This is a genomic window from Streptomyces sp. NPDC020489 (genome assembly GCF_044386545.1).
Taxonomy (GTDB): domain Bacteria; phylum Actinomycetota; class Actinomycetes; order Streptomycetales; family Streptomycetaceae; genus Streptomyces.
Window position 1 is genome coordinate 1 of sequence record NZ_JBIRUZ010000025.1, and the last position, 55688, is coordinate 55688.

Here is a 55688-nt window from a genome sequence, read left to right on the forward strand (position 1 = left end):
AGGCCGAGATCAACAAGCTCGACGACAAGGCACAGGCACTCGCCTTCATCCGCGCCGAGCTGGTCGAGAAGCTCAACGGCTACAAGACCGCCTGACCCCCCACCCACCACCCGGCGGCCCCAACCCCCAACACGGGGCCGCCGGACCCCCACACCCCCCACCAAGGCCCGGCCAGGGCCCCCACGCCGGAGCCCGGACCCACCCGCACCGCACGGGCCTTCGCGGCCCGCGCCGACGGAAGCGGAACACCCAGACCAGGGCAGGATCAGTCCCAACCCCCAGGACCCGCCCACGTCCACCCTTGGCCCGGCCCCCCGGCCCCACCAACCCCCTCCACGCGGGACCCGGGGCCGGGCCACCAACCACGAGCGCAGAAAGGCCGCAGGCATGAAATTCGACGAGTGGGCCGAGCGCCTGGACCAGGTCTACATGGACGGAACCCAGCACGACTGGCGTGATGAGGACAAGACGGCGTGGGAGGATGCCATCCGCGAAATGGCGGCCGAGTTTCCCCACATCACCATCACGTGGATGGATCCAAAGTGTGGCTGCTGCACCTTGGACGCCCCGGCGCTGCTCGCCTTCGACGACCCGCGGGGCCCGGGTGCATTCGAATTGCTCTACCCGACCTTTCGCCCGACACACACCTACTACCTGGGCTGACGACGCCCCCCGCGAGGTCCGCTCGACCTTGATCAAGTCCCAATGCGAGGGCGCGGTGGGGAATCGGCCGGCGGGGTGGTCATGTCGCGGCGCGCAGGGTGGTGCGGCGGGCGAAGGCTGTGACGCCGGGTAGGTCCGGCCGACGCGCTGCGACCTCGGCCGTCAGCGCGCGGACTGAGGGGCGGCGGGCCTCCTGCGGCGCGGCTCGTTCCACGAGTTGTAGCTGGACGAACGCGGTCGCCACGTCTCCGGCGGTCAGCAGGGCGCGGGCGGTGTCGGTCGCCGCGCGGGCTCGGCGCTCCGGTGTGGTCAGCGCGGTCGGCTCCAGGCCCGCGGCGTACGCCAGGGCTCGGTCGACGTCGCCGAGCTTCTGGTGGATGCCGACCCGGTACAGCACGCACTGCGCTGGCGACAGCTCTGCGCCAGCCGGTACCCGTCCGCGGTCGCGGAGGAGGCGGGCCGCGGTCTGTTCGGCCAGGGACGCAAACTGCTCGGCGACGGCGGGCATTCGGGCCTGGGCGGCGGTGTAGGCCGCGGTCAGGGCCACCATGCCGGACGCGTCCAGGACGGCCGCGGACGGCCGGGGAGCGGTGCCCAGCTCATCGTGCGCTTCTGCGAGCAGTTGCAGGGCCGTGTCCGCGCGGCCCGTACGACGCAGCGGTGTCGCGGCCGCGCGCGCGGCGGCCGCGAGGAGTTCCGGTCGGCCCGAGCGGCGGGCCGCCGTCCCTGCCCTGACCGCGAAGGCGGCCGCAGTGCCCATCTCAGCTTCCTTTGCTGCTAGTTGAGAGACGAGTACCCATACCCCCGCCGCGCGGCTGGCGCCGACTGGGTCCGTTCGCTCGCTCTCGCTCGCGCGGGCGATCATCCCTGGGAGCATCTGGTGGAGCCGGTCGTAGCTGCCGGCGGCGAACAGCCTGCGCGCAGCCGGCAGATCCCCCTCGTCCAGGTGCTGGCCGTGTTCGCCGGCCAGCACCGCTGTCGTGCCGCCCGTCCACAGCACCGCCGCGCAGAGCCCGGTCTCCAGTACCCTCCTGCGCTCCATGACCACGCCACCGTCCTCCCCGGCCGCTGTGTCCCGAGCGTCCCCCCGGCGTATTCGGCCCGATGTTGCGACGGTACGGGTCTGGCCGTGCCTCGGGCAGGGCGCACGTCTGTCGGCTCCGTGCGCCTCTTGCGTCCCTGGCGCGCCGGGGCCGTGGGCGAAGGGCGGGTAGGCGGCTGTGCGTAGGCGAGGCCCTGAGGGCATGGCACGGTCTAGGGACGGCGGCGATCGGGTTGGCCCTCTCGCGCCTTCCGGCACCTGGTCCGGGCATTGAGGCAGACGGACTCTTTTTGTTGTTGCATATTGCGATTCCAATATGTATTGTTGCTCTTGCGGGGCCGGGGAGCGAAGACCTTCGGCCGAGAAGCCACCCGACCAGCGGACCGCCGCCCGCGGCCTCGTCGGGGAAGAAGACCCGGCCGAGGTCACCAACTGGATGTCCCTGGAACGGCCCCGCGCCAGAACGGCCCTTCCCATGGGGCCGTCCGTGCCTACCCACACCACTCCGACGATCGTGAGAGCTCGCGTTGTTCTATCTGATGATGTGCCCTTGTTGCGGCCGCCCGACGTTGTTTCACGAACTGGAGCGACACACCGCCCCGAGCCTCTTGATCGACCCCGAGACGGGCCTGCCGCCTGGTATCTCTCCCGACGGTCGCAGCGTGGCCGCGTCGCCAGAAGCCACAGCCAGAGCGCGTAGGCGGCCCCTGTGCCAGTCGTGCATCAGTGACGTAGAGGCCGGCGGCGCGGTGACCTTCTCCGTACGTCTGAAGGGCGAGCAGACGGCGATGGCCATCGCATCTGAAATGCCCCTCCTCGACGATGAGGGCCGGGTGATGGCCGTCCGCTGCCCGGCTGCCGGGTGCGGTGCGGTTGTCGATCTGATCGATGGCCGGCTGGATCGCCACCTCGTGCGCGGCCAGAAGTGCCGGACTTCGGGCGTACAGGTGGTGGTCGCTGAGGGCTGAAGCGTGAGCTAAACAGCCTCACGTCGGCCTTCGACTGCTGATCACACCTACCGCCTGGCTGACTTTCCAGCCCTCCGGGGCCCATGCCCCAACCCCATCCGACCCCGCTTGTCGGGGCGCGCAAGCAGGAGGACCGCGCCTTGAGCACCAAACTCAGCCCCTCCGACCTGGCCGAGGTCGAAGAACTTCTCGCCCGTTGGAACGAGGCCGTCGATGGCGACAGTAACGACGCCGAGCACGAGATCGGCGTCGACATGTCGGAGTTCCTGTGGAGGCTCCACGGCGGTCTGCCCGAGCGTGAGCTCTGATGGCCATCTACCGTCCCGGCGAGGTCAACTGCGGCCACTGCAACGAACCGACTGGGATCCCGGCTGACGACTGGGTCGGAGAAACCCGTACCGAAGACGGCGACTACGTCGCCTCCGTTGACCCCTGTGTGCGCTGTGAGGTTCACACCTACGGCACCCACGACCGCTGCCCCGACGACTGCCCCGACTGCGCCGAGAACGACGCCGCGTAAGGCATCGGGGCAAACAGATGCGGAGTTGATCTCAACATGAGCACCCCCGTCCCGGGAACCGGGGCGAGTAAGCGTCCCGCGAGGCGTCGCAAGGTCAAGAACGCTCGGACCGGCTCCGTGGGGAGCAAGATCCTGCCGGGCCGGTACAGCGATGAGGGCGAAAAGGGGCCCTGGTTCCGCCGTCTGGTTCGCCGCGCCGAGACGCGCAGCTGGCGGCGTGAGGCATCGCGGTTCTGACGGCTGCCCTCAACCAGGCCTTGGCGTAACTCCGGACGGCCGAAGAGCCGCACACAGCCAAACGCCTACGGCCCCACTCCTTCCGCCGGTTCGAGGGCGCCGGCCGAGCGACCGAAGCCCCTCTACTTCACCGCTGCCGACAACGCCCGCGGTGCTGTCCCTCTTCATGCGCGCCCGCCGTGGCGCTCGATCGTAGGAAGAATCGTGTCTGCTGATCTGCAGCTCCGCATCCATTCGATTCCCGCTGGCGAGGTCGTCGCGCTTCTCGACCTCATGCGGGAGCACAGGCTTCGCGGCGAGTATGAGCGTGGTCCCTCCGAGACCCTCACGCTGGGACAGGTCTACCGCGCCCGGGACGCCGCATTGGGCCTCTGCGAGGAAGTAGCCGCGCGGCTGGAGGAGGACGCTCCGAACGCCGTGTTCGAGCTGTGGCAGGACCCTCACTGGAGCGCCGACGGGCACTACCACGCGTACGCCCCCGACTTCGGGCACTTCGAGGCTGGTTGCGATGCCGAGGGCGTTCCGCATGTCGGCGTGCACGAACTCATCCAGCGGCTCAGCAGCAGCCCGGAAGCGACACTCGGCGACTGGATGGCGGGTGAGGGTGCCGACCTGCTCGGCACCGCCGTGCTCGCCGTGGTGGGCAAGTATCGGGCCCAGCAGTCGTCAGCCTCCTGATCCGGGCAGGCTCCTCCCTCCTCTCACTCGGTCGGGGCCGGCTGGCCCGTGATGCGCGCTGAGGCGCAGCGTCGCTACTCCGCGATCGCCTCAGAGGCGACGCACGCCCTCAGCCAGGCCCTCGTCGGCTCCCCACCCACGCTTCACTGGAGAACTGATCATGGCGGACATCCGCATGCGCGTCCTCGGGCACCCCTGGGAGCGAACCACCGTCTCTACCGACGCCGGAAGCCGGGAAGAACTGTTCATCGCCCTCTTCCTCAGGGCGATGGAGACCGTCCCCGAACTGCTCGCTTTGCCCGGTGACCTGGAGGCGTACACCGTGCGCTGGGACGGCGAGGAGGTGTCGATCTTTCACCCGGATGTGGAGCAGGCCGTCTTCCGCGCCCAGCCCGACGCCGAGGGCTCTGCGCAGGGGGGCGCTCCGGTCGGGACGCGGCCGCCCGAGCTGTGGCGCGATGAGCGCGGCCACGGCTTCTACCCGGCTCCGGAGGTGCTGGCCGAGATCCCGGCTCTGTGGGCAACGGTCCTGGAGCCGCATGAGCACAGGGTGGTCGGCCTCCGGTACTACTCCGCCGAGGGTGAGTGGTACGTCGTGGAGGTCGACGACGCGAGCGGCCGGGCTTACGGGTGGTCGTGCCTGGGGGGTGACCTGTCGCAAGGCGGGTGGGGCCTGATCGATCTCCCGGCTCTGGAGTCACTTGGTCCGGACGATGACCCGTCCCAGCTGGTCGTCCGCGATCTCGATTTCACACCCGATGCCGCGGCCAGTGTCTTGCCGAAGGGCCGCCCTCACGATTCTTGCGGAGATGCGGATTGCCCGGTGTGTCCGCCCGACTTCATGACGGCGTACGTTGCTCGGCTGCGGGGCGTAATCGCGGAGCACGGGTTCGCTATCCAGCCAGTTCTTGGTGATGAGAGTTCTGCTGCCTATTGCTACACCATCGGTCTGCACGAATCTCTGGGGTGCGAGTTCGTGATGGCCGGCCTGGACGTCCGGGTGATGCAGGGCCTGCTTCACTCCCTCATCGAGCGGTTCGCCGGATCGTCTGGTCCAGTTGACGGTGAGGCGCTGGACGGGGTTCTTGCGAACGGATTCCAGCTGCTCATGCGCCCCGTGACGTCCCTGGAGCCCTTCTCGATGCTGCGGGCGGTGTACGGCCAGGAGATTGCCGTGCCGTATTGGCAGGCCGTGTGGCCCGATAGCGCCGGCATCTTTCCGACGGACGCTTCCTGCTCGCTTTCTCCTGGAACCCAGCCGCTTCTTTAGCCCAATTTCGGGTTTCCGACTCTTTATGTCTAGGAGATTCTTCTGTGCGCCAGCCTGAACCATTGAATGCCATTGATGAGCTGCGGCTCTTCCTGGATTTCGCAGTTCCGCTGTGCGGTGCTGACATCGCGTACAAGCTCAGGCAATGGGGCCATTCGCGCGAGCAGGCCAAGGCCTGGCTACGTGGCGAGGCCGAGCGCGCTGGTGGCAGCCTGGGCGAGAACGGTGACGCGATCCAGTTCAGCGATGGTCGTCCTCGGTCGGGACGCGCGCAGAACCGTGTGGCCCGGACCGCGAGCGAACTGGCGCGCGGCGTGGCAGCGGCGGCGCTGCTCGCCCAACTGGAAGGGAAGAGCGGCGTCGAGGCCTTCGGCGGCTTCTACGGTGTCACCGCCAGGCCCGCCGAGGCCGACACGCCGCGCGTTCAGGACAGTGGCGACGATGCCGTCGGTGTCGCCGCTCGCGGTACCTGTCCTGTGCGGAAGCCGACGGCGTGATGCCTTGTGGCAGTCCCCTCGCCGTGCTTGTCCTCGTGCTTCGTCCCGGGCCGGTGGAAATCGGTGCAGGGGCTCTTGGGTCATTCGTTAGGCTCGCCGTGGCCCGTGCCGGAATGGAGTGTGCGGGACAGGCCCCGGTCCCCGTGACGGGACGCAGTACGGCCGGGGCCGCCACTCCCCGGGCGTAGGTCGTACGCCCGCCGGCGGCTCAGTCCAAGCGGGAGAAGTCGAGATCCACCAGGATCTCCTTGAGGTCCACCTTCTCGTCGCGGCAGAAGCCCCGAAGCTCGTCCCACATTTCGGGGACTCCCTCCAGAGCGCCACTGAGCAGGGACAGTTGTCCGCGGTCCTCGTCGTACTCCTCGGCGTGGAGGTAGACCATCTCCGCCTTCTGGAGTTCGCGTACGACGCTGAGCAGCGTCGTACGGTCCGCCGAGAAGCGCCTCAGCACCAGTTCGAAGTCCGTGGTCTCCTCGTGCACCACGAGGGCGAGCACCTGTCGGGCCATCCGCGTGAGGCCGCCGACCCGCCCCGCGAAGCGGTTGACCAGCTGAAGGAAGTCCTGTTCGTCCGACGGGTCCTGGTTGGCGTCCTCCCAGGCGAAGAAGCGCGTCATGGTGGTGGCGGGGCGGACCAGGGAGCCGTTGACCGTGTCGCGGAACTCGGCCTCGATGTCGTCGACCGTGTAGCGGTACGTGGCCTCGTGCTTCTGTTTGACTGCCCGCAGGTACTCGACGGTGTAGTCGTGCCGGGTGACGCTGCTGTCGATCAGGTCGTGGTGCACCCCGCACAGCAGCATCAGATTGTCGAAGTCCCGCAGCTGGTCGACGTCCTGGCCGTCCCACGCCTCGTGACGGGCGCTACCGGGCTCGGCGCCGATGATGTGGGCGATCTTGCCGACCCAGGCGCCCTCCTCCGTGACCAGCCGGGTTGAGCAGTGCGGGTCGCCCCAGGCGCATTCGTTGCCGGAGAACGCCCACAGCCGGCGTGCGACGCCGGACAGCGGCTCCTTGCGGTTCTTCTCGGAGCCGTTCGTCCGCTTGGCCACAGCCCGCCCTTCCTTCGCCCTGACGACAACTCGCAGCGTAGTCCAGCTGATTGAGGTGCGGCGGGCGTGCTGATTGTCCGGCTGCTACCAGCGCAGGGTCGGCCGGGGGCGGGGGACGAGTTCGGCCTGCTCGGCGACGGCGACGAGGCGGTCGGCGGTCTCTTGGCCGACCGCCTCGACGAGGCAGTCGAGGTTCGAGGCGATCAGGAGCCAGGAACGCCCCGGCAGCACGCTCAGACGGGCGACGGCATCCGCGAGTGCTCCCGCCTCCAGGGCCATCATGGCCTGGACGTCGGCGGGGTCCGGCTTCAGCGGCACCTTCGCCTCGCGCACCAGGTCGACGGAGAGGGTCAGGTCGTCGATGACCGTGACGGCGGTGGTGTTCTCGATCATGCTGGGCTCGTAGCTGCGCTTGAGCTCATAAGCCTGGTGGACGGTGATGTTCTCCTCGCGGTAGCCGGCGGCGAGGAGGCGACGCAGCCCGGCGTAGGCGGTGTGGGACTTGCCGGACCAGTGCGGTCCCAGGAGGAGCAGGCGGGCGGTGTCGCCGGCCAGGATGGTGGAGCACCATTCGGCGATGGCGGGGTGGTCGGACTCGGCATCGCTGAAGAGCGGGGGTACGACGGGCATCGGCCCAGCGTATGCGGCCGCGTAGTTGGCGGTTGTGCTGGGTTTGATGCCGGGCGCTGCTGGCTGGCTTCTGGTGTGGGTGAACTTCGGGCGTTGTCGCCCGCGTGCGTGTCGTGGCCGGGATGATGTGGCACGCGCAGGGCTGCGGCGGTCGTGGGAGGGGATCGAAGTGAGCAGGTGGGGGAAGCAGGAGGACCGGCTGGTGGTGCGGGCCGTCGACGTGCTGTCGGGCGTGCTGAGCGGCGCGGCGCCGGAGCCGGCCCGCCGTGTCGTCGCCTCCCGGGCGCTGCTGGCCGTCGAGGAGTTGATCTTCCCGCTGCACGAAGAGCTGGTGTTGGCGGAGAACGCGGACGCCGCGGCTCGGGAGGCCACCGATGAGCAGTGGACGGACGACGCCGCGGTGCGCCGGTGGGTGACCGAGACGCTGGCCGAGCACGCCTTTTCCTACAACATGCTCCATGAGGTGTGGGAGGACGATCCGGACCACGTCGAGCCCCAGGGTGACCACCCGGTATGGGCGCTGCTGGAGCTGTCCCCCCTCGCGCGGCGCCTGCGGCTATGGCAGGAGGCGTCCGCGAAGACCGCGGTCGGCCTGGGCGGCGAGGTCGGCGTCGGCGCGCACCAGATCGGACACTGGGCGGCGGGCCGCTCCCGACCCGGGGATGGAGAGCGGGCGGCACTGGCCGGGGCGCTGGGTGTCCATCCGGCGTGGCTGCACGCGGCGCGCGACGAGCAGCCCGATGTGCAGTTGTACCGGTTCGCGTCCTGCCCGTGCGAGAAGCCGACCGCCCTGGCGCGCCTCGGGCTGGGCCGGGAGGAGCCGGACTGGTACGACAGCCCCGCCGAGCAGGCTGCCGCCGTGCACTGGTGCGGGTGCGGGCAGTCGTGGGTGAAGGACGTGGCCGGGTGGCTGCTGCCGCTTCCGCCGGGGGAGGAGCCGGCCCCGTCCTACGGGGACCGGGTCGACCTCGGCCATCCCCTCAGCCGCAGCCCCTCGGTGACTCTCGAAGAGCCGTGGCCGCGGGCACTGTGGCAGCCTCCGGCCGGCAGGAAGAGCCGCGCCCGCACCGCCTACCGGGTCCCCGAACTGCTCACCCAGGAGCCGCAGGCCCTGCCCGTACGGCCAGCGGTCGCGCGCATCGTCGTGCCAGAGCCAGTGTGGGGTGCCGGTTCGGCAGAGCGGCTTGCCGCGAACGCCTCGTGGTGCCGCACGTGCCGGACCCTGGCCGACTCGCCCACGGGTACAGCCGGCGGGCCGTGGGTGCTGCTGCACCGCAGCGAGCCGGAACGCGAGCTGAGCACCTGGACCTACCCCACCGAGAAAGACGCTCTGCACCACGGCGCCCATCTGGCCATGACCTACCTCCAGTTGGACGACGGTCCCCTCGACCGCGTGGCGCTGGACCTGTTCACCGGCCAAGCGCACGCCCAGGTCATCGACCGTTTCCTCGAACTACACCCGGAGACGACCCAGTTCGAGGTCGCCGAGCTCGTCCCGATGCGCGCCGACGAGTTCTGAGCGCCGACTCGCTTCCTCGGCCGCGCGGTGTGGCTGCTGTTCGACAACGACCAGGGCCGCTTCCCGCTCTACCCCGGCGATTCGGTGTGGATCGAGTACGCCTACACCGTCAGCGACACCAAGTGGGGCAGGTGGTTCCAGCGGGCCGTGCGGCTGCCCACCGAGCACCTCGAAGTCGTGCTCGCCTTCCCCGTCGCGCTCGATCCGGTGGTGTGGGGCACCGAGACGTCGATGACCGCCGAGGCGTCTCCCCTGCCCAGCGCGCCCGGCCGCCGGGAGGAGGACGGCATGCGCGTCTTCACCTGGTCGACCGGCCGCCCGGCCCTGCACGCTCGCTATCGTCTGGAATGGAGGTTCCGGGCCCGGCCCGAACAGGACGTGAAGCGCGGGGAGTTCAAGTGACCGAGGTCCGGCCCAGTCAGCAGATGCGCGACCTCGGTGTCGTCCAGCGCGGCGCCCCGGTCCTGACCGAGACGGCCCGCCCGTTCGACCTGCCCGCCGAGCAGCATGCCGCCGAGCAGGCCGTGGACGCGCTGTTCACCGCCATGGAGCGGATCGGCCGGGTGCGCCCCTTCGCCAAGGGCATGGGACTGGCGGCCCCGCAGATCGGCATCGGCCGCGCGGCCGCCGGCGTCCAGCCGCCCGACGAGGGCGCCGGCGCCATCGTCCTTCTCAACCCCCGCGTCACGGAGGCCTCCGTCGACGCCGACGAGCAGTACGAGGGATGCCTGTCGTTCTTCGACGTCCGCGGGATGGTCCCCCGCCCGCTGAGCATCACCGTCGAGACCACGACGCTGGAGGGCACCACCGTCACCACGGTGTACGAGCGGGGTCTTGCCCGGCTCGTCGCCCACGAGATCGACCACCTCAACGGGTTGCTGTACGTGAGCCGGATGCGGCCCGGCGTCGAGCCGATCCCGGTCGAGCAGTACCGGCAGACCGGCCGGTCGTGGGCCTACGACTCCTAGCCAGGGACAGGCTGACGGTCTTCCACGACGACGGCCCCGGACCGAGGTCCGGGGCCTTCTCCGTTGCCGGTCGCACAAATGAGCCCGGGCCGGGCGGTGGATCGCTACGCTGGTCGCAGGTGCGGCGCTCCCCCCGTGGCGCCGCACCTCCCCGCTTTCATGGGCCCGCCGGTACCGCCGCGGCAGGCGGACATCGGGCGTCTAGCCGCCGCTGGCCTGGTCCCCCTCGCCGTCCCGGCGGACAGGCCCGACCAGTGCTTCGGTCTCCTGGAAGAGCCGGTCCGTGGGGGTGAAGTCCCCCAGCTCGACCGCGAGCGCGGCGCGCACGAATGCGGTGAGCTCGATGCTCCCCTTGCGTACCTCGAAGATGCGCAGCACCCCGCCCGAGTACGCGGCGTGGTGTCGGCACCTGGCCTGCACGCAGTACCCCTCGGCAGCCTGGGCGAGCCGCATGAAGGCGGCGTCCTTCTCATCGGTGACCTGGGCGGGACAACCCAGGTGGTCCAGCGTGATCCGGGTGTGGGCGCGATTCTCAGCCGGGCGGATGGTGAGCCGTCCGCCGCCGGGCGTGAGATAGCGGCCGGGCGTCACCGGGCCGTACGGATGGATCAGCGGCAGATCCTTGTCCACCACGTGCTGGGCGGGCAGTCCGTCGTACTCGAAGTAGGGGCCTGCAATGCCGTTGTGCTCGATTGCCATGCGGTCCTCGTCTCGGTCGCGGGGCGGGCGCCGGGCCGTCACGCGCTGGTGACGGGCACGTTCCGCAGCAGTGCGGCGGTCATCGCCAGGAGCGTCTCCGCCTCGGCCCGGTCGTACTTGAAGGTCTTGGTGACCGCGTCGTTGTGCAGGGCGCCGCAGGTCTGGCTGTAGAGGGCGTCCTGGATCCGCCACCACCGCTCGGTCTGGTTGCACTGGTTGGCCTGCTTCCTCGATCCGGGGTTGTCCCAGGTGACGTTCTCCCGGACCCACTCCAGCGCCCGCCTGACCTCCAGGATCGACGCCCGCACCTCGTTCGCGGTCAGCAGCCGCTGTGCCTCGCGCAGCGTCCGGCCGACCTCGTCCCGTTCCGGATCGCCGAGCGGGTACGGCACGGCCATCTCGAACGCCGCGGACGGCCCCAGCTGCGCGAGCTGCTGTTCCCACCGGCTCTTGGCGATGGTGATGTGCGCCGTGTCCTGGGTGCTCCCCGGATACCCGGACGCCTGCGGCAGGGTCGCGTTGAGGTCGATCTCGAAGCGGACGTCGCCGGTGCGGCCCTCCTCGATGGCGTGGACCTGCAACGAGGTCAGCGGGAACGACAGGGTCACGCGGTGGACGGTCACCTTCGGGGTGTACGCCAGGTTCGCCGTGGTGCGGGCGAGCCGGGAGCGCTGCCCCGTCGCCTCGAAGCCGAACAGGTCCGCCTCCAGGGCGAGGATCTTCCCGGCCTCGGTGAAGGGCGACACCCCGACAGCGAGCTGGACGCTCAGCTCGTGGGCTCCCAGTGCGCGGTGCAGCCACGTCTGGTCGCTGCTGACTTCCACGGTGAACCGGATGTCGTCGTCGAAGCGGAGTTCCTGCATAGCTCCCCCAAAGGGCGTGTCGATCACCCGATTCTGCCGGGCGGGCGGCCGCATCACCGCCAATTTTCCCCGGCCGCGGGCTCCAGCCCGCAGACCTTGACGGGCCCGGCTCCAGCCACTCAGGCCGCGGTGCCGTCCGGCGCGCACGGCCCCGGCCCAACACCTCCTGTCCGCGCCGGGCGGTACCGCGGGGAGCGGGGGTCCGGGGGCTGGCGTGCTTTCATCCTGCGACGTCCCAGGCCTGTCCTTCGTCCGGGCTGGCAAGTCGTTGGTGTTCCGATCGGGCGGCTTCGAGCAGGCGTCTCCATGACGTGACCAGGGGGCGCCGTCGCAGGAGAGCCCGCCGCTCACGCTCGGTCATGCCGCCCCAGATTCCGTGCTCGATCCGATGGTCGAGGGCATAGGCCAGGCACTCGGTGCGCACCGGGCAGCCGGTGCAGAGGGCCTTGGCCCTGTTCTGGGCCGCGCCGTCCACGAAGAGCTCGTCCGGATCAGCGGTTCGGCAGACCGCTCGCTTACCCCAGTCCTCCTGGTCTTCCCCGTTCACCCCGACGCCGTCCTCTCCCCGGTCCGGCCCACCGCACTCCCCTGGGCAGGCGCAGTCCGAGAACGGTACGGCAAACGCCTACGGCATGGGACATCGCCGCATTGCGGCAATCCCTTCGGGTGAAGGGGCCTTGACCAAGGCCCCAACGCCTCGTGACCCCCCTCAGCCGGTGCCCGAGCAACCGGGCATCACGGGCAACGATGCCTCGCCCGTCAGGGCATTGGTGCGTCGGCGGATCGCCGCGAACATCTCGGCGCGGTGCTTCCTGATCGGGTAGTCGATCCGGTCGTAGCGCAGTTGGAGAGCGGCGCTGCGATCTGGAGACTTCAACAGGACCAGGCCGAGGCTGCCTCCGGGCGTCAGGTCGCGGTGACCGCACAGCTCCAGCGGCAGACCATGCTCCGGGTCGGTCAGGGCCTGCACCAGCTCGGCGCGGCGCAGGGCTGTCTCGGAATCGTGCTCGAGCTGCAGGATCCACCACTCCCCCAGCCGCGACTCGTGGCCGGTGACGACCTGGGGGACGGCGACGGTGTGGAGGAGTCCGAGGCGGCGCAGCAGCCCGCTGGGGAGCCAGGCGGCGTCCCGCCAGATCTTCTCGTAGATGAGCGGCTGCCGTTCGGTGTCCCACTGCTTCTCGTAGGGAGTCCAGGTGTCGCCGGCCAGCCAGCAGGCCTCTCCCCCGTTGCTCTGGATCTGCTGCGCGAGGGCTGCCTCCGCCTTCTGGAAGGCTCGTCGCGAGGGGCCGGTGAGCTGGATCCTGGTCGGCTGTCCGAGCCGACGGAGCTCGATCCCGCGATCGGTGCGTGCGCAGATCCGAACACCGTTGAGCCCGTAGATCTCGTCTCGTCCTACGCGCATCGGTGAGCGGCAGGGCAGCAGCCCGCTCAGCAGGCTGTCGAGGCTGGTGTTGCTCTCTAGGTGGAGCCGGACGCCTTCTGAGGTGGGCTGTACGTAGCGGATTCCGAAGGGGTACTCGAAGAAGTGCCGCTGGGTGCTGAGGACCCAGTAGAACACCTCCGACTCAAGCAGGAGTTGCGCGTGCTGGGCCGGTGCCGGGATGAGGGGCGCATCGGGCTGCACGGCAGCGACGGCGTCGCAGGCGACCTGGCGGGGGGTGCCGGTGTAGAGGGCGTACGTCCGGGCGCGGCTGCTGGTCTGGGTGGCCGACATGGCTTCAAGCACCTTTCGCTCCGCTCCGTCGGCCCTCGGAGCATGAGGAACAGGTACTGGCGTGCGGCGTTGCGGTCGATGAGACGGAACTGGTCGAAGCCGAGCTTCTTCGCCTCCGCCTGTGAACCCGTGGGCCGAGGTTCGCGTGAGGAGCAGCAGACCGATGCCGCAGGGCGTCACAGTAGTGGCGAGGCGCCGTGCTGGCAGCGCGCCACGCCGCGCCCCTATCGGCGCTTGCCGGTGGCCCGCTGTACCTTCACTGATTCCGCTGGTGGCACGTCGGAGGCAGCCGTCGTTGACCAGGGAATTTAAGTCGCATGTCTGTGCCCCTTTGTGGAATCTCGGGTTACGGTTCGAACCTGTACGAGCGCGGAGGGGGACACTATGGAGGCCACTCGGTACGTCGGGCGTCCGCCGGGCATCGTGACCCGGGAGGACGGGCTGACCGACCGGCAGCGCCGCATCGTCGACGCGATCCGGGCCAGCATCAGTGAGCGCGGTTACCCGCCGTCGATGCGGGAGCTCGGTCAGGCTGCGGGGCTCGCCAGCACCTCGTCCGTCGCGCATCAGATCGGCGCCCTGGTGAAGAAGGGCGTCCTGCGGCAGGACCCGAAGCGTCCTCGCGCTTACGTTCCCACCGCGACCGCCGGTCCCGAGGTCGACTTTGCCGTGGAGGCGAACCCCGATGCGTCCGACGCCTCGGTGGTCCATACCCCGCTCGTCGGGCGCATCGCCGCCGGCGTTCCGATCACCGCCGACGAGCACGTCGAGGACGTGCTGGCGCTGCCGAAGCAACTCGTCGGCAGCGGAACGGTGTTCGCGCTCACTGTGAGGGGTAATTCGATGATCAAAGCGCACATCATGGACGGCGACACGGTCGCCGTCCGCGCCCAGCCGAACGCCGAGAACGGCGAGATCGTGGCGGCCATGATTGACGGGGAGGCGACGGTCAAGCGGCTCAAGCGAGAGGGCGCAGCTGTGTGGCTGGTGCCGGAGAACGACGCTTTCGACCCCATCCCCGGCGAGTCGGCCTCCATCCTCGGGAAAGTCGTCACTGTCATGCGGAGCTTGTGAGCACGCCGACGTGAGGACCTCCTTGCCGGTGTCCGTGAGGTCCGGCTTGGCGGCTGGGGGTGCCCCCGGGTGCCGTGGTTGACTCCTGTCTCATGGGAGAAGGCGTGAGCGACGAGGCGATGCCTGACGTGACGTGGGAAGAGGTCGCGGACAGCTGGCGGCTGGACGACCTGGTCGAGGGGCGGATGCGGCCCACCACGAGCGATGACGTGCTGACTTTGATGGCGATCGGGGCACTGCGTGGCCGGCGGTCGCTGAACGAGGATGCGCAACGGAAGGCCTTCGGCGTCATGTTGGCGGCGGCTGAGGGCGGCGCGCTGGCCGAGGAGGAGCAGACGCCGCGGGATCCTGGTCGCATTGAGCAGACTCTCCAGGCCGCGCTCCGAGCCTTCGCAGAGGCCCAGCAGCAGCGCGACGAGTAAGCCGGGCGGGTGGCCCCCTTGAGCGAACGGCATCAGCATCGTCTGAGCGCGTCCGGCTACGGGTCGCTGTGGTCATTCGGGCCGTCGCCCGCGATCATGCCATGTCCGGTGTGATGTGTGCCCCCCGGCCGCAGCGCACGGGGGACGCGGCGTCCAGGGGGACTGTCCGCCAACGTACCGCGCCATCCAACCTCCTATCGCATATATCGGGGAATCAGATCACGCATCGGGCGCAGCGCGGGCTCGTACCGTCTGGCCGGCGGGAGGGCGGGTCAGCTCGCGGCCGCAGTGTGCAGCGGGTGCACGGTCTATCCGAGTTTCTCGGACAACGGGCCGTGTTCGACACACGGGATCCGAAGGCGCAGCGGAGGGTGGGTACGCAGCCCGCGCGTGGTCACCCAGACGCGGGGCAGGAAAGAGTGAGCGCGCTCGCGATCCAGGTCCTCGCGCCACATGTCGGCCACGGCGGTCCGGCCGCGGGTGCTCAGCGCATGTTCGCTGCCTCGTCGATGCGCCAGACCGCCTCTCGGACCTTCGATTCGAGATCCTCGAACTCGTCCTCAAGTGCCGCGAGCTCGGCGAAGAGCGTGTGCTTGTCGTCCATGTCTTCCATCGCTGTGGCCCGCTCGATCCAGGACTTCACGTCCGTCATCGTGAGGGGATACTTCCGGCTCCGCAACACCTCGTTGTTGAAGATCGCTTCGATGTCTCCGTCTTCGATCTGCATGATGCGAATCGCGTCGCCCGGGGCCGCGCCATTGACGCTGTTCTCCTCCACGTAGGCGAGTCCCGACTCAAGATCGTCGAGGCGTCCAAGAAGATGGTCGACCAGCGCGGTCCTCACCGCTGCCAGGTCAAGGCCAACTTCCTCCCTTAGCTGTTTCGCTGCCCGATGGGACACCTCGAAGGGGTCATGGTGGCCGGGGCGGGTGTCCTGGAAGCGTGCCAGCTCAGGGCCCAGGGCCCCGTCACCGATCAGCACTCCCGGCTCGTACAGGTCGAGGACGGTGCATGCCGCGTCGAAGTAGATCAGGACTGCCGGACGGATCACTTCAACGCGGTGCTGGTCGCGGTGGTAGGTCTCGTTCCGGTAGTCGTGCAGCTTCTTCAGCACCGGCGCGATGCTGCCGGGTAGCCTCGTCCGCTCGACGAGGAAGTCGATCTTGTCTCCGAAGTTGTCGTTGATCTTCTTGCGTTTCCTTTTCGAGGTCACCATCGCTTCGAGCTTCTTGATCTCTGAGCTGAGCTGGTCGTCGCTCGGCCCTGTGGCGAACCGGCGGTGCAGGGGGTTGTCGCTCTTGCGCATCGCTTCGATCCGACGGAGGTTCTCAAGCTGATCGAAGTGGTAGCGCTCGCCGTCGAGTTCGGCTTCGGCCATGCGGTGCATGATCAGTTCGACGGCGCTGTCGAGCAGGATGTGGGCCAGCCGCAGCTGTGGGACCCGTCCGACCTCGATGAGGCGCTTGACCTCTTCGAATTGCACGACTACCAGTTCGAGGCGTTTCATCGGCCTGCCTTCCGCTTTCCGCCCGGCTCGCGGCCGAGGACTCATCACCGTAGTGAGCGGGCAACACGGCCAGCACCTGAGTTTCTGAGGGTCCTGCCGACCGTGGCAGCGCACGGACTCGAATCGCTGCCCAAAGCGTCACATGCGCCTCATCTCCAAGGCCTTGGACGGCGGCTCGACGACTGGCCTGCCGGTCGGCGACATCGTCATGCGGTCGGCGACCGTCCGCTGCTCCGTGCGGACTAGCGGCGCAGCCTGCCAGGCGAGGCAGGCCACGAAGGCGACGGCCGGCAGCGCTCCAGCTGCCCACTCTGCCCTTTTCTGCTCGGGTCGCCGGCGCCGATCTCGACGAGCCATCACAGGAGAAGCGGCGTCAGGACGAGAGCGAGCACGGGCCAGGCGAGCGCTGACGGCCGGGCCCGGCGGATAGCTGACTGCGCGCGACGTCAGGGCAGCGCAGGGAGGTCTTCGTCAGTCATGGGGATCATCATGCCCCCGGCACGGCACGACCAGCCGTCAGGTGCTGGAGGCCTCGGTCGATCCGATGCCGGAGGCGATGAGGTTGAAGACCCGCTCGTCTCCTCGGACGTCTTCCAGAATCGGCGTCCACAGGCGCCTACGCCCCTCGCCGAGGTGACTCGTGAGGGTGTAGAGCTCGACGAGGTAGCCGGGCATGGCACGCCCCCAGCACTGGTCGTTGTCGTTCCACTCCGTAAGGACTTGCTCCAACTCCGGCAAGGTCAGGAAGCCTGCGCACGGAAGGACGGCCTTCTCCGCAACTTCCTGCCCGCGGTCAAAGGAGCCCACGTCCTTGAGGAGGGCCGGGAGGAACGGCGTGAAGTAGGGGTCGGGGCGCTGCGCGATGATGTCTGCCCGGGGGATGTACCAGAGCTTGGAGAACGCTTCGATGAGCGCGGGGAGCGTCGCCCGGAGCTCGGGGTGGGCGACCAGGGCCAGGGCCTGGGCCTCGGCGGTGGTGATCTCTTTGTAGGGCGCCCGGTTCCCGATCGTCTCGATCTTCGCGTTCAGGAGATTGCGCACGGGAGTGCCCAGGGAGGCCCAGAAGGCGGGGAGGTCGCCGAGGCGACCGAGTGCCTGAAGTTGGACGGAGGGTTCGGCCGTCTCAAGGCGGGCCATTTGCTTGGCGACGGCCTTCTTGACGAGGTCGGCATCGCGTTCGGCGAAGCTGCGCAGGCACTTGGCCATCCGGTCGGCGAACTTCTCCGGTTTGATTTTGATCGCGGGGTCTTCGATCGCGAGGACAGCGAACTTGGCCGCGGCCTCGACGACCTTGGACCTGGCGCTGGGACGGACGCGGGCGAAAAAAGTGTGAGTGAGGTACTCAGTGTCGTAGACGAAACCGGGGTCTACGACGTGCTTGAGGAAGCTGCCGACGATCTTGCGGCCTTGGCTCGGAGGATGGATGAGCACGGCCTCCAGCGCGGCCACGAGGTGGGCGCGGGCGTACTCCATCGTCGGCTCGTAGAGCTCGCCGAGTGGACGGATGGACGGATGTGCACACAGGTGGCGGTCGTCGCGGATCCGCTCCAGCTGCTTGCGCTGGGTGAAGTCGATCAACTCGAGCTTCTCCGCCGTATCGAGCAGAGTCTTCTCCAGGGCGAGCATGATCGGAATCGCTTCGGACTCCGCACTGCCCTGCGCTCGCTCCACATCGGCAACCAGGTCCTTCGCGTGGCTCTCGCCCTCTTCATGGAGGATCTGGGCCTTGGCGATGAGGTCGGCGCAGACAGCTGTCCAGGTCAGGACGATCGCGCCGCGGGCCGAGCCGGAGACGTAGCAACGGTACGCCTCGCTGACGAGGGGACGCAGGTCCGGATTGAACACGCGGTTCACGCGCTCTTCAAGGTCGATCATGTTGCCCCTCCGGCGCGCCCGTCCCACTTGCCCCCGGAATGATCTCACCACCGCTCCGGTCCCGGGCCGACGTCCCCGTTTGCTATGCACTGGTACCAGCACATAGCTACAGTTGCTGGCATGGGAAAGCAGACGAACATCCGCCTGGATGAAGAGGTCAAAGCAGCCGCCGAGGACCGGGCCAAGCGCCGGGGCCTGAGCTTGCAGGGGTACGTGGCCGACCTGATCGAGGCGGACGTGAATCAGTCCCGCGCGGCCTTCATGGCCGGCGCCGCATCGTTCCTGGCCGCGTACACGGACGTGTTCGATGCGGAAGTCGGTGAGGACCGGTACCCCGGTCTCCCGGACGCCCCGGCGGAGACGGCACCGAGGGATGCCGCGTGAACCTTCGGATTGACCTCGCGTGGATCCTGGCAGTGGCGCAGCAGATTCCGGGAGACCCCCAGGTCGTCGACTACGGCGTCCCCGTAGCGGCGGAAGCACGTCACCGGGCGGAGATCCTTGACCACGAGGTCTACCCCGAACCTCATCACAAGGCTGCGGCGCTGCTGTGCGAGCTGGCGAGAAACCCGAGCCTGGAGATGCGGAATCTGCTGTTCGCGGCCACGGTGACCGCGGCCTACTTGTCGGCGTGCGGGATGCCGGTGGGCCCTGGCCTGGACACCGTTCTCCCGCTGGCCCGCGCCGCCCGGGACGGTCTACCGGTGCGGGAGGTCGCCGCTCAGATCAAGACCTGGACGAGCTGATCGAGCAGGCTCTTCACGCGGTCCGTACCGAGTCAGGATTCCAGGTCGTCAACGAGCGTCGGCCGGCCATCCGTATCGGTGAGGCGTGCCGTCAGACCCAGCAGGGCCATCACGGCGAGGGAGCCCAGCAGGATGGCCAGCCACCCCACAGTCCACGAAGTGATACGAAGGCGGATCACAAGGGGCGTGAGGAGCAGCATGACGACGACCGCGCCCGACATGAGAAACCAAGAGCCCTTCATGATCACCGTTCCGCTGGGGTGTCCGCGTCGTGCACAGCGAGGACGGCGCGGGTTGCGGCGGGGAAGTCAGGGTGGCTCTTCCATTGGTCGGCCATGGCCATGAGCGCGTCGAGAAGGCGGCGGGCCTCATCGGTGTTGCCCGCGTGAACCGCAGTAGCGAACCCCTGGCTGAGTTCGTGGGCGTCGCGCCAGGACTGGACGTACGCGTCGTGGCCATCCGGGTGTTGTTCGTCCCGGAGATCGTCCTGTCGGTCGCGAACGAACTGGTAGACGCCTACACCGGCCTGCAGATCCAACGTTCTTCTCCTCACCGGCGCCGCGAGCGTTTCGTGCCTTGCCCATTCTCCTCTACGCCTCGCATCGCGCCTTCCAACCGCCAGCCGACGTAACCGGTTTCGCTGCCCGCAGCGGCTGGCAGCAGCCACGTTGGCCGAACGGAGCCCGACGAAGCACTCCTGGCCGGCCCTGGTACGGGCCTGGTCGGCGATCGCCTCTGCGGCACCGAGGGCTTCAAGGGCGGAGTCGGCGTTCTGCGAATCTCCGATGCTTGAGGAGGCTCGTGCGAGCAGGTGCGCAACACGTCGGTAGGGGTCGGCCTCGGAGGGTTGCAGAACCGGTTGCAGGCCATCTTGCGCGGTGCCGAGGAGGGTGCTCCAGTCGTCGCCGTGGCCACCGGGTCAAACGCCGCACAGCGGGCCGATCCAGCGATCGAAGTGACCGGAGAGCTGGGAGTGGGTGGCGCCGCGGAGCATGGTCACCCTTCGGGGCGTGAGGGCAGGAGCCGTTCACCAGCGCCGCAGGTCTTTGCGTAGCTGTTCGTACCAGCTGCGGCGATGCCGGTCGGTGTCGGAGGGCTCGGGGCCGAGGGCGACGACCTGGTCGGTGATGTCGTAGGTGAGGCGGTAGAGCAGGACGCGGGTGGCGGTCTCCAGCCACTGGTCCGTTGCTCGGGCGGGTGGTGCTGCTCCGAGGACGGTGACGAACCAGGCGGGCAGCACTGCGCGGCTGCTGACGGCGTCGGCCAGGCGGCTGCGCAAAGCCATCGTGAGGCGCTTTTCAGCGCGGTCGCCAGCCGACATCGCCGGCTGTTTGTCCGCGCGGGTCGAGGCGTCGTCCGCCAGGGCGGTCGCGGACTCCTCGGCATGTGGGGCCTGTCGGGCGAGGTCCTGGCGAAGTCTTGCCTCGTCGGCGATTGCGGTGCGAAGCCGACCCGCGGCCTCGGAATGACCGGTGGTGCCGTAGCGGCTGGCTGTGAAGGCGCCGATAGCGTCGACGACTGCTGCGAGCGCTGTCCGGTGCCTGTCGGCTGTTTCCCGGTGGTGCCGGACGCGCACCTGGTGGGTGTGGCGGTCGTGGTCGCCCAGGAGCAGGCTACGGGCGTTCCAGCCCTTCAGCATGGTGCGGGCGAGGGCGTGCTGGTCTTTGGTGTAGGTGTCCAGGTCCGCGGCGGGCACTCCTCCAGAGACCTTGAGCTGGCCGTCGAGCAGCCGCACGTGCTGCGTGAGGCGTTTGATGGCCTGCTCTGTGTCTCCGATACGGTCGCCCAGCTCCTCTTCAACCTTGTCGATCTTGTCGTCGCACTCGGAGATGTCGCTGCGGATGTCGCGCAGCTCGTAGTCGAGGTCCTCGGTATAGCCGAACTTGCTCTTCAGGCTCTGGTGTTCGCTGTCGAGGTCGTCGATTCGGTGGTCTAGATCGCGGAGGCGGCGGTCGGTGTCCCGAAGGCGGCGGTCGAGGTCCTCGGTCACTTCTTCGCCCCCTGCTGCGGGGCATCTGCACAGGCTCCGCCGATCAAGGCCCAGCCGATGAGGACGGCGATGATCCACCAGGCGGATAGCACTCCCAGGGCGACAAGGATCACGAGAACGCACAGGGCGTGCAGAGCGAAGGCGATCCCGCGTTGCTGCTTGTGCTGCTGGACCGTCACCTTGATCGACCACCCCAGCAGCGTGGCCAGCACGTGGGGTATGAGCAGCAGAAGCCACCAGGCAGTGCGGTCGAGGACGAGGTCGGCGGTGATGAGCGCGATGGACACTGCGGTCTGCCCTCGCCACGACCAGCGCACGATCTTCGCGCTCCGCAGCCGCTGCGGCTCGGCCAGCCGGGTCGGCAACGTCTGCTCGAACGCAAGGAGTTCTGCGGCTCCTTGCACCATAGCGGTGTACTGGCCGTCGAACTCCGCGTCGTCGACATCGAGTTCTTTGACGCGGGCGTGCCGCGATGCCAGGTCCGAGGTCATGGCCCTGTGTTGCTCGTGCAGGTCGCGTTCCGTCGCGGCCACTGGCTCCCCCCTCTTTATCCAGCGCGGTATCTCCCCCGCTCAGGCCGTGATCATGTGTGGTCAGGCGGCAGACCGAGTATCGCCCCCGCGGGTTCATGGCATTCAGCGTTGGGCCAGGCTGGCGTGATCTTTGCCGTAAAGGGCTGGTGAACTGCTGTCTGAGGCTGCCCGCGCTCGCGTGCCGACCCGCCCGCCACGGCGGACGGCCGCTGGTCACGGTGGACGGTGGAGACGAGCGTCTGGTGCCAGCCACCGTGTCGGCTGTGAGCGGGGGCAAAGCAAGCGGCGGGCAGCGCTGCGGTCAGGAGATGTTCACGCCCCCCGAAGGTTCTCGGGTCGTCTCGGAGCCCGGGAGCGGACTCGGTGCGGGTCGGTCTCAGACACTGACGCTTCCCGGCCGCGGCACGGGCAGGCGCAGCACCGTTCGCCGAGGTACTGGTACACCTTCGGGTGATCGTGCTGGTCTGCGCGCCGGCCCCACGGTAGACGTCCGTAGGTGCGGGCTCGGCCCGCTGGGATGGGTCTATGTGTGCGGGAGGACACTCTGGGGCCGACAAAGGGCGGCGGGCGACGGTGAATTCCCGTGACGGCATCTGGTCTGCCGGGCCGTCCACCTGCCAGGATGACACCTGGTGACGGAGCGGACGGCTGGTGTGAAGGAGCACGATGGTCGCACCCTTAGCGGTACGCAGGGCGAGTCGCTGGCAGGACTCTGTCCGGCTGTTGCTGCTGATCGACGCGGCCGCCAAGCCGCCGTCTCAGGACGAGGATGTGCCCGCAGCGACGGCGGGCGTGGTCCACACACAGGTTCGCCTGCAGAAGCTGGACTTCTGGGTGCGCTACCCGGATTATCTGGCCTTCGAGCTCATGAATGAGTACGAGACGGCCCCGGACGAAGAGGGACTGCTCAGCCTCGCCTCGGACATCCTGGACTCGGAGGAGCCGGACCTGAGGCGCTTTCCGATGCTGCGTCACAAGTTCGGTGCCTTCGAAGAGTTGGATGACGCGCTGGCGCCGCTGGTAGAGCGCGGGCTGATCCGCAAAACGCAAGTTCTTGGCCGAAGCGGCCAGAAGCGCGTCGTCGAGCACGTCTACTTCCTCCTCGAACGCGGCCGCGAAGTGGCCCGGTCGCTGGTGCAGGACGCCCCAGCACTGGAGTGGTACGTCAAGCGCACCCAACTGGTCGTGGCGCTGGTCGACGGGCTCGGCGGTACACAGATCAAGAACCGGCAGTACCTGTTGAGCGACTACGCCGACACCCCGTGGAGGCAATACATCTCGCCCATCACCGAGCAGGCCCGCGCACGGTTGCGTCAGCTGAAGGCTGCCGCCCAAATGCCGGAGTCCGACGTCGCCCAGGAGGCCTCGTGACCGCGTCGCCCGAGACAACCACCCCGGAGGTCCCCGAGGTTCCGCGGGCCGGCGACATTCTGCAGAGTGTCGCCGAGAAGCTGGGACTGACCCCGGAGCAGGTGGAGCGGTCGCTCGCAGAGGCCAATATCACCCTGAAGAGTCCGGCAGCGGCCGACCGCCGACTGCGGATGCTGCGCCTTCGAGTCCACGGGGTGAAGCACTCGGGCGATCCCTTCAGTGTGGAGCGGGACTTCTCGGCCGGCGTGTGGGCGATCGTCCACCCCGACAACAGTGCGGGGAAGACGAGCCTGCTGGAATTCCTGGTCTGGCCGCTTCGTGGAGAACCTCGCGATCTGCCTCTGGACGTCCGCTCCTGGGTGCGGCACCTCAGCATGGACGTCGCGGTGGCCGGACGCCCCATCCGGATTGTCCTGGATGTCGATCCCGGCGCTCATCCGGCGCTGACCGGGCGGATCCTCACCGCGGACACCGTGGAGCAACTGCTTGCCGCGGGCGACGGCGGGGAGGGTCTGCGGCTGCTGGAGCAGGCTTCCGGAGCTGACGAGGTGGGCCGCAGCATCGGCGCGTTCTTCCTCGACGCGCTGCGGATGGGGCACACGAGCCTGTGGCAGGCCGGCGGCGGCGCCGACGGCGAGGGCGCACCTCAGGTCCATGGGTGGGCCTCGTACTTCGGAGCGTGCTATCTCAACCCGGGGGGCGATGAGATCCTTCTCGGGGATGTCAACGCCGTGGGCCTGTCCGCCCGGCTGATGGAGCTCTTCGTCGACATCCCCTACAGCACCGTGCTCACTCAGCTGTCGGTCGCCGACAAGCGCGAGCGCAAGACCCTCGCTCAAGGAAAGCGCCGTGCGGAAGGAGACGCCGACGCCCGCAGGGCCGAGCGCACCGCGTGGCAGGAGCAACTGGAGCGGGTTTCTCAGCAGATCGCCGAACTTCGGGACGTGGCGAGCCGGGATGTGTCCCCCTTGCTCCAGGCCGCCGACCAGGCGGCAGCAAGGCTTCGGGACACGCAGAGTGTGCTCCATGAGGCCGAACAGAGCCTGACCGAGACGAACACGGCGCGGGTGCGTGCCGACCAGGCACTGCTGGACGCCCGTGAGACCTGGCAGGCGCGGCGGGTGCTGGGCCGGCTCGACCCGGTGTGCTGTCCGCGATGCGAGGAGCCTCTCGATCGTGACCGCCGCCAGCAGGAGCGCGAGGAGGCCTCCTGTGCCGTGTGCACCCGGCCGCTGCCCGAGGTCGACGAAGAAACCGCCGAAGTGCTGCTGCAGGACTTGGAGCAGCAGCTCGAGAGCGCGCGGGAGGCGGAGGACGCGGCGAGTCGGCAGCGCGACGCCGCGGCGGCCGCGGTGAACGCCGCGCTCGCCGAGCAACAGGCGGCCGCGGCTGCGCTGCAGACGGCGCTGGCGACGTCGCAGAACCATGAGCGCCTTCGCCAGCTGGAGCTTCAGGCAGCCGGCTTGGAAGGACGCCTCGCCGCCACCGGCTCCGGGCCGGAAGAGCCGCCCGTTCCCGTGTCCGCCCAGGTCCTGGAGGCCGTGACCGACGCCGTACGAGAGGCCGTCGACGCGGCCGCCAAGCGGCTTTTCCCGGCGATGAATACCCAGATCGTTGAGCTGGCGACCCGTTTCGGGGTGCAGAACCTCGACAGCGTCCGGCTCGACCGCTCCGGCCGGGTCAACGCCGTCAAAGCCGGGGTGAAGACCTCGTTCAAACGCCTCAGCCGCGGTGACCGGCTGCGCATGCGGATCGCCACGGTCATCGCGCTGCTGCGTGTCGGAGCCGACCGCGGCGTGGCCGCCCATCCCGGTCTGCTGCTGATTGACTCCGTCGCCGCCGAGGAGGTCACCGAAGTACCGGCCCGAACGCTGATCGCCGAGCTGCAGGCCATCACCAAGGACCTCCCGGACCTGCAGGTCGTGCTGACCACCGCCCAGCCCGAACTCGTCGACGATCTACCTGCCGACCACCTCATCACCCGCGACAGTGAACACCTGTTCTAAGCTGCTCGCTTCCGGCGCGGCCCAGCAGAGAGGAGAGGACAGTGGCTCCGAGCGTGGACCAGGCCCTCCAGGAGTGGGCCAGCCGGGCGAGCGATGAAGAACTGGACGCCGGCCCCCGCCTGGAGGACCTCGGCGGAGCAGACGCCGTCGCGGCTGAGGCGGACACGCTGGCCTCCGGGCCTCAACTGCCCTACCTCCTCACCGCGCTGTCCCACAGCCTCGACACCGTCCCGGCCGACCAGGCTGGCCCTTTGCTCGCGGCCGCGGCCCGAGGCCTGCGCCGCCCTCACTCGGCGTGGGTCCTCGCCGACGCGCTCGACGTCGTGTGCACCCAGCCGGAACTGGCCGCCCGCTTGGGCAACCGAACCGTACGAGACCTGGCCACGCTCGCAGAGGACGCGCTCGCCGGCGACTGCGACGCCGCCCTCGCCCAGCCGGCGATCGCCGGCCTGCTGCGCCTGGCGGTAGCCGGAGGCTCCCCGCACCGTCTGCTCGCTCTGCTCACCGAGATCACCGGCAGCGAGCCTGCCGACGCCCTCGAACGCCTGCCGATCCTGATCGGCATCGCCCGGGACCACTTCGCCGACACCGACCACCTCCTCGACGTCCTCAGCGCCCTGGAGAATCAGCCCGACCTGAACCCGGCGACCCGAGCCGACGCGAGCTTCGAACTTGCCCTGGCTGACGAGCGAACCGCGCTGGAGGCCGCCGACCGCACCACCGCCGACGAACAACTGCGGCGAGCCCTGATGCGGTTCACCGAGCTCGACCGCACCCACGAGGCACGCCTGGACGCCCGCGCCCACGCCGCCGCCATCGAAGCCGTCCTCGCCTTCGCCGACCTCGAACAGAACCCGACGGGTGACACCAGCGCCCGGCAACGACTCACCGGCGCAGCCGACCAGCTGGACACCACGGCCGCGCACCTCGCCGCCTGGACCGGCCGCATGCACCAGCTCGACTGGCTCAGCGCCCGCAGCCTGACCCAAAGCGCCTGGTCGAAGCTCGTGACCACCCTCAACGCCGCACAGACACACCTGGACCAGCCCAGCTGGTACAGCCCCGCCGACGCCCTGAGCGACCTCCTGCAGATCTACCTCGCCAGCCGCAGCATCCATGCCCCCGCCAATGACTCCCCGGGCCTCACGGCACTGATCAGCCCGGCCGTGGAAGCGCCGTTCGTGCGCAGCCAAGGCCTGCTGCACCAACTGGAACAAGCCCTCGCCCACGACCCCCAATTCACCGACCACCCCGACGCCCAGACGCTGTACGACGCTGTACGCCAACGGCGCCAGCAGTCGGCTGGTGAAGCGGCACGGCAGGAGGCGGTGCCGGGAAAAGCCCTGGAGGGCCGTCCCGCACTTGCCGCGCTCTTTCAATCTGACGCCACCGGCCTGCGCGACGACCTCGACTCTCACCAGCTCGACCGGCTTGAGCAGCTCGCGCACCAGCTCGCCAGGGGCTACACCCCCACCGGCAATGCCCGCGTGGACACCCACCTGGAGACTCTGCTCGACATCCTGAAGACCAGCCCGGCCTGGAAGCCGAGCGACAGCCACTACTTCACTCCACTGCTGGAGCACTTCCTGCGTTTCCTCTACGACCGGTTCGACGCCCAGGCCAACCTCTACGGTGAGCGCACCGCCTACCTCGGGCCGGCGCGCAAGGACGCCGACGGCAACGCCGTCCCCTGGAATGAGAAGAACCTCCAGGACGACTTCCACCAGCACCTCAGTCCCCTCTTCCCACCGGGCACCGTGGAGCGGGAAAAGTGGGACGTCGCCAGCGGGCGCGCCGACGTCATCTACACGCCGGAGCCCGGCAGCCGCTTCGTCTCCGAGATCAAATGGCGCACCACGCCGTGGAGGACCCAGCAAACCGTCGAGCGGGACTACCTCGCCCAGGCCGCGAACTACACCGCCACCGGACCACCTTTCGCTCTGCTCCTCGTCGGCGACGCCAGCGACCACTCCGGCGGCTACCGCGACATCGAAGACAGCATCTGGATCATCAGACACGCCCGTAGTGCCACTGAAATCCCCCGCCTGATCGTGGTCGGCGTCCTCCCGACCGCACGTCCGACCCCGCACTCCCTGCGCCTACGACGCTCGGCGGGGCAAGCGGGTCGGTGAGTGCCTCGCGGGCCTCGGCATAGCGGCTGATCATCCACACCGGCTCGCTCGCAGAGGTGAAACCCTGGTGGATGGGACGGGCCGCGTTCAACTTCCGGTGGGAAGCCGTCTGCGCGGCCTCAACGACGGCTTCCAGTGAGTCACCAGCGAGGCGAGCCGTCTTCGCGCAAGCGCGGGCGGATGTGCTGCTCGCGGCGCCGCTCCTCGAGCCGGTCGACGAGGAACTGGCAGACGCGTACGCCGGTCTGCGGATCCAAGGGCTTGCGGTGGGTCTTTCGGGCTCGGTGACGTCGTGGGTCAGGTCGTCGGTGGGGCTATCGCCTGAGTGGTCGTGCGGCGCGGGCGCGTCGTGCGGCGCGGAAGGCCTCGGCGGGATCGTCGCAGGCTCCGGGTGCGGGACGCCACTCGTCGGCGCGCCAGAGGGTGAAGGGGTACCAGCGGCCGTCGTGGCCCGGGCGGATCTGGACTCCGGCGGTCGTGTCGGTGAGCGCACTGCCGTCGATGGTGATGGTCCCGAGGCCGACAGCGCGGGAGGTGTGGACGGTGTCTCGTGCCCGTTCGAGGACGTCGATGGTTGCTGGGGTGGCGGCGAGGGTGGTGTGGGCGCCGGCCGGGCCGCCGTGGCGGTAGCCGATCATCATCGCCCGCAGGGTGGCTTCGGGGATGCCGGTGGCGTGCTGGGCGGCCTCCAGATGGTCCGCGCCGTCGGGGCTGGCGAGGATGCGCAGGATGTCGGCCAGCTCGTCGTGGGGCGCAGCGGCGGTGCCGGCCAGGAGGGTCCGAGCGCGGGCGGCGGCATCGGTGGTCATCCACATCAGGTCCTGGGCTCGGGGCCCGGGGAGGGGTGGGTCGCTCCAGGTGAGGTTGGTGACGGCGTCGAGGTCGAGGTCCGGCGGGGGCTGTGGGGGGCGGTGGGCGGCCAGTGCGTAGAGCTGTGTGGCGCGCACGGTGCCGTTGGTGTCTGCGGGGAGGGGGCCGGGGTCGGCGCCGTCGACGAGGTCGCGTACGTGGGCGGCGAGGGCGCGGGCGGTCATGCCGCGGGCGCCGAGCAGCAGGGAGGGTGTAGCGGCGAGGCGTTCGGCGACGGCGTGGCCGAGGGCTGCGCTGTGGTCGCAGACGCGGTGGGTCCGGCCGGTGGGGCAGGAGCAGGAGAAGGTGATGCCATCGGCCGGCGGGGCGATGGAGATGCCGCCGGCGTGCCCGGAGTCGGCGATCGTGGCGGGGATCCGGTTGGCGACGAGGTCGGCAACGGCCTGAGGGTCGTCGGCGAGCTTGGCTGCCAGCGTGTCCCATTGGGCCGCGGTCAGCTCGGGGACGTGGATCGCGGCCTGGTGGGTGGCCTTCTTCGCGGCGACGGGGGCGCTGATTCTGCCCGGCTGAGTCTGGATCTGGGCGACGGCGCCGTTGCGCGCGAGGTTGAGGCCCTTGCCGTAGGAGCCGGAGCCGTTGGTGGCGAGGTGGAAGGCCTGTTTCCACGCGCCGGCCAGGGGTGCGAGGGATCGGGCGGTGCCGGTCATCGGGTTCCCAGGGTGACGAGGGCGGTGAGCTCGGTGTCGTCGAGTTCGGTGAGGGCGCCTTCGCCGGAGGTGAGGACGGCGTCGGTCAAGGCGCGTTTACGGGCGAGGAGTTCGTTGATGTGGTCCTCGACGGTGCCCTCGGTGATCAGGTGGTGGACCTGGACGGTGCGGTGCTGTCCGATGCGGTGGGCGCGGTCGGTGGCCTGGTCCTCGACGGCGGGGTTCCAGGGCCGGTCGTAGTGGATGACGTGCTCGGCCCGGGTGAGGGTCAGTCCGGTGCCGGCCGCCTTGACGGACAGGATGAACACCGGGGCTGGGTCGGGGTCGTGCTGGAAGGCGTCGACGAGGTGCTGGCGGCGGGCTGGCGGGGTGCCGCCGTGGAGGAAGCGGACGGAGCGGCCGCGGGCGCGCAGGTGGTGCTCGAGGATGCGGCCCATCTGGACGTATCCGGTGAAGACGAGGGCGGCTTCGCCCCGGTCGGCGAGGGTCGCGGTGAGGTCGTCCAGGGCTGCGAGCTTGCCGGAGCGGTGGGCGAGGCCGGCCGGTTCGGCGTCGTCCAGGGGTTCCTTGAGGTAGAGGGTGGGGGTGTTGCAGATCTGGCGCAGGGCCTGGAGCAGCTTCAGGACCAGGCCGCGGCGTTCGATCCCGCTGCTGGTGGTGATCTTGTGCATGGTGTCGCGGACGATCGCCTCGTACAGGCCGGTCTGTTCGTCGGTGAGGGCGACGACGCGGTGGTGGTGGATCTTGCCGGGCAGCTCGGGGGCGATGCCGGGGTCGCTCTTGCGCCGGCGGAGCATGAACGGGGCGATGAGCCGGGCGAGCCCTGCGGCGGCGGGCGCGCCCGGGTCTTTCTCGACGGCTCCGTAGCGGGCGCGGAACGCGGCGCGGGTGCCGAAGAGGCCGGGGTTGGTCCAGTCGAGGATGGCCCACAGCTCCGTGAGGTTGTTCTCGACGGGGGTGCCGGTGACCGCGAGCCGGGACCGGGCGGGTAGGTCGCGCAGTGCCTTGGCGGTGGCGGAGGCCGGGTTCTTGATGTGCTGGGCCTCGTCGGCGACGACCAGGCCCCAGTGGGTGGCGGCGAGGTCGGGGTCGCGGCGCAGGGTGCCGTAGGTGGTGATGACGACCGTGGTGTGGCCGAGCGCATCGGTGTCGAGGGTGCGGCCGGTGCCGTGGTACCGGAGAACGGCGGTGTCCGGGGCGAAGCGGGCGATCTCGCGCTGCCAGTTCGTGATGAGGGAGGCCGGGCAGACCACGAGGGTCGGGCCGGCGGCTTCGCCGGCCGTTTCGGCGCGGTGGAGGTGCAAGGCGATGGTCGTCAGCGTCTTGCCCAGGCCCATGTCGTCGGCGAGGAGCGCGCCGAAGCCCAGGTCGAGGGTGTGGGCGAGCCATGTCAGGGCCCGCTGCTGGTAGTGGCGCAGGTTCGCGTTCAGGCTGGCCGGCGGTGGTACGGGGCGGGGGTCGTCGGGGGCTTGGCGCAGGGCGTCGACGAGGGTGGCCAGCGTGCCGGCGGGCCGGACGTCGAGGGTTTCGCCGTCGAGGGTGAGGGTGCCGGACAGGGCGGCGGCGAGCGCGTCGAGAGAGGGCAGGGGCGCCAGTTCGCGGTGGCGGGCGCGGCGGGCGGTGTCGGGGTCGATGAGCAGCCAGCGGCCGCGCATGCGGATCAGCGGCCAGGCGGCGTCGGCGAGGGCGGTCATCTCGTCCTCGGTCAGCGGTTCGCCGTCGAGGCTGATGTGCCAGCGGCAGTCCACGAGGCGGTCCAGGGCCAGGAAGCCGCTGCCGGGGGTGAACTCGTCGGCAGTGTCGTGGCGGCCGATGACGGCGGTGGCGGTGAGCGCGCCGAGAAGCGCTTGTGGCCAGTGGACGGTGATGCCGGCCGCGGCGAGCGGGGAGACGGCGTGGTCGTGAAGCCGGGCGAGGTCCTCGGCAGACAGGGTGAGGCGGCGGGGGCGGTCCTGTGCGGCAAGGTCGCCGAGCGGCGGGAAGTGGCGGGCGCCGCGGCGCAGCGCGCGGCGTACGCCGGGCAGCACGGTGGGGGTCAGGGTGGAATGGCTGGGGTGGCCCTCCCAGATGCTGCTCGCCGGCACGGGTTCGTCGTGGTCGTCGGTGGCCAGGAGCAGGACGGCCTGGGCGGTGGGGGCGTGCTCGGTGTTCTCGGGTTCCTTGATGCGCAGCGTGAGGCGGGCAGCGGGGCAGGGGTCGGCGGCGTCCTCGATCGCGTCGGCCCAGGCCCACAGTTCTGCGCTGGGCTCGGTGTCGGGTGCCGGGGTGCTGGTGAACGGGCCGGGGCCCAGGAGGGGGGCGGCACCAGGGGTTCGGACCATCGCGTCGGCGACGGCGTCGAGCAGGGGCCAGAGGGCGTGCTCGGGCGCCGGGACGCGCAGGGGGCTGTGGCCGGCGAGGAGGCAGTGTCCCTCGGGGGCCATCCGGGCGGCGGCCTCGGTGACGGCGGTGCGCAGTGGATCGGTGATCGGACCGATGCGCCAGCAGCCCTGGCCGTCGGCGGTCAGGGCGGGATAGACGCGCTGCTGGGCCACGCACTCCACGGCCAGGCGTAGGCCTGCTCGCCATCCGGTGACGGAGGCGTGCTCGCCTACGCGGGGGGCGAGGAGTGCGGGCAGGGCGAGGCCGACGGGGACCGCGATGCCCGTCACGGTGGCGCGGCGCGGCATGATGCCGCCCGCGCCGGCGAGGACGAGGTCGCGGGCGACTGGCTGAAGCGGCGGAGGCAGGTGGCCGGGAGCGAGAAAGGGTGCGCCGTCGGGCTGGAACAGCATCCACGCGGTCCGGCCGGGGTGGCGCGAGGGCAGCAGGGTCAGGGCGGCGCCGTCGGCGAGGGCCTGCTCGAGAAGGCGGTGGGCGGCGAACAGATCGGCCGGGCCGGCGGGGAGGGCGCGCGGCGGCTCCTGGTTGTCTGTCGGCGCGGGCAGCATGGGGAGCGCGGGTTGGACGGGCGTAGCCGCCGGTTCGGTCGCAGCCGGGGGCTCGGCGTCGGCGCCGAGGGCGGTCTGCAAAGCCTTGAGGAGCTGGTCGGCTGCTTCGGCCCGGGCCTGCCGCTTGGTGGGGCCGGCTCCTTCGCCGGTGAGCTGCCGACCGCGGTGGACGGCGGTGACCGTGGCCGTGAAGCCGGTGGGCGCCGGTGTGGGGGGACGGTAGTCGGGCCGGGTGATGTGGCCGGCCTGGTGGAACTCGTTCAAGGCGGACACGGGGTTGGCTTCGGCTGCTGGAGCGGGCGCTTGGGGCTGGGCGGCGGGCGTGTCCCAGTTCCACTCGGGTACCGCGCGATCGGCGAGGGGGTCCGGCAGGTCGGCGAGCGCGGCGATGAGGGTGGTCATGGCCTGCTGCCGCGCCGCCTTACGGGTGCGGGCCCGCTGGGCGCTGCCGGTGATGTCACGGCCAGCAGGGGCGAAGGTGGCCTGTGCGACGAAGAACGGCTGGCCGTCATCCCCCTGTCCCTCCCGGACGGTCGCGGAGGGGGTGCGCAGCAGTTGGGCGTGCATGGAGATGATGCTCGGCGCCAGGGCCGGGCTGGCGGCGACGGCGGTGATGGCGGCTTGCCGTACGGGCGGCCAGACGTCTGTACCGGCCGTGTCGAACAGCACGGTCCGCAGGGCGGCGACGTCGAGGTGGCCCCGGGCGATGCGACGGGTGGCTTCGGACGCGACCGCAGCAGCGGATGTGCCCTGGGCGACGACGCGTTGAAGCGTGCTGCGGAAGGCGTCCGCGTCCATCAGGGCCAAGGACGTGCTCTCGACCGAGGCGTCGGCGCGGGAGGGCGGGATCTGAACTCGGGGCGTACGGGCGGCCAGCGCTGCGGGACTGATGGGCTGCAGGCGGTCGATGGACAAAGACACTCCCCCAGTAGCCGGACGCCGTCGAGACCGCTCCCATTGTGACCTGCCGGCGCGTCAGGTCGGCGCCGTACACACAGAACACGGATGTTGTGTATTCGTATTTCAGTATGTAGATTGCTCATGTCGCCGGGTCAGACCGGCCCTCTTCCACTCCCTTGATCGCATTCGCTGCGGCCGCCTTCTTGCGCGGCCGAGACGAAAGGTGGCTCCTCCATGCCCCGAGACCTCCATCCCCTCTCCGCTGCGCCCCCGTCGCACGACCTGGCCTCCGACATGGTCGCCTCCGTCCTGGCCGACATCGAGTACCGGCTCGGTGAACAACAGGGCTGGGACCTTCCTCCCCGCCTGTTCATGCTCCGTCTGCGGCCCCCGCGCGTGGAGGTACCGATCGTCCGATCCGGCGCCGCCGCACTGCTGCTGCGCACGCTGGGAGACGAACCGACCTGGTGCTTCTTCGGATGGAGCACCCGGGGCGAGTAGCTCCCTCCACGCCCCGGCCGGTGCCCGCCGAACCCGCTCCGCCCGGTCCGGCGCCGACGGCACCGGACCGGCGAGCAGCGGCAAGCCAGAACCCACCCGAACGCCCTTGGACTTCGAGGACCCCGATGCCCGCCCCGGACACCCGACTCCGCGCCCGGCGCCTCGCCGACCGCCTCCCGCCTCTGCCCCCGGCCATGCGAGGCAACGCAGGCCGAGAACGCGCCCGTCACGCCTTCGTTACCCGCACCCTCACCACACTGTGCACGGACCGGAGCATCACCGGTGACCGCGCGGAGGACTGGCGCCGGGTGGCCTCAGAACTCGCCATGCTTGGGCAGATGGCAGCCCCCGGGGACATTTTCCAGGTGGCCGTCTTCGAACTGGAGGCGCTCGCCAGGCAGACCGCCGGTCTTGAACCGGCGCTCGCAGGTCTTCCCTCCGGCACCGGCCCTCAGGGAGGAGACCTGATCTTCCCCTGGCAGGCCGACGAGGACGCCTGGATCTCGGTGCCGGGCGGCCCGGCGGGGCCTTTCGTGTCGACGGCGATGACGATGCCGAACCAGGCGGGTTTCGCCCGGACCGTGGTCATCGTCAGCCAGCGCCACCGGTACCACGCTGGCTCGTCGCGCACCGATGTCCACATCGAGGACGGCACGCGCGTCGAACGCCTGGACGCAGAGGTGGAGCGGGCCAGGGCCCGGGAGCAGTGGAACGAGGACCACTCTGCTTGGCACAACCGGTGATCGTGGTGGGGCGCCTGGGCGGATCAGCCGAGCGGCGAGAGGCGACGTGCCCGGGCCATGCGGTCACCGCGCGTCGTCGTCCGCGTCCTCCATGGCGGGGGGCTCCTGCCAGGTCAGGGTGTCCAGTGGCCGCGGCAAGTTTCGGGCCGCGCCGGGCACGGCTCTCGTCACCGCGGACGCCTCGTCGCTGAAGAGCGCGCCGGGGGCGCCCGGCGTACGGCCGGGCACTGATACTGCCGGGCTTGAGGTCTTCGTGGTGGTCATCTGGTCCCCCTGATTCGTCCCGGGCCGGGCCCGGCTGGACGCCGGCGCGCAGGCCGGCTGCGAAAGCGTATACAGATTCCGAACTGCGGCCCGAGGAGATTTCCTTCGGGCCGCATTCCCATGTCAAGCCTGCCTCGCTCCCGACCGACCACCCGCCCGCCGCTCCTGGCACGCCCGCCCGTGCTCACGTCTGCCGACGCGAACGCGTCGAGCACCGCCTCCGGCCCGAGCCGTTACCGCTCGTCCGCCGCTTCACGCTCACCCCCCGGGTACCACCAGAGCGGTCGCAGGGGGCGGCTCGGCTCGTACACCCAGCGGGTGGGCCCGGCCGGCGCTGGGCCGCAGGCGGGCTCGGCGACCTTGCCGACGACGTGGGCCATCTCGTCCATGAACAGCATGGTCGGCTTGGGCGACACCATGACGACGTCCACCGCTGGTCCTCGCTCACGGACCGCGTGCGCCAGGTGGTGGAGCTCGTCGTGGCCGGGGTGGCGGTCCCGGATCCGGTGCTCGTCCACGAGCACGGTCACACGGCCGTCGGAGGTGTCCGCGAACGGTCCGAACTTTTGACCGGCGGCCTCCGGACCGAGTTCGCGGCATTCGACGGTGTGCAGGGCGCGCCGGAGCACGGCCGCGTACTGGTCGGAGTCGGCGTCACCCGGCGGCGGCGCCTTTCCGCGTCCGATGGGGCCTATGAACGCTGTCGGGTCCGGCAGTTGATCGCTCATCGTGCGGTTGCTCTTTCTTCCGGGGTCGGCGGGGTTCAGGCCTGGTCGAGGTGGTGCTCGTACCAGGCGGTCAGCTGGGCAGGGTCCTGCGGCATGGACCGGACCAGGTGGAGGAGCCGCTCGCCGACGGGTCGGATCTCGGTGCGGGCCAGGGCGGACAGGTCAGTGGTGCGCAGGGCTGCGAAGGCGGCGAGGTGCCGTTCTTCGAAGGTGCGCGCGCCGGGAAGGGTGTCGGCGGCGGCGAGGTAGCGGGTGACGAACGGGTCGAGCGCCGCGCGGTGGGCAGCGAGGTGGCGGAGGTAGGTGGGGCTGTCGACGGTGGCGGTGTTGGCGGCTTTGCCGTGGTGAGGTGAGGGCAGCGCGCACCAGTCGCTGATGAGAGCGGTGAGGGTGGCCGGGCCGTCGGGCGGGGGGTCGCTTCGCCAGTGGCCGTCGGCTACTCCCTGGGTGGAGCACACGCGCTCGTGGAGGTGGCCGAGGACGCTGGCGAAGGTGAAGAACCCCAGAACGTAGTCGGCTCCGGCGATGACGGACCGGATCGTCGGATCGGCCGACACCGCCGCGGGCAGCAGGAGGCGCTGCTTGCGGTGTTCGCGCTGGAAGGGCAGGCAGACGGCGGCTTCGATCGCGGCGTGTTCGGCGAGCAGGACGGCGGCGCTCTGCGAGGGCGCGGCCTCCCCTTCCCATTCCACGGTGTCGTCCTCGTCGGCGAGGTCGCTCAGCCCCAGTGCGTCCAGGCTGACGCGGTAGACGCCGGTGGTGGTGGCGGTCAGGGTCAAGGTGCCGTCGTGGTCGGGCAGCGGCTGGGTGTGCTGAAGCGTGCCGTCGGTCCTGTCGCGGGTCCAGTCCGGCCGGTTGGCGGGGCGGGTCGCGACGGCGAGTGCCCAGTCGAGCAGGTGGACGAGTTCCTCCCGGCCGGCGCTGGCGAGGTCGGCGAGGGAGGTGTCCGAGAGCCGGCTGGAGAAGTGCTGGCCGAGGCGCTGGAGGGTTTCCTCGGGGAGGTCGGTGACGGCCTCGGCGCCGGGCGGGAGGCACAGGTTGCTTCCGTGGACCGTGCCTTCGGGGTATGTGCGGCAGCTGCCTGCCCAGCCGCCGGCGGCGTACACGCTGGCGTGGGCGGGGTCGGCGAGGACGCGGGTGGCGACGTCGAGAGCGTGCTCGGCGGCCTGGACCAGCAGAGGGTCCGTAGTGAGGCCAGCGATGTGGCAGAGGGCGTGGGCAGCGGGGTGATCGGCGGTGCCGGACGGGGCGCGGGCGGGTTCGATCTCGGTGAGGAGGTCAAGGACAGCTGCGCGTGGGTCGGCAGGGCCCGGAGCGGGGATCGGTCCGGCGGGCCACAGGGCCAGGGGGACGGACCGGGAGGTCCACAGCGGCAGGACGGTGGGGGTTGCCTCGCATGCCTCGATCAGGTGGAGGCTGCCGTGGTGGCGGGTGGTGAACAGGTGGACGTGACCGCTGATACGGGTGAGGGCGTCGAGGAGCCGGATCCGGCGCAAGGTGGCGCACAGGTGGTCGGCGAGGGCCGCGAGTTCGGCGTCCTGGGCGGCTGCGTACTCGGGTTCGCCGCGGAACTGGGGGATCCAGTGCGGCATCAGGCTGCTCTGGTCGGCGGACCGGCGGCCGAGCGCGGCACGCCAGTCGGTCTCGCTGATGTCGGCGAGGAGCAGCCTCATCCCGGGCAGCGTCAGGGCAATCCCCTCTCGCAGGCCGGCCCAGCGCAGGCCTGCGACGCCTGTCCCGCCCGGCCGGTGGGCGAGGGCGTCGATCCACCGGTCCATCTGGGCGGGCGCGATCCGCACCACCAGTTCGTCGGTGCGGGGGGTGAGGCTGCGGATGCCGAACGGGCCGCCGGTGAGGGTGGGGCGGTGCCGGCCGTAGGCGGTGATCAGCGCATGGAAGATCCGTGCCTCGCCTCGGGCCTGTTCGGGCGCTGGCGTCGGGATGAGGTGCTCGACGTCCGGGAGTTCGTCTCGGGCCGTCGCTTCGGTTTCCCCCGTGGCCATCTGGCGCAGGGCGACCGGGGGGACGGCCGTATCGTCCGCGCGAAGGCCCTGCTGTCGCCGGGGCGCGTTCGGAGTGAGGGTGTTGGTGTGGGTCACGTCCTGCTCCCGCTGTGAGGTCCGCTGTCACCTGGTACAGGTGTGCGGACGGCGCGCGGTGTGACAGTCAGAGCAGACGAGTTTCCGGGATCGTTCGGACACCGGGCGAAGGCTCCCCAGTGTCACCGAGCTTGCGGACGCGGGAATGTGCCAGCGAGCCTTGATCGCACAGGCGGATCGGCCTCGTGTCGGATGTCAGTGCAGGGCGGCGTCGAAGGTCGTGCGGTTGGCCAAGGTGTAGGCGTGCTCCCGTTCGGACCACCGGATGCGTTCGGCGATCTCGTGGTCGTCAGCGACGTGCGGAGCCGGGCGCATGAGGTGGTGGCGCCACCACCGGGCATTGCGCATCTGGCGGTCGAGCGCGGCATCGATGAGACGTGAGCGGGAGGCGTCGTCGAGCCCGTATGCGCCAGCGAGGATGCGTACCTGTGCCGCCTGGCTGGCGGCGGGTGGAGCGTCAGGCTTGGAGGAAATGCACCAGGTCCATGCCATATAGCCGAGGTCTTCCAACGGATCACCGGGGGCGGCGGTGTCGAAGTCGATGAAGGCGAACGGGACGTCGTCTGCGAAGACCGTGTTGTTCGGCCCCGGGTCGTGGTGGCAGACAACGGGGTGCCGCCCGGCCAGGCGGCTCGCGCTGGTGGCGTCGTGGAAAGCGCGGAGCAGGGAACCGGCGGCAGCCACCTGAGGGTCTGTCCAGCGCTGGAAGCGGGCGGGCACCCAGCCAGGAAGGTAGCTGAGGATCTCGCGGTCGGCCTCGTCGAACCCCAGATGACGCGGAGCGCCAGTGAAACCCTGCCGTCGGAGGTCACCGAGCAATTCGGCGACGAACGCGGACGACGCGGTAACTGGCCGACGGACGGTGTCGCCGATCCTGACCACGCCTGTAGTGATGCGTCCACCGGACAAGGGCACCTCGTTCTCCATGGCTACATCCTGCACGCACGGGCCATCGGTCGGTCTTGAGCGGCAAAGGCAGGATTCGGTGTCACAAGACGAAGGCCCCGCTGCTCTTGTTGGGTTCACCTCGGCTGGACACATTCAAGGAGTGGGCGGCGCAGCGGTTCGATGTCCGTGGGCGTGGCTGAGCAGGTACAGCGCGGCCTGGAGGATGAGCGCGACGCGGTGCTTGGGCGGGGTGTCGACCAAGCCGTGGCAGACGTCGTTGCGCAGGTTCATGCCGCGGTCGGGGTCGACGAGGAGCAGCTCCAGGGCGCGGCTCCAGTCCCGGGGATACCCGGCTGCCGGCATGCTGCGGATGAGTCCGCCCATCTGATCGACGGTCCCGGGTGACTGGCCCTTGGCCACGGACACGATCGGGACTCGGTGGCGCAGGAGCTGTCTGAGGATCTGCTCGACCTGGGGCAGCGCGATGCACACCGCCGCGTCGAGTTCGCCCAGCCAGAAGTACCGGAAGGCGTAGGCCAGGGTTCGGGCGCGCGCCAGCGGCAGGACGGCTTCGTGGGCCAGAGCGCCGATCAGCTCGGCCTCGTCCGGTTCGAAGCGCTCGTGGATGCGGTCGAGTTGCTCGGCGGCGAGGTGCCCGACGAAGTCCATCGCGAGGACCTGTAGTCCGACGGCGTGGTCGTCGTCGGCGTCGGCGGGTGGGGCGACCTGGATGGGGCCGGCGGTGTTGATGCGCGTGCGCGGGATCCGGAGCAGACCGTCCAGCGGATGCGCGTCGTCGGTGTCCTCGCGCATCGCCGGATGGACGTCCAGCGTGGTTCGCCACAGTGCGTCTGTCAGGTCGGCGGCGGCGTCGATGTGTGCTCGGGCGCCGGCGAATAGTCCCGGCGGGGGGATGAGTGGGCGACGGAGTCGGGTCCATCCCAGGGAGTCCGGATCGGTCTGTTGCAGGGCCATCTCGGCACGCACTCTCAGCTCGGAAAGACCTCGGTCGCGGGCTTCGGTTGCGGCCCTGGTCAGGAGGTTGTGGCGACGGAACCCGGTGTCGGCGTCGGCGGCGTCGAGGAGGGCGTTGACGATCTCGGTGTCGATGCCGGTTCGGCGGTCCTCGGGCGCCTCGTCCCGCAGCAGTTTGAGGAAGTCGACGTGGGTGTGCACATCGCCGGCGTAGCGGCGTGCGGCGCGTTCTGCGAGGTCCGTGATGTCGTAGCGCTGCACGCGCAGTCCGTCCAGAAGGCTGGCCACGATCCCTGAATCGTCCTCGGGCGCGGCCAGGACGCGTTCGGCCAGGGCAGCCGTGTCGTCGGTGACGCGCTTGCACAAGTCGGTCTGGTTGAAGGTCCGGGCGAGGTCTCCGGCCCAACGCAGGCACTCGGTCGCGCCCACCAGGCCGGGGCAGCGTCGGGAGGTGGCGAGCAGCAGCGGTGCCGCGTCCAAATACCCGGTGGCCGCGCCCCGGATGCGATCGGGCTTGGGGCCGTGTCCCGCGAGCAGAAGGAGGTGATGGAGGCGGCCCCGGACGAAGGGGTTGCTGACGGTCTCGGCGTACGCGCTCCAGATCTCCAACTGGTCGGCGGTGGCCTCGGACAGGCTCGCCAACCACCCCCCGAGCGGGTGGACGGGGAGCGGCGCAGCGAAGTCCTGGGCCTTGCCGGTCCCGGAGAGCCGAAGTCGCAACGCGGCGAGCAGCGCATCGCGCTGCTGTACGGCATTGGTGTGCCTGTCGAGGTCGGCGGCCGCGAGCACGACGGCGATGGCCTCGTAGGAAGCGGCGTCCTGCGCCGCTTCCATTAGAGCGTCGAGAACACTCGGATCGACCTGCAGCACGGGAGCCTCACTTCCTTCGTCGCCAGTATCGGTACGACTCGGGACCGGTCCTACCGCTTTTCCCTGGTTCTGCCGGGGGCGTCTGTTCACCGGCCTTGCGAGTCGCGCCTGGGGCATCTCACTGCCAGGACCCCACCGCGCCAGCCGCCTTGGCGCCGGAACGCGATCACGTACCGTGGCGCGGACCGAGGTGTCGGCCCGCGACAGCGCGGTCGCCGCCGGGACAGGCGGAGGAGGGCCGAGCGGCCTGTGGTCGGACAAGGGGAGGAAGCGGTGACGGAGTCCAAGAAGGCCGCGGACAGCGCGACGCGCCCGGTCCTTGACCCGGATGCGGAGCTCTCGGACGCCATTCGGAAGGTCCTGCGGCAGGCCCTTGAGGACCCTGGCCGGTACGTGGGCCGCCCGGCCAACCCGCTGTGGGCGGCCGTCCCCCATCTTGCGCGCGGCGGAGCGGGAGTCGCGGTTGCCGGGGTGATGTGGTGGTGGACCGGTGGCGTCGAGATCGCGGATCCCGCCGCCGACTCCTCCAGCTTCGCCGGCACGCTGGACCGGAAGCTGCAGGAGGCCGTCGACCTGGCGCACTCGCTGCTGTCCGTGTGGCCGCTGGCCGCCGGCGTCGTGGCCGTGCTCTGCGCCGGGCTGATCGCCGATCGGGCGCTCTACAACGGGCAGCTGCGCCGGCTCGCCGCCGTCCAGCAGCACCTCGTTCAGCCGAAGGAACTGACCGCCGAGGCCCAGGAACTCCTGGCACGTGCGCGGCGGGCGATGACGGCCGTGCTCAACTCCAGGGTGCACCGCGAGAAGTGGCTCGACGCTCAGCGCAACGAGGCAGCCTTCCCCCGTCAGGAGTGGGCGATCGCCCAAGACCTGCGGAACTACAGCCGCGTGGCCCGCAAGCATCACAGGGCGCCCCAGGAGACGGACAACACCACGGTGGCCGAGCTGCTCGCCTCTCGCCGGCGTGTGCTCGCGACGAGCCTGCACGGCATCGAGCGGCGGGTGGCGGCGCTGGAGGCCTACGCCTCACAGGTCGCCGAGGCCGACGCCCGCTACGCCGAGGTACGGGAGATCGAGCGGCTGGACGCGGGCAGCGACGAACTCCTCGACCTTCTTGCCCGCACCACGGTCGACGACCTGTCGGTCGCCGAGATTGAGGCGCTGACCGACGAGGCCGCCGTCGTCGCCTCGACGTTCACCAGGGCGCTGGAGTCCGCCAAGCAGGCCGCCGCGGCGGCCCTCCCCCCTCCAGGACGCGGCATAGCCCGCCCCATCACCGCCCCGGCCCGGTTGGGCCGCTAGAACAGGGTCAGCGGCTCGGGCGGGGCCGGCGTGGTTTGGTGTTCTCGGATCGCGTCCCGAAGCTGGGCGGCCGTGACGCGGGCTGCGTCGAACGTCTCGGTCCAGCCGTTGGGCATCTGGACGGCGGTGAGGAAGACGCCGTGCCCGTCGGCGCGCAGGCGCCGCAGGATCGTCTGCTCCACGGAGAGGGCGTCGTCGCCGGTGGGCACGTGGTGTTCGTAGAACAGGGTCCATCCGAGGCGGCGGTGCTGGGCGATGCGGTCGTTGCGCTGAAGGGCGCCGGCGACGCCGATCTTGACGGCGCCGTGCTGTGCGTGGGTGACGACGTAGACGCGGGCGGGCGCGGCGCGGTCGAAGCCGAAGCGGGCGCAGTACTTGCATCTGCGGCCGCTGCGGATCTTGGCCAGGGTGGGGGTCGAGGTGCGGCCGCAGGTGGTGCAGCGGCAGCGCCAGGGCGTCATGGTCGTGGTGTAGGGCTCCAGGGGCTCGAGGCCGGCTTCGCGCATGGAGGCGGCGGCGCGCTGGGGGTCTTCCCGCCGTGCGGCGCCGGCGCGGAGGTCGGCGCAGCGCCGGCATCCGCTCTGGCCGGCGAGGATGGATCCGAAGGTCGGCGAGGTGATGGTGCCGCAGCCGTGGCACAGGCACCGCCAGGGGTACTTGACCCCGCGGTACGGTTCCTGGGGTTCGAATCCGTGCTCGCGCATCTCGGCGACGGCCAGGTCCTCGTCGTGGCGCTGCGCCTCACCGTTGGCCCGGTCGGCGCACCGCTTGCAGGCCGGACGCCGGCTCTGGCCGGTCAGGGAACCCAGGCGGGGGGAGACGATGGACCCGCACTTGGTGCAGCGGCTCTTCCACGGGAACGCGGTCCCCGGGTACGGCTCCAGCGGCTCCAGGCCCGCTTCACGCATCTCCGCGGCCGCGGTCGCGGCGTCGTGGCGCATCGACTCGTTGGCCTTGCGCCGGCCGCAGGGGTAACAGCCGCCCTGGCCCTGCCGGATGGAGCCCAGCGTGGGTGCCCCGGGCGCTCCGCACGTCCGGCAGCGGATCGGCCACGGCGTGTCCACTCCCGGGTACGGGCCGAGCGGTTCCAGGCCCGCGGCCCGCATGTCTGCCGCGGCGACGTCCGGGTCGACCGGCGCATTCGGCGCGCACCACCGGCAGGGCCCGGCACCGGAGTTGATCCGGACGTAGGTGGGTGTGACCTCGCGTCCGCATGCGAGGTGGCGGCATCGCCACTTCCGGTCGCTGCCGGGATAGGGCTCCAGGGGCTCCAGACCGGCCGCCCGCATGACGCCGGCTGCGGCCTCGGGTTCGATCCGGGCCCGCCCGGAGCAGTAGACGCAGCCGCGCTGGCCCTTGGTGACGTTGCTCAGGCGGGGGGTGACCTCCCGCCCGCACGCCGTATGGCGGCACCGCCACGGGGCGGAGCTGCCAGGGTAGGGCTCCAGCGGCTCCAGGCCCGCTGCCCGCATGATCTCTTCCGGATCGCGGGGGTCCTTCCGCGGTCTGCCGGTGCGCGCCATGGTCCAACTCCCCGCTTTTCAAGGGTGAGCGGGGTCTTGCCTCGCTGTGCGGCGCAGCATAGAGGCGGCCACTGACATCGACGCTGATCGTCGCCTTGCCGCCGGTGGGAACCGGTACCGGGGGGCCGGACGGCTCAGTTCACGTCATCGGGTGCGGCAGGGGCTCGAGGTTCGTCGCCGGTGCCGTTCGCTCCGGTCAGGCCCTCGCAGATTCGGGAGTGCAGGGCGATGGCGGCGGCATCGAGCCGCTCCCACTGCTCAATCGTCAGGTCGGGCAGCAGTGCACCGAGGTGGTCAGTGCGAAGGCGACGGCCGCCGGCACCGCGTGGCCCAGGAGGTTGTCGATGCCGACGCTGTGAGCATCGTGGTGAAGATCGCGGCCGCCGGACAGCCCGTAGACCAGTGCGTACTTGTAGGCCGCTTCCTCGGCAAGAGTGCTGTTCGCGAGGGCGCGTTCACCGTCGGAGCAGTCGGCGGTGGCAAGAAGTCGGTCGAGCACGAAGCCGGAAATGATCTCGCCGGAGACGGTGGTGGCGTCGTTCATGTGGGGGTAACGGCGGACCGGGGCCGGGTGACACGAAGGAACTCGGTGTCTCCGGTCCGGGCCGGCGCAAGAGGGTCGTGGCGGGTTCGGCGCGTTGTGAGGACCGCGGTGAGAAGTGCTGCGGCCGGCCACAGCACGGCACCGGCGGCGATGAGGATGAGAGGCGGAAGGCCGCCATGGTGGGCGGCGAGCAGCACGGCGGCGGTCTGCAGGCCACCGGCGGTCGCCGCGAGGTCGCCGTGCCAGGCCGAGCGGTGGAGCGTGTGCTCGACCAGGCGGCGCACACCGCTGGTGCAGGCGACCAGGGTGGGCCCGCCGAGGACGCTGATGGCCAGGGCAGTCGCCCACAAGGAGATGTCGGTGACGAGAACGGCGAGCGCCGCGCCGCCGGTGAGAAGCAGGAGGGTCATGAGGGCGGCCGTGGTGATCCTCAGCTGCCCGGGGTGCGGTGGCTGGGGCGGATCGAGAAGGTAGAGGACGGCGAGCAGCAGCCCGGCGAGAGTGCCCAGGCTGGTCGTCCAGGGCGTCGGCACGGTGGTGGCGAGCGAGAGGGCGCCGCTGATGGCGGCCGCGGTCAGGCCGGCCGCGCACACGGTGCTGCTGCGGACGCCCCGCTCGCGATGGCGGCTGACGGAGGTCGTGGTGGCGACCAGCGTGGGCGTGCGCCGGGGCGCTGTCGCGGTGGGCGCGTCGGCGAAGGCGGCCAGCGCGGTGTGCAGCCGAGTGAGCCGCATGCAGGTGTCGGCCGCGGTCGGCCGACGGTCGGGGTCCTTGTCAAGGAGCTCCAGGACCAGCTGCTCGAGCTCGCGGGGAACACCAGGGCGCAGGGCGGACAGCGAGGCCGGCGCGTCGTGAACGTGCTGGTTGAGGACCTGCCAGCCCGAGCCGGTGAAGGGGACGTGGCCGGTGAGCAGCTCGTGGAGGAGGCAGCCGAGCGAGTAGAGGTCACTGGGCGCGCTCAGCGTGGTATCTCCGCGGGCCTGCTCGGGCGACATGTAGGCAGGGGTGCCGATGACGACGCCGGTCACGGTCAGGGTGTGGTGGGTGGCCTCGGAAAGACGCGCGATGCCGAAGTCGCACAGTTTCGCGGCATTGCCGGCGGCCTGGTCGAGGAGGACGTTGGACGGCTTGAGGTCGCGGTGGACGATGCCGCGGCGGTGGGCTGCCTCCAGGGCCTGGCTGATCTGGATCGCCCAGGTCAGGGCCTGGGCAACGGGGAGCGGGCGGCCGGTGAGGGTGTTCAGCGGCCGTCCGTCGACGAGGTCCATGGCCAGGAAGAGGATCCGGCGGCCGTCGAGGTCGGCGACGCCATGCTCCCGGACGGCAACAACGTTGGGGTGGGACAGGCGCGCGGCGACCTGCGCCTCGCGGCGGAAGGCCGCTTCCCGCACCAGGTCCCCCTCCCCCACCGAAATGATCTTCAGGGCGAGGTCATGGTTCTCGTGGAGGTCTTCTGCGCGCCACACGGTACCCATGCCTCCGCTGCCGATCGGCTCCTTCAGCCGGTACCGGCCGGCGACCGTCGTGGCGCGCATCAAGTCCTCCAGCCCTGCGTGTCTGGGCGCTGAGCCGGCCGGCTCCAGGCGCGCCGCGGGCGAGGGCGTGCCCGCGGTGCGGCGGAGCATACGAAAACACCTTGCCGGGGCTGGGCGAAGCGCTACCCGGCAGCGGTACTGCGACCCGCACTCCAGTCGGTGTCTTTGCAGGTCAGCGATGTGCATGTGGTTGTGGGGATGTGTGCGGCGGGCCACGCACGCCGGTGCTAGCGGACGGCGGTGGCCCCAGGGTGCTGTCATCGGGTTCCGGGGGAATCCTTCGGATATGGACGACAGATGCGCGTGGTGTGGCGCCGGGCTTTCCGGCGGGCGGCGGCGCCGGTACTGCCCCCGTCCGCGTTCCTGCCGGCAGGAGGCCTACCGGGAGCGGCGGCGGGCGACAGCTGCCCTCCGGGCACGGATTGCTCTGCTGCAGATCTCGCGCGAGATCCGGGTCCGATGCGAGTCCCTGGAGCTGCTGGTGGCCGACGCGGTCGGCAACGAGCGGGCAGAGGCGGGGATGCACAGCACTGCGGCCGCGGACTTCCGGCACCTGACCAGCGAGCTGGTGCGATGCGCGGTGATCGCGGATCGGGAGGTGAGCGCCACCTGGGAGCAGATCGGGCGCCCGCACGGTCTGAGCGCGGATGCGGCCAGGGCCCGGTACGGCCGGGCCCGGCTCCTGTGGCCTCCGCCGATGCCGGAATGACGCCAGCCTGTGCGGAGGGGCCCGGGCAACTGCGCCGGAAGGAGGCGAGGAGGCCGTTGGCCCCCTTGGCTATGCGGGGTTCGGACACGGCGAAGGGCCCGGACGGATCCGGGCCCTTCGGTCAGTAGCGGGGACAGGATTTGAACCTGCGACCTCTGGGTTATGAGCCCAGCGAGCTACCGAGCTGCTCCACCCCGCGTCGGTGACGCCACCTACACAGTGGCCGTCGCGGGGCGGCCCTCATTTTCCGGGGTCAGCCGCGGCGGACGATGTTCTCGGCCTGGGGGCCCTTCTGGCCCTGGGTCACGTCGAAGGTGACCTGCTCGCCTTCGAGGAGCTCGCGGAAACCGTTGCCGGAGATGTTGGAGTAGTGCGCGAAGACGTCCGGTCCACCGCCGTCCTGCTGGATGAAGCCGAAGCCCTTCTCGGCGTTGAACCACTTCACGGTGCCGCTGGCCATGCGTCTGTCCTTCGAAATCGCCGGGTGCTTCCCGGTCGGTCTGTGGGTGGTGCCCTCCGTCATCGAAGGGCGTCCGGCGTCCGTTCTACCCCGTAGGCGGGACACCAATCCGGCTCCCGCGCGGGTGAGGCGTGCAGGTTGTGCCGCCCAGCGGGCCTCGGGCTCTTCGGTGCCGGGTCGCTGCCCGCGGAAGGCCGGCGCCTACTTGCCCTTCGCGGCTTCCTTGAGCTTGGTGCCGGCGGAAACCTTCACGCTGAAGCCGGCCGGGATCTCGATCGGCTCGCCGGTCTGCGGGTTGCGCGCGGTGCGAGCGGCACGGTGGGTGCGCTCGAAGGTCAGGAAGCCGGGGATGGTGACCTTCTCGTCGCCCTTGGCGACGACGTCGCCGACGGTCTCGGCGAGGGCGGCCAGCACGGCGTCGGCGTCCTTGCGGGTCACCTCGGCGCGCTCGGCGAGGGCTGCGACCAGCTCACTGCGGTTCATGCGGTACTCCGTGACGTTCGGGTTGCCGCGGCCGCTGCGCGGACGCGACGCTTCTGACGCCATCCTGTCACCGGGGTCCGACAATGCTGCACACTGCACCAGCAGCGGAGCGCTCCGTGTGACGTCATAGGCGTACGCCGATGGCCCATGCCGCATTGTTGGTAGTCGTCAGCCGTACAGCCACTGCTCCCAGGCTTTGCGGCCGGACAAGGCGGTGGCCGGGATGCCCATTTCGGTCAGCGCGCCGGGGTACACGCGCTCGTAGGCCGTGTTGTAGGCGCTGGCGAGGGCGGCGTCGCCGAGCAGCCACGGCGCGGGGGCGTGGTCGAGGTCCAGCACGGCGAAGTCGCCTTCGTAGCGGATGCGGCCGTGGAGGAGGCCGCGCTCGAGCAGGGTGTGCCAGCCGCGCCCGACGCGCTCGACCTCGGGCATGCCCTTGGCGGTGTCGATGACGGAAGCGACGTCGAACCGGCGGGGTGGGATGCGGGCATAGAGCTTCGCGATCATCCAGGGCAGGCCCAAGATCCGAAAAAGGTGTGTGCGATGGGCCCCGCCCATGGAGACGTTGTAGAGCGGTCCGGCCGGTCCGTTGATGACGCTGAGGGAGATCGCGGGTTCCTCGGCAAGGTGGTGGCGGAGGAACGCGGCGAGCTGCTCGGGCTTGGTGGTGAGTAGTTCGCGGGTGGCGCGGGGTATCCAGCTGGGGCCGCGAGACGCCTCGGATCGGTCGAAGTCGCCCCAGACCTTGTCGATGGCCTGCACGATGGCGTCGGTACGTACCCAGGCGGCGCTCTCGCTGGCTGCCCAGTCGTGTTCCCGCTGGCGGTTGTAGAGGTTGAAATGCGGCGACTGCGGGGCACTGGTCTGGAGCTGGGTGGTGGCCGCGCGCACCCGGTCGCTGATCTCGTGCTCGGACCAGGACCGCTGGAGTTGGGTGATGGCGGCGACGGTGGCATCGAGCGCGGCGGTGTCGGCATCGAAGGCACGCAGGACATCCGCCCGATCGATGCCGGGTGGGTCGCTGCCTGTGGCGGGGGCTTCTGGCCGTTCGCCGTGCAAGGTCAGGGTGATCTGTGGGCAGTGGCGGCTGGTGGCCTCGAACGACTGCAGGGCTTGCCCGGTGGCGTCGGGGGTGGCGCTCCAGCCGCGCACACAAAGACCGTCGTCGCGGTGCCCGGTCAGGGCGCCGTCGCTGTGCCACGTCGTTGCCCAGGTGCCGCCCGGCTGGTCGAGATGCACGGGCCGGCGCGCCAGGTCGGCTTCAAGCCGCTGAAGATCGCCGCGGCCCCGGGCACGGGCGAGCAGGCTCGGCGCGGGGCGCAGCACACCCGCCAGGAGCTCTTCGTCGAGCGGATACTCTGCGCGCTCGCCGTGCCATTCACGCAGGAGGTCTCGTGCCTGGGCGATGCGGTGTGCGGCCTGCTCAGCTGCGTCGCGAATCTCGTCGCCGTCGAGGTGGCCCTCGACGGCGGCCGCCGCGTGCCGGGCGACTGCCGCCACCACTTGGTCCCACAGGTACAGCTCGTCCGTGGCCTGGTGCCACAGGTAGCCCTCGCGGGCGGACGTGTCCGACTCCTGGACCGTGGTGAGGGACCGTACGATCTGGGCGCGTTCGGCGGGCGGCTGGCCGCGACCGCGGCGTACGGCGAACTGCAGCAGGATCGAGGTGAAGCGGCGGGCGAAGTGCGTGGGCCGGGGGCGGCCGTCCTTCGTGGTGCACGTCGTCATGCGCGAAGCCGCGCACGTGGGGCATGTCCAGTCCCGTGCATCCCAGTCGGCCGCCACGCATCGGTCCTCTCTTCGGCGATCAGGTCAACCACCCCCGCATTGGGGATGGTTGCAGTGTGGCAGCGAGGACTGACACGGGAGCGCGAATATGCCGCAGCGTCGGCGCCGTCCGCTCGCTCCGGCACGCGCCCTGTCCCGGTTCACCCCGGGGCCCGCGCTTCTGCTACGTGGTCGTGGCAGTCTGGCGGCGCTTGGCGCGTTCGACCTGCCGCAGCAGCAGGTCGGCGAACTGAATGATCTCGGCTGCCTCGATGGGGTCGTCGAAGTCGACGGTGCGGTGGCTGGCGGGATTCTTGTACGCGCCCATGGCACCGGCGAACAGCGCGGAGGCGGCTTCCTGCTCACCTCCTTCGGCTCCGGCGTCGGCGAGCGGGCCGCCGGCCTTGCCGTTCTGGTGCGGCTGGAACGCCTTGCGCATCAGCGGCACGCCGACCAGGGAGTTGTCGAGGCCGGACGCGTCCCGGACGGCGACTTCGACCGCCTTCATCGCGGCGAAGCACGCGGTCTCGTAGTCGCCCAGGTCGAAGTTGGTGCGCACCGTGTCTTCCAGCGCCGGGTGGAGCGGGCCGGTCAGCCGCTGGCGGGCCTCGAACCGCGTGATGCCCTCGGGATCCTTCGCCAGGTTCCTGCCGTCACGGGACAGCTGGCGAAAGGCTTCCGACTGGCTGGGCACCCGGGACAGCAGCGCGTTTGCCTCCAGCCAGGCCCAGGCATCGGAGAGGCGGTCGACGAGTACCTCGGTGTCCGGCTCATCCTGGAACGCCTGGCGGGCCGAGCCCATCGCTCCTCCGTACTGCAGGAAGCCGGTTCCGCCGGCGAGGTGCTGGAGGAGAAGGAGCGCAACGTCCCGGGTGGGCAGCTGCCGGATCTGTTCCGCCGGAACCGGCGGCGTGAACGTGTACCTCATGGGCGCACGCTACGGCGTGGCACCGACAGCCGAGTGCCGTACCTCGGCAGAGGGACACAGATGGGCCGAACCGGTGACGGCGCGCATCGGTGCTCGTCCTGCCGGGTGGAGGGTGAGGCCCGGTAACAGCCAGAGGCCCATCGGCAGGGAGCGTCACGTGGCGTACGAGGTGATCAAGGTGGAGTTCCGTACGGAGCTCCACGCCCGCTGGTCGGTGTTCTTCGACCACCTACGGGTGCCGTGGGCGTACGAGCCGGTGACCTTCTACGACAGCGCGGGCTCGCCGCGCACGCCGGCGTTCTGGCTGCCGGAGCAGCGGATCTGGTTCATGGCGGAGGTGGAGGCCCCGGTGTGGTGGGGTCGGTTCGCCATGGCGGCCGCGGGCTGCGACGAGTTGTTCGGTGACCAGGACGAGGAGGCCGACGGATGCCCGCCGGTGGAGGTTCCGGAGGAGTGGCACGGCAAAGCGCTACTGGCCGAGGGCCCGTTCTTCCCCGACGACACGGCAGGCGTCGACACGTGGGGCCGCCCCGACCCCTGGGACGGGCCGTGGCGGTTCCACGAGGCAAACGGGATGAGCGTCTACGGCGACGAGCCCTACCAGTGGACGATGTGCCCGCAGTGCGGGTCCTTCGGCGCCGAGTTCTGCGGGTACGCCGAGCGGCTGCCCTGCGGCTGCCTCGATGACCGAGAGCACCACAAGGTCGCTGGCGGCAGCGACAAACGCCTGCTGGCCGCCTACCGGGCCGCGCAGCTCGAGCAGTGGCATGAGGACGACTTCACCGACCCCCACGCGACCGTGCTGTTGCCCACCGTGCGCGAGGCCCTGGTCCATCAGCCCGGCGCTGCGGCCGCCGCCGCGAACTGCGCGGGCGAGTGCCAGTCGCTCGCCGAGCAGCTGCGCCAGGAGCTGTGTCCGCCTGTCGCTGAGGACAGCGAGGGCCTCGCCACGCTGTGTTCGGCGTGCCCGGGGTTCGTGTGCGGGCAGTGCGGCGAACGGCCGGCCTCCGCGGCCGGTGTTCCGTGCCGGACGTGCGAGCCGGTCGTCCTGCTCACCGAGAACCAGGCGAGGCAGCGGCTCAACTGGAGGGTGGAGCAGCTCGCCGCCGCGACGGGCATCCACGGACGCAGGGTCAACGGCATCGTCAACGACTCGATCGGGGTGAAGACGAGGTCAGGGATCTCTCTGGCTCAGCTCGGCGTCGCGCTCAGCAACGTCGAGCGGTGGCTGGAAGACCCGTCATCCATGCCGACCGGGCTCCCCGCTCCTTCCTCCGAGGATCTCGACAAGCTGCACGGGGCCGAGCTGCGCAAGCTCCTCGCCACCTACGTGGGGCCGCTGGCGGGAGCACTGCGCGAGCCGATCCCCTTCGTCCAGACGCAGCTGAACGAATGGATGGGCGCGCCCAGCCGCGCTGAGGCGACCGACGAGCAGCTGCGCGACGCCATCATCCAAGCCCGGGCCTGGATCGAGGACCCCGACTCATACCGCGCCTACACGCACCCGGAGCCGCCCGAGCCCGGCGGCATGACCGCGCCAATGCGCACGAAGACGGCCGTCGCGGACTCCTCCTGCAACCTGTGCGCCGCGCCGGCGATGGCCGGTGAACTCATCGGCCGGATGCCCCACCCGCGCCAGCCGTACGTTCCGATGGCCTGGCTGTGCGCCCACTGCCTGTTCGACCGGCGGGCCAAGCCCCGCCTCACCGACGTGCTTCTGCGGGTCTTCCACCACACATTCAGCGGCAGCACCACCACACTGCTGAACACCACCGAGGCCTCGGTGTTCCTCGAAGCGCTGCTGAGGGTTCCCGCACCGGAAGACGACTCGCACCTCCAGGAGGCGATCACCGCGCTCCGGCAGGGGATCGACGCGCCGGAGCCCGTGATAGGGCTGAGTTACCGCCCGGCTCATGCCGCTGTGACCGCGCTGCACGCGGCGAGGCCGCAGGGGGCAGCGGCTGGTGACGCCGCTGTCCTCGCCGCTGTCGCTCAGCACCTGACCGAGTGGCAGCACAACCCCCAAGGCATCGACCAGGCCCCCTACAAGAACCGCACCCTGTGGCGGCAAGCCGTCCTCAAGAGCACGCTCACCCCCACCATCCTGTCCCAGCGCGGCGGCCCCTTCTGGGTATGACGCCAGCGGCGCCGTGATCCGCCCCGCCTGACCAACCTGGAGGAACACCCGATGCCGTACGACGTCACCCGCGATATCAACGCCGGCCCCCTCGTCCTGCCCGGCGTCCGCGGATCCGTAGGCGCCGTCTACTCCGAGCACCGCACCGACAAGCGGGGCTACGGCGCCGCCGTGGAGCTCCCCGCCGTGCTGGAACTCCTCGCCGCCATCGAGACCAGTCAGATCACCGCGGCCCAGGCCCAGGATGCGTTCGCCCCCTTCCTCCACCGGCTCGAAGAGTACGACCGCGAGATGGATGACCGGGCCGCTCGCTACGAGTACAGCTAGGAGCAGCCGACACCGAAAACTGGCGCAGGCACTGACTCCCGTTTCCACTGGAAACGGGAGCCCGACACTGCCGGAGCCACATCCCCACCCCCGAGGGCAAGGGCTGACTGGTCTCCGCGGGCGGTCCTCGACTTGGCCCTCGGCTCCAGGCCCGGCAAAACCATTGACCAGCCCTTTCGTTGAAGGTTGGATGGCGCTCCCAGCGATCAAGGGGGCGCCATGGCTCACGTATCCATCCAGCGCAGCAACGACCTGCCCTCCTGCTCCCGATGCAACGGCCCGCTCATCCTCGCCGCGCAGATGCCCCAACTCGATGCGTCCGGAAAACCGATCAGCCTGGAGTTGTGCCGAACCTGCGATGCCGGGGACACCGCGGCTGGCGCTCTGGTCCGCTTCTTCTCCTCCGGCGCGGGCAACGACACTTCCCGAGCCAGGGAGGGTGCCGAACTCATCGTGGAGTTCCAGAAGGAAGTGATGGCCGCACACGGCTACGTCCTGATGGACAACTCGGCCCCCGGGTCCTCCGACTATCCACCCCACACCGGAACGCCCCCCAAGGGCGTCGGCTGACCGCTTGCTCATGCGCGCGGGCCGCGCGTCGGACGCAACTCATCACCGCCGGCCTGTGCGATGGGGAAGTCGCACGTCGGGGAAAGCCGTCGGGCGGCTGGCAAGAGGTGGGCGTACCTCGTTGCCGGATGGGGCACCGGCCGTGGCGCCTCCTTGACTGGACGCCGGGCTCCCGATGTCATCAGCTTGGGCAACGTGAACGCCCGGCCGCGCGATGGACGAAGCCCCCGCAGCTCCTTCGCCGAGGACCGGCCAGAAGTCTCACCGCTCGCACCACACCGACAGGACCACCGTACAAAGCGCTCGCCGCCGGGGGCCGGTCCGGCGTGGAAAAGCGATCATGCCCCCTCTGGCCGCCTTGGCCTTCACCGAAGACCGCCGCCGCAGCACCGGCGAATCCCACCAGGCGCTCTGCACACTGCTCGGGGAAGGCGGCCAAGCGCTCCCTATCCCCGCAGCCCGTCACCCGGAGCAGGCGCAGCTGGAGACCGCGGTCTTCCTTGCATGCTGCAAGATCGGCGGCCTCTCCGAGCACCCCCTGGGCATCGTCCATGTCCGACCCGAGGAAGATCAACTGACGATCCGGGTCGTCAACGAGCCGTACGTCGTCCACTACTGGGCTGAGTTCCTCCTCCCTCGCCTGAGCAGCGAAAACGCCTTGGACCCCCGGGACCAGGTCAGCGGCGTGGCCGGCCTCCGCTACCGTCGTGAAGGCAGCCAGATCTGCCTTCACCGGCCTGGAATGCCAGCCCGCATCATGCTGACCGGGTTCAATCCGTGGTGGTGGCAACGCATCGCCGACCGGCTCACCGCCGACTACGACCTGCTCCAAAGCGAGCCGGACTGGACACCTGTGGAGCGCGCCGCCTACCTCGCCACCGCAGCCACGTCCTTCGAACCCGCCTCGCTTTTCTCCCCCTTGCTTCGCCGAATCCGGGCGACCGCCGGGCCCGGCTCGATCAACAGCACCGACGCCTGGAGCGCCATCGGCGGGAACTTCCGCCTCGAGACGACCGACGGTCCTCCGTGCCCGGACCTCATTCGGCTCCTTGGGAACGGCCCCACCGGACTCGGCTGGGAAGTCGACGACAAGAGTTGCACCTGCCTGTGCGACCACACGCATACAGCCGTCGGATGCAATATCGACTTCCGGGAACCCGCCACTGGACGGTTCGTGTACTACTCCAACACCAAGTGGGGCCGCACACTCGATGACCGCCGCCGCCAGACCATCTCCGAAATGAACCGCGCAGCCTTCACCTGAACTCAGGTCCAGTCGTCGGGTACGCGGTAGGTGGCCCGCGAGATGAGCTCGGCGTGCAGGCGGATACGAGTGATGAGGCCGTCTTCTGTTGCGATGCGGGCCTCGTCGACGGAGGCGGTCACGCTGCGGGCGTTCTCCGATGGCTGTCGCATGGTGTGGATATACGTGCCTCTCGTGCTCGGGGCCGCCCTTTCGCCGGCGGAACCCGGCCCGTGGGGTGGCACGTTCAGCCGCTGATCGTTGCCTCGGGTGTCTGTGGGTGGCGGGTGATGCCTGCGGCGGTGACGGCGTGGAGGTGTTCGGGGGGCAGCTCGTCCCAGCGTTTGCGGAGGTTCTTGAGCCACTGACCGACTTTGTACTCCTCACCGTCGAGAGTGACGGTGTCGCGTTGGCGGATGTGGAGGTGTCCTTCGCGGTCGCGGAAGGCGGCGACGGCTGCCAGGCCGTGGTCGAGCTGCCGCTGCTGGCGGGCGGCGCGGCCGGTGGGCTGCGGCGGTTCGTCTTCGGCGGGTTCGATCAGGGTGATGCCCAGTTCGCGCACGAGCCGGAGCTGCTCGGGGTGGAGGGTGCTGTAGTCGGTGCTCTGGGCGCGGACCCATTCGCCGAGGGGTTCGTCGTCGTCGGTGATGAAGTCGGCGGGGAGGTCGTCGAGGGTGATGCTCGCGTTGGCGTAGGTGCGGGCGGTGTAGTAGAGGCGCTGCCAGGTGATCGACCAGGCGGGGTTCCAGTACGGGTCGATCTCGGTGAGCGCGGTGTCGGTGGGGTCGGGTTCGAGTCCGCCGTCGGCGCGGGTGCGGGCGGCGGCCCGGCGGTTGGTGAGCCAGCGGCCGAGGGCGAAGTCGCCGGCCATCTCGCCGGTGGGGGCGGCGAGATGGCCGTGGCGGGCGGCCCAGTTGCGGGCGTGGAGCAGTCCGCGTTCAGCGGCCTGGGTCTGGAGGTTCCAGATGATGCCGAGGTGTTCGAGGGCCTTGATCTGGGCGGGCTTGAGGGTGCCGGCCGCGTAGGCCTTTCGGGCCCGGTTGATCCAGCGGCCCAGTGCGAAGCCGTTCTCGTCGTCGTAGAGCCGGGGGACGTCGAGGTGTCCGTGGGTCTGCTGGTAGGCGGTGGCGGCTTCCAGGCCGCGGCGGAAGGACGCTTCGCGGGGGTGGAGGACGCGCAGCCGGAACGCCTGGGCGATGGTGTCGGCGGGGAAGGGCCGGTCGAAGACGACGTCCACGGGCACGCCGGACTCCTCGTCCTCGTCTTCCGGGACCGGGTGGGCGGGCTGCTGGGGGACGGCGAGCCGGTCGGCGATGCGGTCGTCGTGTGCACGCAGGGCCTGGAGGACCCGCCAGAGCGGCCGGTACAGGTTGGAGCCCATGAGGTCGTCGGCGTCTTCGCCGGGTGCGACGTAGACGGGGACGATGAGGGTGGCCTTCTTGCCCTGGCCGGGCTTTTGGCGCAGTGCCCGGCCGACGGCCTGGACCGTGTCGACGATGGACTCTTTGGGGTCGGCGAAGACGACGGTGTCGATGCTGGGGATGTTGACGCCCTCGCCGAGAAGGCGAGCGTTCGCGATCACGGTGCGGTGGGCCGGCTCGAGGAACTCGCCGGGGCGGCCGTCGAAGCGGTCGAGGAGCTCGCGGCGGTAGGCGGGGTCCATGGTGCTGTCGAGGCCGGCCGCCCACAGTTCGCCCGGGTCGGGGCAGCTGGTTCCGGTCTCGTCGAGTGCGTGGAGGAGGGCGGCGGTCTCGGGGAGGGTGCTGGCGAAGGCGTGGGCGTCGGCGACGCGGTGGTGGAAGGAGACGACGCGGCGCAGGTCGAGCTCGGCCATGGCGCGCAGGACGGCGATCTGGAGCGCGGCCTGGCGCAGTTCGGCTTCGGTGGCCTTGTCGGAGATGCCGAGCCGGGTGCGGATGGTGGCCTCGTGGACTTCCATGACGACGACGCGGTAGTCGGCCAGGAGGTCTATGTCGATGGCCTCGGCGAGCGGGAGGCGGAAGCAGGTGTCGCCGTAGAGGGCGGGGTTGTCCATGGATGCGACGAGCGAGTCGTCCTCGTCGTCATCGGGCTCGCCGGCCGACCAGATCCTCGGGGTGGCGGTGAGGTAGAGCCGCTTGTGTGCGGGGATCAGCTCGTCGTCGTGGACGGCAGCCCAGCGTTTTCCCAGGTCACCGCTGGTGCGGTGGGCTTCGTCGATGGCGATCAGCGACCAGGTGGGGAGGGCGAAGCGGTGGTGGGCGTCTTGGACGCGGTGCAGGGAGTGGTAGGTGGCGAACACCGTCAGGCCGGGATTCTGACGGACAGTGGAGGCGAGGACGGCCGGGTCGGTGGTGAACGCGACCGGCTCGCCCGCGGTGTTGGGGCGCTTGGAGCACAGGGCCAGAACCGGGCCGCTCATGCCGGCGGTGCGCCAGTCGTCGATGGTCTGGGCGAGAAGTTCCAGGGTCGGCAGCAGCACCAGCCGGGTGCCCTGGGGGGCGACGCGGGCGGCGGTGCGCGCGGCGACGTACGTCTTGCCGGTACCGCAGGCCATCACGACGGAGGTCCGGGCGGTGTGGCGCAGCGCGGTGTGCGCGGCGTGGACGGCCTTGGACTGGTGCGGGCGCAGCCTGATCCGGGGCGGCGGGGTGGTGATGGTCGCGGTCACGGGGTGGCCGGTCCTCTCAGCCGGGGGCGGTCGGCGGTCAGGTGATGCTGAAGCGGATGTGGTCGATGCCGGTCAGCTCGACCTGCTGTAGGGAGGTGGCACGGGTGCCGCCGTCGGTGAAGT

At 70.2% G+C, this 55688-nt stretch carries 55 protein-coding genes and 1 tRNA gene (1 of these 56 running past the window's edge); 26 read left to right on the forward strand and 30 right to left on the reverse strand.

Annotated features, from left to right (window positions below):
* Nucleotides 1-387: 387 nt before the first annotated feature.
* Entirely contained in the window at nucleotides 388-663 is a 276-nt protein-coding gene (locus ACH41F_RS40170; RefSeq protein WP_331724678.1) for a hypothetical protein, read from the forward strand.
* Nucleotides 664-742: 79 nt separating this feature from the next.
* Here the strand turns inward: ACH41F_RS40170 and ACH41F_RS40175 are convergent, their stop codons facing one another.
* Entirely contained in the window at nucleotides 743-1705 is a 963-nt protein-coding gene (locus ACH41F_RS40175) for a transcriptional regulator (RefSeq protein ID WP_363004925.1), read from the reverse strand.
* Between the two features lie 749 nt (nucleotides 1706-2454).
* On the opposite strand from ACH41F_RS40175, the gene ACH41F_RS40180 reads away from it, so the two are divergent.
* The 6 genes from ACH41F_RS40180 to ACH41F_RS40205 all read left to right on the forward strand — a co-directional run bounded on the left by ACH41F_RS40180 (nucleotide 2455) and on the right by ACH41F_RS40205 (nucleotide 5875).
* Complete coding sequence (locus tag ACH41F_RS40180) at nucleotides 2455-2673, forward strand: hypothetical protein (protein ID WP_363004927.1); 219 nt, start codon at nucleotides 2455-2457, stop codon at nucleotides 2671-2673.
* A gap of 140 nt (nucleotides 2674-2813) precedes the next feature.
* Nucleotides 2814-2981, forward strand: a complete 168-nt coding sequence (locus ACH41F_RS40185; protein ID WP_200402129.1) for a hypothetical protein — start codon at nucleotides 2814-2816, stop codon at nucleotides 2979-2981.
* Nucleotides 2981-3193 (forward strand): hypothetical protein, encoded by a 213-nt coding sequence (locus tag ACH41F_RS40190; protein ID WP_205383783.1) that lies wholly within the window; start codon nucleotides 2981-2983, stop codon nucleotides 3191-3193. Before ACH41F_RS40185 ends, ACH41F_RS40190 begins: the two co-directional genes overlap by 1 nt.
* Before the next feature lie 441 nt (nucleotides 3194-3634).
* Nucleotides 3635-4108 (forward strand): hypothetical protein, encoded by a 474-nt coding sequence (locus tag ACH41F_RS40195; RefSeq protein ID WP_200402131.1) that lies wholly within the window; start codon nucleotides 3635-3637, stop codon nucleotides 4106-4108.
* Between the two features lie 160 nt (nucleotides 4109-4268).
* Nucleotides 4269-5378, forward strand: coding sequence for a DUF4262 domain-containing protein (locus ACH41F_RS40200; RefSeq protein WP_391237783.1), 1110 nt, complete (start codon nucleotides 4269-4271; stop codon nucleotides 5376-5378).
* 44 nt (nucleotides 5379-5422) lie between these two features.
* Nucleotides 5423-5875, forward strand: a complete 453-nt coding sequence (locus ACH41F_RS40205; protein ID WP_200402132.1) for a hypothetical protein — start codon at nucleotides 5423-5425, stop codon at nucleotides 5873-5875.
* A gap of 208 nt (nucleotides 5876-6083) precedes the next feature.
* On the opposite strand, the gene ACH41F_RS40210 is transcribed toward ACH41F_RS40205, so the two are convergent.
* Entirely contained in the window at nucleotides 6084-6923 is an 840-nt protein-coding gene (locus ACH41F_RS40210; RefSeq protein WP_205383789.1) for a hypothetical protein, read from the reverse strand.
* 84 nt (nucleotides 6924-7007) lie between these two features.
* On the reverse strand, nucleotides 7008-7553 hold the full coding sequence (locus ACH41F_RS40215; protein ID WP_331724674.1) for a hypothetical protein: 546 nt from the start codon (nucleotides 7551-7553) through the stop codon (nucleotides 7008-7010).
* Nucleotides 7554-7722: 169 nt separating this feature from the next.
* On the opposite strand from ACH41F_RS40215, the gene ACH41F_RS40220 reads away from it, so the two are divergent.
* The 3 genes from ACH41F_RS40220 to ACH41F_RS40230 are packed head-to-tail and all read left to right on the forward strand — an operon-like array spanning nucleotide 7723 to nucleotide 10040.
* Nucleotides 7723-9072, forward strand: coding sequence for an XRE family transcriptional regulator (locus tag ACH41F_RS40220; protein WP_391237788.1), 1350 nt, complete (start codon nucleotides 7723-7725; stop codon nucleotides 9070-9072).
* Between the two features lie 27 nt (nucleotides 9073-9099).
* Nucleotides 9100-9474, forward strand: a complete 375-nt coding sequence (locus tag ACH41F_RS40225; RefSeq protein WP_391237791.1) for a hypothetical protein — start codon at nucleotides 9100-9102, stop codon at nucleotides 9472-9474.
* Nucleotides 9471-10040 (forward strand): peptide deformylase, encoded by a 570-nt coding sequence (locus ACH41F_RS40230; protein ID WP_331724672.1) that lies wholly within the window; start codon nucleotides 9471-9473, stop codon nucleotides 10038-10040. Before ACH41F_RS40225 ends, ACH41F_RS40230 begins: the two co-directional genes overlap by 4 nt.
* A 201-nt stretch (nucleotides 10041-10241) precedes the next feature.
* Here ACH41F_RS40230 and ACH41F_RS40235 read toward each other — a convergent pair whose 3' ends face one another.
* The 4 genes from ACH41F_RS40235 to ACH41F_RS40250 all read right to left on the reverse strand — a co-directional run bounded on the left by ACH41F_RS40235 (nucleotide 10242) and on the right by ACH41F_RS40250 (nucleotide 13319).
* Nucleotides 10242-10739 carry a DUF6420 family protein gene (locus ACH41F_RS40235; RefSeq protein ID WP_024127338.1) on the reverse strand — a complete coding sequence of 166 codons (498 nt, stop codon included), beginning with the start codon at nucleotides 10737-10739 and terminating at the stop codon, nucleotides 10242-10244.
* Nucleotides 10740-10777: 38 nt separating this feature from the next.
* Nucleotides 10778-11602 (reverse strand): hypothetical protein, encoded by an 825-nt coding sequence (locus tag ACH41F_RS40240; RefSeq protein ID WP_365130366.1) that lies wholly within the window; start codon nucleotides 11600-11602, stop codon nucleotides 10778-10780.
* 220 nt (nucleotides 11603-11822) lie between these two features.
* Nucleotides 11823-12149 carry a WhiB family transcriptional regulator gene (locus ACH41F_RS40245; protein ID WP_391237795.1) on the reverse strand — a complete coding sequence of 109 codons (327 nt, stop codon included), beginning with the start codon at nucleotides 12147-12149 and terminating at the stop codon, nucleotides 11823-11825.
* Nucleotides 12150-12311: 162 nt separating this feature from the next.
* Nucleotides 12312-13319 carry a hypothetical protein gene (locus tag ACH41F_RS40250; protein ID WP_331724670.1) on the reverse strand — a complete coding sequence of 336 codons (1008 nt, stop codon included), beginning with the start codon at nucleotides 13317-13319 and terminating at the stop codon, nucleotides 12312-12314.
* 384 nt (nucleotides 13320-13703) lie between these two features.
* Between ACH41F_RS40250 and lexA the strand changes: the two genes are divergently transcribed.
* Together lexA and ACH41F_RS40260 are read left to right on the forward strand one after the other, a co-directional pair.
* Nucleotides 13704-14393 carry a transcriptional repressor LexA gene (gene lexA / locus ACH41F_RS40255; RefSeq protein ID WP_331724669.1) on the forward strand — a complete coding sequence of 230 codons (690 nt, stop codon included), beginning with the start codon at nucleotides 13704-13706 and terminating at the stop codon, nucleotides 14391-14393.
* A 104-nt stretch (nucleotides 14394-14497) separates the two neighbouring features.
* Nucleotides 14498-14815, forward strand: a complete 318-nt coding sequence (locus ACH41F_RS40260; RefSeq protein WP_307018533.1) for a hypothetical protein — start codon at nucleotides 14498-14500, stop codon at nucleotides 14813-14815.
* Between the two features lie 484 nt (nucleotides 14816-15299).
* On the opposite strand, the gene ACH41F_RS40265 is transcribed toward ACH41F_RS40260, so the two are convergent.
* On the reverse strand, nucleotides 15300-16322 hold the full coding sequence (locus tag ACH41F_RS40265) for a hypothetical protein (RefSeq protein ID WP_391237800.1): 1023 nt from the start codon (nucleotides 16320-16322) through the stop codon (nucleotides 15300-15302).
* Between the two features lie 516 nt (nucleotides 16323-16838).
* Complete coding sequence (locus tag ACH41F_RS40270; protein ID WP_391366183.1) at nucleotides 16839-18197, reverse strand: hypothetical protein; 1359 nt, start codon at nucleotides 18195-18197, stop codon at nucleotides 16839-16841.
* A gap of 120 nt (nucleotides 18198-18317) precedes the next feature.
* Here ACH41F_RS40270 and ACH41F_RS40275 point away from each other — a divergent pair, with 120 nt between their 5' ends.
* Both ACH41F_RS40275 and ACH41F_RS40280 read left to right on the forward strand, forming a co-directional pair.
* Nucleotides 18318-18581 (forward strand): hypothetical protein, encoded by a 264-nt coding sequence (locus ACH41F_RS40275; RefSeq protein ID WP_024127329.1) that lies wholly within the window; start codon nucleotides 18318-18320, stop codon nucleotides 18579-18581.
* Entirely contained in the window at nucleotides 18578-18943 is a 366-nt protein-coding gene (locus ACH41F_RS40280; protein WP_027734645.1) for a hypothetical protein, read from the forward strand. Before ACH41F_RS40275 ends, ACH41F_RS40280 begins: the two co-directional genes overlap by 4 nt.
* Before the next feature lie 32 nt (nucleotides 18944-18975).
* Here the strand turns inward: ACH41F_RS40280 and ACH41F_RS40285 are convergent, their stop codons facing one another.
* Entirely contained in the window at nucleotides 18976-19191 is a 216-nt protein-coding gene (locus ACH41F_RS40285; RefSeq protein ID WP_391366184.1) for a hypothetical protein, read from the reverse strand.
* Between the two features lie 23 nt (nucleotides 19192-19214).
* On the opposite strand from ACH41F_RS40285, the gene ACH41F_RS40290 reads away from it, so the two are divergent.
* Nucleotides 19215-19574, forward strand: coding sequence for a hypothetical protein (locus ACH41F_RS40290; RefSeq protein ID WP_391237811.1), 360 nt, complete (start codon nucleotides 19215-19217; stop codon nucleotides 19572-19574).
* A gap of 396 nt (nucleotides 19575-19970) precedes the next feature.
* On the opposite strand, the gene ACH41F_RS40295 is transcribed toward ACH41F_RS40290, so the two are convergent.
* Both ACH41F_RS40295 and ACH41F_RS40300 read right to left on the reverse strand, forming a co-directional pair.
* On the reverse strand, nucleotides 19971-20933 hold the full coding sequence (locus ACH41F_RS40295) for a hypothetical protein (protein WP_391237813.1): 963 nt from the start codon (nucleotides 20931-20933) through the stop codon (nucleotides 19971-19973).
* Complete coding sequence (locus ACH41F_RS40300; protein WP_391237816.1) at nucleotides 20930-21466, reverse strand: hypothetical protein; 537 nt, start codon at nucleotides 21464-21466, stop codon at nucleotides 20930-20932. Before ACH41F_RS40300 ends, ACH41F_RS40295 begins: the two co-directional genes overlap by 4 nt.
* Nucleotides 21467-22189: 723 nt before the next feature.
* On the opposite strand from ACH41F_RS40300, the gene ACH41F_RS40305 reads away from it, so the two are divergent.
* Genes ACH41F_RS40305 through ACH41F_RS40315 form a run of 3 tightly spaced genes read left to right on the forward strand, consistent with a single transcriptional unit; the run spans nucleotide 22190 to nucleotide 26975 of the window.
* Entirely contained in the window at nucleotides 22190-22837 is a 648-nt protein-coding gene (locus tag ACH41F_RS40305) for a hypothetical protein (RefSeq protein WP_307018550.1), read from the forward strand.
* The gene (locus ACH41F_RS40310) at nucleotides 22729-24843 is read left to right on the forward strand and encodes a hypothetical protein (RefSeq protein ID WP_391237819.1); all 2115 of its coding nucleotides are present in this window, start codon (nucleotides 22729-22731) and stop codon (nucleotides 24841-24843) included. The genes ACH41F_RS40305 and ACH41F_RS40310 overlap by 109 nt, the downstream gene beginning before the upstream one ends.
* Nucleotides 24844-24884: 41 nt before the next feature.
* Nucleotides 24885-26975 (forward strand): hypothetical protein, encoded by a 2091-nt coding sequence (locus ACH41F_RS40315; RefSeq protein WP_391237821.1) that lies wholly within the window; start codon nucleotides 24885-24887, stop codon nucleotides 26973-26975.
* 314 nt (nucleotides 26976-27289) lie between these two features.
* On the opposite strand, the gene ACH41F_RS40320 is transcribed toward ACH41F_RS40315, so the two are convergent.
* Both ACH41F_RS40320 and ACH41F_RS40325 read right to left on the reverse strand, forming a co-directional pair.
* Complete coding sequence (locus ACH41F_RS40320) at nucleotides 27290-28492, reverse strand: hypothetical protein (protein WP_391237824.1); 1203 nt, start codon at nucleotides 28490-28492, stop codon at nucleotides 27290-27292.
* Complete coding sequence (locus ACH41F_RS40325; RefSeq protein ID WP_398839736.1) at nucleotides 28489-32337, reverse strand: SNF2-related protein; 3849 nt, start codon at nucleotides 32335-32337, stop codon at nucleotides 28489-28491. The genes ACH41F_RS40320 and ACH41F_RS40325 overlap by 4 nt, the downstream gene beginning before the upstream one ends.
* A gap of 219 nt (nucleotides 32338-32556) precedes the next feature.
* Here ACH41F_RS40325 and ACH41F_RS40330 point away from each other — a divergent pair, with 219 nt between their 5' ends.
* Together ACH41F_RS40330 and ACH41F_RS40335 are read left to right on the forward strand one after the other, a co-directional pair.
* Nucleotides 32557-32823 (forward strand): hypothetical protein, encoded by a 267-nt coding sequence (locus tag ACH41F_RS40330; RefSeq protein ID WP_391237827.1) that lies wholly within the window; start codon nucleotides 32557-32559, stop codon nucleotides 32821-32823.
* A 308-nt stretch (nucleotides 32824-33131) separates the two neighbouring features.
* Nucleotides 33132-33566: a hypothetical protein gene (locus ACH41F_RS40335; protein ID WP_391237830.1), complete on the forward strand. Its 435-nt coding sequence runs from the start codon at nucleotides 33132-33134 to the stop codon at nucleotides 33564-33566.
* A 63-nt stretch (nucleotides 33567-33629) separates the two neighbouring features.
* Here the strand turns inward: ACH41F_RS40335 and ACH41F_RS40340 are convergent, their stop codons facing one another.
* The 5 genes from ACH41F_RS40340 to ACH41F_RS40360 all read right to left on the reverse strand — a co-directional run bounded on the left by ACH41F_RS40340 (nucleotide 33630) and on the right by ACH41F_RS40360 (nucleotide 39354).
* Nucleotides 33630-33830, reverse strand: a complete 201-nt coding sequence (locus ACH41F_RS40340; RefSeq protein WP_181411860.1) for a hypothetical protein — start codon at nucleotides 33828-33830, stop codon at nucleotides 33630-33632.
* A 233-nt stretch (nucleotides 33831-34063) separates the two neighbouring features.
* A complete protein-coding gene (locus ACH41F_RS40345) occupies nucleotides 34064-34558 on the reverse strand; it encodes a hypothetical protein (RefSeq protein ID WP_391237833.1) in 495 nt (164 codons plus the stop codon).
* A gap of 35 nt (nucleotides 34559-34593) precedes the next feature.
* Nucleotides 34594-36657, reverse strand: a complete 2064-nt coding sequence (locus ACH41F_RS40350) for a hypothetical protein (protein WP_391237835.1) — start codon at nucleotides 36655-36657, stop codon at nucleotides 34594-34596.
* A 195-nt stretch (nucleotides 36658-36852) separates the two neighbouring features.
* Nucleotides 36853-37584: a phosphotransferase gene (locus ACH41F_RS40355; protein WP_331724651.1), complete on the reverse strand. Its 732-nt coding sequence runs from the start codon at nucleotides 37582-37584 to the stop codon at nucleotides 36853-36855.
* Between the two features lie 114 nt (nucleotides 37585-37698).
* On the reverse strand, nucleotides 37699-39354 hold the full coding sequence (locus ACH41F_RS40360) for a DUF4209 domain-containing protein (RefSeq protein ID WP_391237837.1): 1656 nt from the start codon (nucleotides 39352-39354) through the stop codon (nucleotides 37699-37701).
* A gap of 309 nt (nucleotides 39355-39663) precedes the next feature.
* On the opposite strand from ACH41F_RS40360, the gene ACH41F_RS40365 reads away from it, so the two are divergent.
* Nucleotides 39664-40689: a hypothetical protein gene (locus ACH41F_RS40365; protein WP_391237839.1), complete on the forward strand. Its 1026-nt coding sequence runs from the start codon at nucleotides 39664-39666 to the stop codon at nucleotides 40687-40689.
* Here ACH41F_RS40365 and ACH41F_RS40370 read toward each other — a convergent pair.
* The 3 genes from ACH41F_RS40370 to ACH41F_RS40380 form a co-directional block, all read right to left on the reverse strand.
* Nucleotides 40686-42212, reverse strand: coding sequence for a hypothetical protein (locus ACH41F_RS40370; RefSeq protein ID WP_365130396.1), 1527 nt, complete (start codon nucleotides 42210-42212; stop codon nucleotides 40686-40688). The genes ACH41F_RS40365 and ACH41F_RS40370 overlap by 4 nt on opposite strands.
* A 265-nt stretch (nucleotides 42213-42477) precedes the next feature.
* A complete protein-coding gene (locus ACH41F_RS40375; protein ID WP_391237842.1) occupies nucleotides 42478-42756 on the reverse strand; it encodes a hypothetical protein in 279 nt (92 codons plus the stop codon).
* Nucleotides 42753-44291 (reverse strand): protein kinase, encoded by a 1539-nt coding sequence (locus ACH41F_RS40380; protein WP_391237846.1) that lies wholly within the window; start codon nucleotides 44289-44291, stop codon nucleotides 42753-42755. Before ACH41F_RS40380 ends, ACH41F_RS40375 begins: the two co-directional genes overlap by 4 nt.
* A 481-nt stretch (nucleotides 44292-44772) precedes the next feature.
* On the opposite strand from ACH41F_RS40380, the gene ACH41F_RS40385 reads away from it, so the two are divergent.
* Nucleotides 44773-45000, forward strand: coding sequence for a hypothetical protein (locus ACH41F_RS40385; protein WP_391237849.1), 228 nt, complete (start codon nucleotides 44773-44775; stop codon nucleotides 44998-45000).
* Nucleotides 45001-45125: 125 nt separating this feature from the next.
* Here ACH41F_RS40385 and ACH41F_RS40390 read toward each other — a convergent pair.
* The 5 genes from ACH41F_RS40390 to ACH41F_RS40410 form a co-directional block, all read right to left on the reverse strand.
* Nucleotides 45126-45199, reverse strand: a tRNA-Met gene (locus ACH41F_RS40390).
* A gap of 54 nt (nucleotides 45200-45253) precedes the next feature.
* Complete coding sequence (locus ACH41F_RS40395; protein ID WP_030578348.1) at nucleotides 45254-45460, reverse strand: cold-shock protein; 207 nt, start codon at nucleotides 45458-45460, stop codon at nucleotides 45254-45256.
* Nucleotides 45461-45661: 201 nt separating this feature from the next.
* Nucleotides 45662-45943 (reverse strand): HU family DNA-binding protein, encoded by a 282-nt coding sequence (locus tag ACH41F_RS40400; protein WP_388071610.1) that lies wholly within the window; start codon nucleotides 45941-45943, stop codon nucleotides 45662-45664.
* Nucleotides 45944-46111: 168 nt separating this feature from the next.
* The gene (locus tag ACH41F_RS40405; protein WP_391237853.1) at nucleotides 46112-47671 is read right to left on the reverse strand and encodes a hypothetical protein; all 1560 of its coding nucleotides are present in this window, start codon (nucleotides 47669-47671) and stop codon (nucleotides 46112-46114) included.
* Nucleotides 47672-47894: 223 nt separating this feature from the next.
* Entirely contained in the window at nucleotides 47895-48638 is a 744-nt protein-coding gene (locus ACH41F_RS40410) for a TIGR02391 family protein (RefSeq protein WP_365130405.1), read from the reverse strand.
* Nucleotides 48639-48795: 157 nt separating this feature from the next.
* On the opposite strand from ACH41F_RS40410, the gene ACH41F_RS40415 reads away from it, so the two are divergent.
* From ACH41F_RS40415 to ACH41F_RS40430, 4 genes are all read left to right on the forward strand, one after another.
* Nucleotides 48796-50775 carry a hypothetical protein gene (locus ACH41F_RS40415; protein WP_365130407.1) on the forward strand — a complete coding sequence of 660 codons (1980 nt, stop codon included), beginning with the start codon at nucleotides 48796-48798 and terminating at the stop codon, nucleotides 50773-50775.
* A gap of 51 nt (nucleotides 50776-50826) precedes the next feature.
* Nucleotides 50827-51102, forward strand: a complete 276-nt coding sequence (locus ACH41F_RS40420; protein WP_365130409.1) for a hypothetical protein — start codon at nucleotides 50827-50829, stop codon at nucleotides 51100-51102.
* Between the two features lie 219 nt (nucleotides 51103-51321).
* Nucleotides 51322-51672: a DUF6300 family protein gene (locus ACH41F_RS40425; protein WP_365130411.1), complete on the forward strand. Its 351-nt coding sequence runs from the start codon at nucleotides 51322-51324 to the stop codon at nucleotides 51670-51672.
* A gap of 340 nt (nucleotides 51673-52012) precedes the next feature.
* A complete protein-coding gene (locus tag ACH41F_RS40430; RefSeq protein WP_391237860.1) occupies nucleotides 52013-52936 on the forward strand; it encodes a hypothetical protein in 924 nt (307 codons plus the stop codon).
* Between the two features lie 2 nt (nucleotides 52937-52938).
* Here the strand turns inward: ACH41F_RS40430 and ACH41F_RS40435 are convergent, their stop codons facing one another.
* From ACH41F_RS40435 to tpg, 3 genes are all read right to left on the reverse strand, one after another.
* Complete coding sequence (locus tag ACH41F_RS40435) at nucleotides 52939-53088, reverse strand: hypothetical protein (RefSeq protein WP_388071605.1); 150 nt, start codon at nucleotides 53086-53088, stop codon at nucleotides 52939-52941.
* 74 nt (nucleotides 53089-53162) lie between these two features.
* The gene (locus ACH41F_RS40440; protein ID WP_391237865.1) at nucleotides 53163-55565 is read right to left on the reverse strand and encodes a Helicase associated domain protein; all 2403 of its coding nucleotides are present in this window, start codon (nucleotides 55563-55565) and stop codon (nucleotides 53163-53165) included.
* Nucleotides 55566-55602: 37 nt separating this feature from the next.
* A protein-coding gene (gene tpg, locus ACH41F_RS40445) for a telomere-protecting terminal protein Tpg (RefSeq protein WP_030578356.1) crosses the window boundary here: on the reverse strand, nucleotides 55603-55688 show its end. It continues 493 nt past the right edge of the window; only the last 86 of its 579 coding nucleotides appear in the window; its start codon lies off the right edge, out of view — the gene reads right to left on this strand; the stop codon is at nucleotides 55603-55605.

Bases quoted from the DNA above. Each gene is read 5' to 3' on its own strand.
- ACH41F_RS40170 (WP_331724678.1), top strand. From the start codon at position 388: ATGAAATTCGACGAGTGGGCCGAGCGCCTGGACCAGGTCTACATGGAC.
- ACH41F_RS40175 (WP_363004925.1), bottom strand. From the start codon at position 1,705: ATGGAGCGCAGGAGGGTACTGGAGACCGGGCTCTGCGCGGCGGTGCTG.
- ACH41F_RS40190 (WP_205383783.1), top strand. From the start codon at position 2,981: ATGGCCATCTACCGTCCCGGCGAGGTCAACTGCGGCCACTGCAACGAA.
- ACH41F_RS40200 (WP_391237783.1), top strand. From the start codon at position 4,269: ATGGCGGACATCCGCATGCGCGTCCTCGGGCACCCCTGGGAGCGAACC.
- ACH41F_RS40215 (WP_331724674.1), bottom strand. From the start codon at position 7,553: ATGCCCGTCGTACCCCCGCTCTTCAGCGATGCCGAGTCCGACCACCCC.
- ACH41F_RS40235 (WP_024127338.1), bottom strand. From the start codon at position 10,739: ATGGCAATCGAGCACAACGGCATTGCAGGCCCCTACTTCGAGTACGAC.
- ACH41F_RS40240 (WP_365130366.1), bottom strand. From the start codon at position 11,602: ATGCAGGAACTCCGCTTCGACGACGACATCCGGTTCACCGTGGAAGTC.
- ACH41F_RS40250 (WP_331724670.1), bottom strand. From the start codon at position 13,319: ATGTCGGCCACCCAGACCAGCAGCCGCGCCCGGACGTACGCCCTCTAC.
- lexA (WP_331724669.1), top strand. From the start codon at position 13,704: ATGGAGGCCACTCGGTACGTCGGGCGTCCGCCGGGCATCGTGACCCGG.
- ACH41F_RS40265 (WP_391237800.1), bottom strand. From the start codon at position 16,322: ATGAAACGCCTCGAACTGGTAGTCGTGCAATTCGAAGAGGTCAAGCGC.
- ACH41F_RS40270 (WP_391366183.1), bottom strand. From the start codon at position 18,197: ATGATCGACCTTGAAGAGCGCGTGAACCGCGTGTTCAATCCGGACCTG.
- ACH41F_RS40275 (WP_024127329.1), top strand. From the start codon at position 18,318: ATGGGAAAGCAGACGAACATCCGCCTGGATGAAGAGGTCAAAGCAGCC.
- ACH41F_RS40320 (WP_391237824.1), bottom strand. From the start codon at position 28,492: ATGACCGGCACCGCCCGATCCCTCGCACCCCTGGCCGGCGCGTGGAAA.
- ACH41F_RS40330 (WP_391237827.1), top strand. From the start codon at position 32,557: ATGCCCCGAGACCTCCATCCCCTCTCCGCTGCGCCCCCGTCGCACGAC.
- ACH41F_RS40340 (WP_181411860.1), bottom strand. From the start codon at position 33,830: ATGACCACCACGAAGACCTCAAGCCCGGCAGTATCAGTGCCCGGCCGT.
- ACH41F_RS40345 (WP_391237833.1), bottom strand. From the start codon at position 34,558: ATGAGCGATCAACTGCCGGACCCGACAGCGTTCATAGGCCCCATCGGA.
- ACH41F_RS40355 (WP_331724651.1), bottom strand. From the start codon at position 37,584: ATGGAGAACGAGGTGCCCTTGTCCGGTGGACGCATCACTACAGGCGTG.
- ACH41F_RS40360 (WP_391237837.1), bottom strand. From the start codon at position 39,354: ATGGAAGCGGCGCAGGACGCCGCTTCCTACGAGGCCATCGCCGTCGTG.
- ACH41F_RS40370 (WP_365130396.1), bottom strand. From the start codon at position 42,212: ATGGCGCGCACCGGCAGACCGCGGAAGGACCCCCGCGATCCGGAAGAG.
- ACH41F_RS40375 (WP_391237842.1), bottom strand. From the start codon at position 42,756: ATGAACGACGCCACCACCGTCTCCGGCGAGATCATTTCCGGCTTCGTG.
- ACH41F_RS40380 (WP_391237846.1), bottom strand. From the start codon at position 44,291: ATGCGCGCCACGACGGTCGCCGGCCGGTACCGGCTGAAGGAGCCGATC.
- ACH41F_RS40395 (WP_030578348.1), bottom strand. From the start codon at position 45,460: ATGGCCAGCGGCACCGTGAAGTGGTTCAACGCCGAGAAGGGCTTCGGC.
- ACH41F_RS40400 (WP_388071610.1), bottom strand. From the start codon at position 45,943: ATGAACCGCAGTGAGCTGGTCGCAGCCCTCGCCGAGCGCGCCGAGGTG.
- ACH41F_RS40405 (WP_391237853.1), bottom strand. From the start codon at position 47,671: ATGACGACGTGCACCACGAAGGACGGCCGCCCCCGGCCCACGCACTTC.
- ACH41F_RS40410 (WP_365130405.1), bottom strand. From the start codon at position 48,638: ATGAGGTACACGTTCACGCCGCCGGTTCCGGCGGAACAGATCCGGCAG.
- ACH41F_RS40420 (WP_365130409.1), top strand. From the start codon at position 50,827: ATGCCGTACGACGTCACCCGCGATATCAACGCCGGCCCCCTCGTCCTG.
- ACH41F_RS40425 (WP_365130411.1), top strand. From the start codon at position 51,322: ATGGCTCACGTATCCATCCAGCGCAGCAACGACCTGCCCTCCTGCTCC.
- ACH41F_RS40430 (WP_391237860.1), top strand. From the start codon at position 52,013: ATGCCCCCTCTGGCCGCCTTGGCCTTCACCGAAGACCGCCGCCGCAGC.
- ACH41F_RS40435 (WP_388071605.1), bottom strand. From the start codon at position 53,088: ATGCGACAGCCATCGGAGAACGCCCGCAGCGTGACCGCCTCCGTCGAC.